We start from the raw sequence: 40,820 nt of genomic DNA on the forward strand, positions 1-40,820 counted from the left end.
CAATATTCTTTCACGGCTGCGAGTTTTGCCTGCACTGTATATTTACCCATGACGCCTCCAAAGGTTGCGTCCAACCTTCGGGGGTCATACCACGTTTCTTTTCGACTTTGGCGGCGTTGACGATCAACTCGCTCAAGCGCAATAACGCGTCGGCGCGGTTCTGTTCCTGAGTGCGGTATTGCTGGGCCTTGAGCACGATCACGCCATCTCTGGTGATGCGGCTGTCACTCAACGCCAGCAGCCGCTCCTTGTAGAACGGCGGCAGCGACGAGGCGTTGATGTCGAAACGCAAATGCACGGCGCTGGAGACCTTGTTGACGTTCTGACCGCCCGCGCCCTGGGCGCGAATGGCCGTCAACTCGATCTCGGCGACCGGCAGATGGACATTGTTGGAAATCACCAGCATCGGGGCATCTTCTTTTCTGCTCCAGGCACGGTTATTTACCAGTCTCGGCATTCATGACAACGCTACGCCTGTTCTTGGCTCGATAACACACCCACATGACCGCCAGCCAGACCGGTATCGCGTAAACCGATATCTGGATGCCGGGAATCATCAGCATGATGCCGAGGATAAATAGCACAAACGCCAGACACACGTAGTTACCGTAGGGATACCACAGCGCCTTGAACAGCGGCACTTGGCCGGTACGGTTCATGTGCTGGCGGAATTTCAGATGCGAATAGCTGATCATCGCCCAGTTGATGACCAGGGTGGCCACTACCAGCGACATCAACAGCTCCAGCGCCTGCTGCGGCACGAAGTAATTGAGCAGAACCGCCACCACGGTCACCGCGGCAGACGCAAAGATAGCCTTGACCGGCACCCCGCGCCTGTCGACCTGCGCCTGTCGACCTGCGCCAGCGCCCTGGGCGCATCGCCCTGCTCGGCCATGCCTACCAACATGCGGCTGTTGCAATAAGTGCCGCTGTTATAGACCGACAGCGCTGCAGTCAGTACCACGAAGTTCAGGATATGCGCCGCCGCATCGCTACCCAGCATCGAGAACACCTGCACGAACGGGCTGCCGCTATAGGAGTCACCCGAGGCATTGAGGCTGGCCAGCAGGCTGTCCCAGGGTGTCAGCGACAACAGCACCACCAGTGCGCCGATGTAGAAAATCAGAATGCGGTAGATGACCTGATTGATCGCCTTGGGGATCACGGTCTTCGGCTGTTCGGCCTCGGCAGCGGTGAAGCCGAGCATTTCCAGGCCGCCAAACGAGAACATGATGATTGCCAGCGCCATGACCAGCCCGCCGACACCATTGGGAAAGAATCCGCCGTGTTCCCAGAGGTTGCTGACCGACGCCTGCGGGCCGCCACTGCCACTGACCAGCATGTAACTGCCCAGCGCGATCATGCCGATAATCGCCACCACCTTGATGATCGCGAACCAGAACTCGGTCTCGCCGAACACCTTGACGTTGGTCAGGTTGATGGCATTGATGAGAATGAAGAACGCAGCCGCTGAAACCCAGCTCGGGATGTCCGGCAGCCAGTAATGAATGTACTTGCCGACAGCAGTCAGCTCCGACATACCGACCAGGATGTACAGCAGCCAGCAATTCCAGCCGGACAGGAACCCGGCGAAACCGCCCCAATAATTGTGGGCAAAATGGCTGAACGACCCGGCGACGGGTTCTTCGACGATCATCTCGCCAAGCTGGCGCATGATCATGAAGGCGATGAAGCCGCAGATGGCATAACCGAGAATCATCGACGGCCCGGCTGATTTCAGCACGCCCGCCGAGCCGAGAAACAAGCCAGTGCCGATAGCGCCGCCCAGAGCAATCAGCTGAATGTGCCGATTCTTCAGACCGCGCTTCAATTCACCCGAGGGTGCAGTTGTTTCACTCATTCGATAGCTACCTGATTGTTCTTGTTCTGTGACCGAAAAGGAACTGCCGCGCTTGTGACGCAACAGAATTGCAGCACCCCGGACGGGTGATCCGAAGTATTGAGCAGCAATGATTCACAGAAAAAAGCGCGGCATTGTACACCTGCATCCAGGTTGAGGTTTGAAACAGGGAAATGAATGCAGCGGGGCTGTATGACAAGGTTTTTCACATCGCCAAAAACGACAACGCCAGCCCTGGGGGCTGGCGATGCCATTCATTCACACCACAGGATCACTCAGGCTTGCGACGACCGAAGCCTGGACGCTGACCTGAACCTGCCGGTGGACCGCGACGCTTGCCTGACGGCGCATCGTCGTTGACCAGCTTGATGCCGACACGCTTTGGCCCAGGCTTGGCCGGGCGCTTATTCATCTCGCTCGGACGCTCGGCGACCGGTGTGCCACGGCTGTTGTCTGCCGGACGCGGTGCACGAGAACCGGGCTTGCCCGAGTCCTTGCGCGGCGAAGGACGCTGCGTGGAGTCGCCGCCACGCGGACGATCACGTTCGCTGCCGGTAATTTGCGGCTGACGCGGTGCGCGGTCGCCAGTCGCCGGAGCGCCAGCAGCCGGACGCAAGGTGCGAACGCGCTCGCCTTTGCCCAGAGGGCGCGACGATTGACGCTGCAGACGTTCCATCTTGTCTTTGGTCTTGGCATTCATCTGCGGCTGGGCCACAGGTTGCAGACCGACTTCGGCAGCCAGAATGTCGACTTCGTACTGGCTCATTTCGCGCCAGCGGCCCATCGGCAGGTCGGAGTTGAGGAACACCGGCCCGTAACGCACGCGCTTCAGACGGCTGACCACCAGCCCCTGGGATTCCCAGAGACGGCGCACTTCACGGTTACGACCTTCCATTACCACGCAGTGATACCAGTGGTTGAAACCTTCGCCGCCTGGTGCCTGCTGGATGTCGGTGAAACGTGCCGGACCGTCTTCAAGAATCACACCATTCTTGAGGCGCAGCAGCATGTCGTCATCGACTTCGCCACGCACACGAACCGCGTATTCGCGGTCCATTTCAAACGACGGGTGCATCAGACGGTTGGCGAGTTCACCGTCAGTGGTGAACATCAGCAGACCGGTGGTGTTGATGTCGAGACGGCCGATGTTGATCCAGCGACCCTCTTTCGGGCGCGGCAGACGATCGAACACGGCCGGACGACCTTCAGGGTCGTCACGGGTGCAGATTTCGCCATCGGGCTTGTTGTACATGATCACGCGGCGAACCGTTTCGGCTGCTTCTTCGCGCTTGATGACGCGACCATCGACACTGAAGGCGTCATGCAGGTCGACGCGTTGACCGAGGGTCGCGTCCTTGCCATTGACCTTGATGCGGCCTTGGGTAATCCAGGCTTCTACGTCACGGCGTGAACCCACGCCAATGCGCGCCAGAACCTTCTGCAGCTTTTCGCCTGCGGGTCCGATTTCCTGGCTGTCCTGCTTGTCTTTTTCACTCATCTGGGCACCTCCCGGTGTGTCGAATCAGGGCTGGCCGAGAACCGGCAAGACCTGTGCCCGGCACGCTGTGGATAGCGGCAGGGCGAAATACTTGAAAGCCCGGGCGACACTTGATCGCCGAGGGTCGGCCATCATACGCCCCTGCGTCGGTTTACGCATCCAGCGTCAGTGGCAAATGCCCGAATCACTTCTTCTTTTTACGACCGGCGGTCTTGAGCTTCGCCAGCCGCTTGGCAGACTCCTCGAGTACCGTGCGCTTGTCATCCTTGTCGAGTTTCTTCCAGGCCTTGATTTCCCGCTTGCTGCGGCCACAGCCCAGGCAGATATCATCATCGAACTTGCACAGGCTGATGCAGGGGTTCTTGGTCGAACTCATGGGCAGCGGGTCTCATGGCGAGGGATATAGTTTGTGACTCTGGTCAGGCGTATGAATTCGACCGAAGTGCGCTGCACGCTCCAGGACGAGGTATCAAGAGGACGCAGAACGCTCATGGCTACATACAGGTCTTGTGGGAGCGAGCTTGCTCGCGAAAGGGCCCTTACAGAATCCGAAAATAGCGAGCCTGCACCATCGCCTTCGCGAGCAAGCTCGCTCCCACGAGACTTGTGTATCACGCTGAACGCTTCAGCGTGGGAGCGATAGTCAATCAGACCTCATCGTCGCCTTTGTCGTCTTCAGGATCTGGATCTGGCTCTGGCTCTGGCTCCGCCCGCAGCAGGTCGTCGAAGTCGGTCTTGAGGCCTTGCTCCATCGAATCCAGTTCCACCAGCAGGCTGCGGAAGCTGGTTTCGTCGCGAGGTGCTTCGGGTTCCGCTTCCGGATCGAGGCTGGCGTCGGCCAGGGCCTGCAGGTGCGCGGGTACGGGGGCGTCTTCGAAATCCAGGACCGGCTCGGTTTCCATCTCGCGCAGGTCGGCCAGCGGCGGCAGCTCGTCCAGGCTTTTGAGGTTGAAGTGATCCAGAAAACCCTTGGTGGTGGCAAACATCGCCGGCTTACCGGGCACGTCACGATAGCCCACCACCCGAATCCACTCGCGTTCCAGCAGGGTCTTGACGATGTGGCTGTTCACCGCAACACCGCGCACGTCTTCAATTTCGCCCCGCGTGATCGGCTGGCGATAAGCGATCAAAGCCAGGGTTTCCAGCATGGCGCGGGAGTAACGCTGCGGCCGTTCTTCCCACAACCGTCCGACCCAAGGGGAGAACCGGTCACGAATCTGCAGGCGATACCCCGAAGCGACTTCCTTGAGTTCGAAAGCACGCCCCTCGCAGGACTTACGCAGCACCTCCAACGCTTTTTTGAAAATCGGCGGTTCGGGACGCTCGCCCTCTTCGAACAGCTCATACAGCCGCTCCAGTGTCTGCGGCTTTCCGGAGGCCAGCAGAAAGGCTTCAAGCAACGGGGCCAGTTCACGCGGTTCGTTGAGGTTCATGGGTGTGTTCTTGCTCTACTCGGCTCGCGCCCGGACATGGATCACCGCAAAGGGCTCGTTTTGGACCAGCTCGACAAGGGATTCCTTGACCAGCTCCAGCACCGCCATAAATGTCACGACCACACCCAAACGCCCTTCTTCTGCGGTAAACAGCTCGGCGAACGGTACAAAACCGCTGCCCTTGAGACGTTCCAGCACGTCGCTCATGCGCTCACGCGTCGACAGCGCCTCGCGGCTGACCTGATGGCTTTCGAACATGTCGCCGCGGCGCAGCACTTCGGCCATCGACATCAGCACTTCTTCAAGACTGACATCCGGCAGCAACTTGCGCGCACGGGCTTCGGGGGCGTCCAGTTTCGGTACGATGACATCGCGGCCGACCCGGCTCAGGCCGTCAATACCTTCAGCAGCGGCCTTGAAGCGCTCGTATTCCTGCAGGCGGCGAATCAGCTCGGCGCGCGGGTCGCCCTCTTCCTCTTCGACTTCCGCCGAGCACGGCAGCAGCATGCGCGACTTGATCTCAGCCAGCATGGCGGCCATGACCAGGTATTCGGCCGCCAGCTCCAGGCGCACGGTTTTCATCAACTCGACGTACCCCATGTACTGCTTGGTGATCTCGGCCACGGGAATATCGAGGATATCGATGTTCTGTTTGCGGATCAGGTACAGCAGCAGGTCGAGCGGCCCCTCGAACGCTTCAAGAAAGACCTCCAGCGCATCGGGCGGAATGTACAGGTCCAGCGGCATCTGCGTGACCGCACGCCCGTAGACCAGCGCGAACGGCAGCTCCTGCTGGGCGTCTGCCTGGCTGTCGACGGACTCGACGACGGTCATTAAGCGCGTTCACCGAACGGCGTTGGATCACCGCAGCCAACCCGAACCACTTCTGGCTCTCCGCCAGCCAGGTTGATGACTGTGGACGCCGAAATACCGCCGATCCCGCCATCAATGATCAGGTCCACCTGATGCTCGAGAATCTGGCGCATCTCGTAGGGATCGCTGAGCGGCACAGTGTCACCCGGCATGATCAGGCTGACGCTCATCAGCGGCTCGCCCAATTGCTCGAGCAAGGCCTGGGCAATGGGATGGCTCGGCACGCGCAGGCCAATAGTGCGGCGCTTGGGGTGCAGCACCAGGCGCGGCACCTCGCGGGTGGCGTTGAGAATAAAGGTGTAAGGCCCTGGGGTGTGAGCCTTGAGGGCACGGAAAGCGCCGGTGTCGACCTTGGCAAAAAGCCCCAGTTGCGACAGGTCGCAGCACATCAGGGTGAAGTTGTGCTTGTCGTCCAGCTGACGCAGGCGGCGGATACGCTCGATGGCGCTCTTGTCACCGATCTGGCAACCCAGCGCATAGGACGAATCTGTCGGGTACACCACCAGCCCGCCGGCTTTTATGATTTCCGCGGCCTGTTTGATCAGGCGCGGCTGCGGGTTTTCCGGATGGACCTGGAAAAATTGACTCACGGTAACTTCCTGTTCAGACGGCGGCAGTAGGCTGTTCATGTTTGAATCTGCACCACAAAGGCGGTAGATCTTCAGGCACGGGACGATAAGTGCCGATCTCGCCCCAGTTGCCAGGACCGTGGAAGTCGCTGCCGGCAGAAACCAGCAGACCGAACTCGCGTGCAAGGATGGCCAGGGTCCCCACCTGATCGGCAGGCTGCATGCCATTGACCACTTCTATGGCGTGCCCACCGGCCTGGACGAAATCGCCGACCAGTTTACGCCGTTTACTGCGAGTAAAGTCATAATGTGAAGGATGCGCGAGGCTGACCCATGCACCCGATGCCCGCAAGGTGGCGACGGTTTCTTCCAGCGTTGGCCAGTGCTGCTTCACATCGCCCAGTTTGCCAGCACCCAGCCATTTGCGAAACGCCTCGGCGCGGTCCTTGACGAAACCTGCGCGCACCATGAAGTCAGCAAAATGCGGGCGAGCAGGCGCATTACCGCTGTCACCCAGCTCCTGCTGGATCGCGCGAGCGCCTTCCAGCGCGCCAGGCATACCTTTGATCGCCAATTTGCGGCTGATTTCTTCAGCACGCAGCCAGCGTCCCTCATGCAAACGGCTGATAGCTTCAGTCAGCGCCGGGGCCTGGGTATCGAATCCATAGCCCAGAATATGGATGGTCGCACCGCCCCAGGTGCAGGACAGCTCCACCCCGTTGACCAGCTGCATGCCCAATGAATGCGCTGCCGCGCGGGCTTCTTCAAGCCCTTCGAGGGTGTCGTGGTCGGTCAGCGAAAGGACGCGCACGCCGTTTTCATGAGCACGGGCAACCAGTGCCGTGGGCGAGAGCGCCCCGTCGGAAGCGGTGCTGTGGCAGTGCAGGTCAACATTCATAGTGGTGCTTTCGTGTTCATTGATGTTTGTTATTATGCCGCCACATCCTGCTTCTGGCTGCCATTGTGAAACAATTCATCGACTTCATCCCGCTGCTCCTGTTTTTCATCGTTTACAAAACCGAGCCGCGTGCCGTGGATATCCTCGGCAATACCTATATGGTAGGCGGCATTTTCAGCGCAACGGCGATGCTGATCATCAGTTCGGTGGTGGTCTACGGCATTCTTTACCTCAAACAGCGCAAGCTGGAAAAAAGCCAGTGGCTCACACTGGTCGCCTGTCTGGTGTTTGGCAGTCTGACACTGGCCTTCCACAGCGAAACCTTCCTGAAATGGAAAGCCCCGGTGGTCAACTGGCTATTTGCCGTGGCTTTCGCCGGCAGTCATTTCATCGGTGACCGCCCGCTTATCCAGCGCATCATGGGCCACGCATTGACCCTGCCAGCGGCGATCTGGACCCGGCTCAACATCGCCTGGATCGTATTCTTCCTGTTCTGCGGCGCGGCCAACCTGTACGTGGCCTTCACCTATCAGGAATTCTGGGTCGACTTCAAAGTATTCGGCAGCCTGGGCATGACCCTGATCTTCCTGGTCGGCCAGGGGATCTACCTGTCACGCCATCTGCACGACACCGCACCCAATACGACCAAATCCGAGGACTGACATGCTCTACGCAATCATCGCCACCGACGTCGAAAACTCGCTGGAAAAACGCCTCAGCGTGCGCCCGGCACACCTTGAGCGCCTAAACGCGCTCAAGGATGAAGGCCGTCTGGTGCTGGCCGGCCCACACCCGGCAGTCGACAGCAACGACCCGGGTGCTGCCGGTTTCAGCGGCAGCCTGATCGTGGCCGAGTTTGAATCGCAAAGCGCCGCCAAGGCGTGGGCCGAAGCCGATCCATATGTTGCGGCAGGCGTTTATGCCAATGTCGTGGTCAAGCCATTCAAGCTCGTCCTGCCCTGATCACCTCCTCGGACACCCTTACGCGCTCTGCCTCAACCGAGGCAGAGCCGTATTGAACCCCGCCTCTTGCTCATCCTTCCTTACACCCTGCCGATACCCTGCTCAATGTGCGAATTTATACGGCTCGGTAAAAGGGAGTTCAGATGCGTTCAGGTACGTGGTGTCTGTTGGCAGTTTTGATGGCGACGGGGTTTCAGGTGAACGCCGAGACGGTCAATGAGAGCGGCGCAGTGCAGCCTTTGCACCTGCCCAGCCCCGCCAATCAGATTGCCGACCTTCAGTTGCGGCTCAAGGACAGCGAGCGTCAGCGCGACGAGCTGACACGGCAGTTGCAAAACGTCGATCCGGAACGCGACAACGCCTTGTTGACACGTTTGCGCCAGGAGAACCAAAAGCTCAAGTTGCAGCTCAAAGAAGCACTGTCCGCAGCGCCCCCGCGCCTGCTGACAGAGCAGCAACAATGATTCATCGCAGGCGGTGGCGTTGCGATGTTCGCCCTTCTGTGCGGTATATTGGTCAGCGGTTGGCGTAGGCAACGTCGGCAGTGGCTAAATTGAGTGAGTCATGAGCGAGCTGTTACTAATTGATGATGATCAGGAGCTGTGCGAACTGCTGAGCAGTTGGCTGAGCCAGGAAGGCTTTCAGGTGCGCGCCTGTCACGACGGGGCCAGTGCGCGTCAGGCTCTGGCCGATGCAGCTCCGGCGGCCGTGGTGCTGGACGTGATGCTGCCTGATGGCAGCGGCCTGGAACTGCTCAAGCAATTGCGCAATGACCACCCGGACCTGCCGGTGGTCATGCTCTCGGCACGTGGCGAACCGCTGGACCGCATTCTGGGCCTTGAACTGGGCGCTGATGACTACCTGGCAAAACCCTGCGACCCGCGTGAGCTCACCGCCCGCCTGCGCGCCGTGCTGCGTCGCAGTCACCCGGTGGCGTCGTCTACGCAACTGGAACTGGGTGACCTGACCTTCAGCCCGATGCGCGGCGTGGTCAGTGTCGACGAAAAGGAACTGACCCTCACCGTCTCCGAAAGCCGTCTGCTTGAAGCACTGATGCGCCAGCCCGGCGAACCACTGGACAAGCAGGAGCTGGCGCAACTGGCGCTGGGCCGCAAACTGACGCTCTACGACCGCAGCCTGGACATGCACGTCAGCAACCTGCGCAAGAAAATCGGCCCTCACGCTGACGGTCGTCCACGCATCGTCGCCCTGCGCAGCCGCGGCTATTATTATGCTTTGTAAGCAACTGCCCCCTTACACAAGCTTTACCAAGCGCTGACTGCGCTTGACCTTGATCTCCCTAAACTGGGCTCATCGGCATCGAGCCGCACTAGAGACAAGGAGATACACCATGCGCAAGACCCTGATCGCTTTGATGTTCGCCACTGCCCTGCCGACCATTGCCATGGCCGCACCACCAGCGCCACCTGCCGGTGGCCCGGATGCTGACGCACCTGCCATGCACATGGATCGCGATGACCGCGGCCCTGGCCCTGGCCCACGTATGGATCGCGGCCCTGGCCCGATGGGACCGATGGCCGAGCTGGACCTGACACGTGAACAGCGTCAGCAGATCGAACGCTTGATGCGCGAGCAACGGCACGAGCGCCGCGAAATCACTCAGAGCTACCTGGAAAAAATGCCTGCTGCCGACCAGAAAGCAATGCACGACGAAATCGAAGCCAAACGCTCCAAGACCGACAGCGAAGTTCGTGCACTGCTGAGGCCTGACCAGTAGAAGCTGTTTGACGAAATCAAGAAGAAAGAAGATGAGCGTCGCGCCGAATGGGCCGAGTTCAAGGCCTGGAAAGCAGCAAAAGCGGCAAAAGCGCTGTAATCATCAGGCCTCGCGGCCCGATAAGATGAACACAACCCGGCATGCACGCGCATGCCGGGCTTTTTTACTGAGACCGAGGAAATCCTGTGCGTTCATTGTTCTGGCGAATCCTGGCCAGCTTCTGGCTGGCCATTGCTCTGGTGGGAGGCCTGTCGGTGCTCGTCGGGCACATGCTCAATCAGGACGCATGGATTCTCAATCGTCATCCGGTGCTCAACTCACTGCCGGAACAATGGACACAGCGCTTCGAGGAAAAGGGCGCGGATAACGCTCAGGATTTCCTTCAGGACATCAAACGACGCAATCGTATCGACGTTCAGGTGCTCAGCGACAGCGGCGAGCCTATGGTGCGTGGCACTTTCCCGCCGCGCGCCGCCGCGCTGGAAGCCCGACAGCAGGCCGACGAGGATCAGGGCCGCAAACTGCCCTGGCGCCGCCTGGCCACTGAATACAGCAGCCCGAAAACCGGTGAAACGTACCTGTTCATCTACCGCGTTCCACACCCGGAGCTCGACGAGTGGCATCGCCAGAGCCTGATGTGGCCGCTGAGTGCGCTGGGCATTGCACTGGTGGTGCTGACCCTTTTCAGCCTGTTCGTGACACTCTCGATCACCCGACCGCTGAGCCGTCTGCGCGGCGCCGTGCATGATCTGGGGCAGACCAGCTATCAACAGCACAGCCTCGGCCAACTGGCCAATCGGCGTGACGAATTCGGCGTACTGGCCACTGACTTCAACCGTATGGGCGCACGCCTGCAAAGCCTTATCGGCAGCCAGCGGCAGCTATTGCGTGATGTGTCACATGAACTTCGTTCGCCACTGGCCCGGCTGCGTATCGCCCTGGCGCTGGCTGAACGTGCGGAGCCTGCCGAGCGGGAAAAGCTCTGGCCACGGCTGGGTCGTGAATGCGACCGGCTGGAGGCGCTGATCAGCGAGATTCTGGCCCTGGCGCGCCTCGACGCCGAGCTTCGCGGCCCTGAGCCCGTCGACCTCGAAGCCCTGCTGCAGCGCCTGAAGAACGACACCCAACTGGACGGTATCGACCAGAACATTCGCGTCGAGGTGCAGGACAACCAGCAGCTCAAAGGCTGGCCGGACATGATCGAACGTGCGCTGGACAACCTGCTGCGCAACGCGCTGCGCTTCAACTCCACCGGTCAGCGCATCGATCTGCAGGCAACTCAGGTCGGCGATTACGTCCGTCTGAGCGTCCGCGATCATGGCCCGGGGGTTGCCGACTAACATCTGGCACAACTGGGCGAGCCGTTTTACCGCGCCCCCGGCCAGACGACGCCGGGACACGGCCTGGGGCTGGCGATCGCCAAACGCGCAGCGGAACGGCATGGCGGCAGCCTGATACTGGGCAATCACCCGGACGGCGGCTTCATTGCCACGCTGGATCTGCCCAGAGAACCGCTCAGCTCATCATCTGTTTAGCCTTGCCACTCGCTGACAAACCCGCCAACGTCGACTTTCGGGGCTTCGCGCGGCGGGTTCTGCGGGGTGCCGAGGTATAGAAAGCCAATCACCTCTTCGTCGGCCTCAAGCCCGAACCCTTTGGCGACGTGTGGCGTATAGCACAGCTCACCCGTCCTCCAGACCGCGCCGACACCCAGTGCATATGCCGCCAGCAACACGCCGTGGGCGGCGCACCCGGCGGTGATCAGTTGTTCCGAACGCGGAACCTTGAAATGGTCTTGCAAGCGAGCGATCACCACGACCAAGGGTGCGCGCAACGGTCCCAGACGGGCCTTTTCCAGCGCCTGCGGGGTAATCTCACCGCTACTTTGCTGCAGCGCTTCCACCAGCAGCTCGCCCATGCGCTCACGGGCCGGGCCTTCGACGGTCAGGAAACGATAAGGCTTGAGCTGTCCATGATCCGGTGAGCGCAGCGCCGCACCGAACATGATTTCCCGCTGCGCAGCATCCGGGGCCGGGTCGACCAGTCGCGGAACCGATACGCGATTGAGCAAAACGTCGAGCGCCTGCATGGGCGGTCTCCTTGAAAAGTGATCGAGCATTCTAGAGCCTGTTTACCGTCAATAACGAGTGCGACGGACAATTCCTTACCCACTCTGTCGAACCCTGCCCCTGGCTGCACTGGTTTACATGCCTTCAAGCGCGGGTAGAATGGCGCCTTCCCTCATACCCGCCCGAGCCATTCATGTCGTTGCCGACCTTTCGCATCATCGGTTTCATTATCGGCATCTTCCTGATCACCCTGGCTGTCGCCATGATCGTGCCCATGGCCACGCTGGTCATCTACGACCGTTTCGAGGACCTGCGCGAGTTCCTGTGGGCCAGCGCCATTACCTTTATCGCCGGCCTGGCGCTGGTGGTGCCCGGACGCCCCGACAACGTCCAGTTGCGCCCGCGGGACATGTACATGCTGACCGTCTCCAGCTGGATCGTGGTGTGTATCTTCGCCGCCCTGCCCTTTCTGCTGACCCAGCACATCAGTTACACCGATTCGTTCTTTGAAAGCATGTCAGGCATCACCGCCACCGGCTCGACCGTACTCAGCCATCTGGACAGCATGTCACCGGGCATTCTGATCTGGCGCTCGATGCTGCACTGGCTTGGCGGTATCGGCTTCATCGGTATGGCCGTGGCGATTCTGCCGTTGCTGCGCATTGGTGGCATGCGCCTGTTCCAGACCGAATCGTCGGACCGCTCGGAAAAGGTCATGCCCCGCTCGCACATGGTGGCCAAGTTCATTGTGCTGGCCTATGTCGGCTTTACCGCGCTGGGCAGCCTGGCCTTCTGGGCGGCGGGCATGAGCCTGTTCGATGCGATCAACCATGCGATGTCGGCCATTTCCACGGGCGGGTTCTCTACCTCCGACCTGTCGCTGGCCAAGTGGCCGCAGCCTGCGGTGCATTGGGTCGCGATTGTGGTGATGATCCTCGGCAGCCTGCCCTTTACCCTGTATGTCGCGACCCTGCGCGGTAATCGCAAGGCGTTGATCAAGGATGAGCAGGTGCAGGGGCTGATCGGGCTGCTGTTGGTCACCTGGCTGGTAATGACCGTCTGGTACGCCAACACCACCGACCTGCCGTGGACCGAGGCGCTGCGTCACGTGGCCCTGAACGTGACGTCGGTGGTGACGACTACCGGTTTTGCACTCGGTGACTACAGCCTGTGGGGCAACTTCTCGCTGATGCTGTTCTTCTATCTGGGTTTCATCGGCGGCTGTTCGGGCTCGACGGCGGGCGGGGTGAAGATCTTCCGCTTTCAGGTCGCCTATATCCTGCTCAAGACCAACCTTAATCAACTGATTCACCCACGCGCGGTGATGAAGCAGAAATACAACGGCCATCGACTGGACGACGAAATCGTTCGCTCGATTCTGACCTTTTCGTTTTTCTTCACCATCACCATCTGCCTGATCGCATTGATGTTGTCGCTGCTCGGGCTGGACTGGATGACCGCACTGACCGGGGCTGCCAGCACCGTATCCGGTGTAGGGCCGGGGCTGGGCGAGGTGATTGGGCCTGCGGGCAACTTCTCTACCTTGCCCGATGCTGCCAAGTGGATTCTCTCCGGCGGCATGCTGCTCGGCCGCCTGGAGATCATTACCGTGCTGGTGCTGTGTGTGCCGGCGTTCTGGCGGCATTGAGGTCTGGCTGGGCGCGGGAGCAGAACGGCGACGCTTCGCTTATTCGCGAAGACGGCATTTGATTTATCGTTCCCAAGCTCCGCGTGGTAATGCAGTCGCACTCTGCGTCGTCAGTGCCATCGCGGTTTAAAAGCGCCCTGGGGCGGTTTGGCCAAGGCTCGGTTCAGCCAGGCGCATAGCAACTAGTGCCCGCCCCCCGCCGCTGGCCCCGCCTTGGCGCCAAACGGCGGTTTGGCCAGCCAGACCAGCAGTATCAGCCCCGCGAATACCCAGCCCAGCAGGTAGAAATAATCCACCGTGGACATCATGTAGGCCTGCGCGTTGAGGGTGCGTTCCAGCTGTGCGTAGGCCTGCGGGCTCGCGCCGCCCAGGCTGTCGAGGGCATGCCGGGTTGTCGGGTCGAAAGTGCTGATGTTTTCACTCAGATAGGCATGATGCTGGTTGGCGCGACGGATCCAGATCCAGGTGGTCAGCGACGCCGCAAAGCTGCCGCCCAGGGTGCGCAGGAAGGTCGCCAGCCCCGAGCCGTCGGCGATCTGATTGGGTGGCAGGTCGGACAACAGAATGCTCAGGGTCGGCATAAAGAACAGCGCCACACCGATGCCCATGAACAACTGCACCAGCGCCACGTGCTCGAAATCCACGTCAGTATTGAAGCCGGCACGCATGAAACAGCTCAGCCCCATCGCCAGAAACGCCAGCCCTGCCAGCAGACGCAAGTCGAACTTGTGCGCGTACTTGCCGACAAAGGGCGACATCAGCACCGGCAGGATGCCAATCGGCGCGACGGCCAGCCCCGCCCAGGTCGCGGTGTAGCCCATCTGGGTCTGCAACCACTGCGGCAGAATCAGGTTGATACCGAAGAAGCCTGAATAGCCGCCGATCATGACCAGCGTACCGATACGGAAATTGCGGTAGGCAAACAGCCGCAGGTTAACGATCGGGGGCTTGTCGGTCATTTCCCAGATCACGAAGACGACCAGCGCAACCAGCGAAATCAGCGAACCGAAGATGATGAAGTTCGACTCGAACCAGTCCAGATCATTGCCCTTGTCGAGCACTATCTGCAGCGCGCCGACACCGACAATCAAGGCCAGCAAGCCGATGTAATCCAGCGGTTGATGAGCAGTGCTGACCGGCCTTTTAGCCATCTGCGAACGCACCACCAGTACCGCAAACAGGCCGATGGGGATGTTGATAAAGAAAATCCACGGCCAACTGTAACTGTCAGTGATCCAGCCACCGAGGATCGGCCCGGCGATAGGCGCAACCACCGTCACCATCGCCAGCAATGCCAGCGCCATGCCCCTTTTCGCCGGAGGATAAACCGCGATCAGCAATGTCTGGCTCATCGGATACAGAGGACCGGCCACCATGCCCTGCAACGCCCGGAACCCCACCAGTTCCGGCATGGACTGGGAAATGCCACACAAAAACGACGCCATCACGAACAGAATGGTTGCCCACAGAAACAGCTTCACCTCACCAAAGCGGCGACTGAGCCAGCCGGTCAGCGGCAAGGCAATCGCGTTGCTGACTGCGAACGAGGTAATCACCCAGGTGCTCTGCTCGGAGCTGACCCCCAGGTTGCCGGCGATGGTCGGCAACGCCACGTTGGCAATCGTGGTATCGAGCACCTGCATGAAGGTCGCCAGCGACAGACCGATGGTGCACAGCAACAGGCTTGGCGGGGTAAAAGAAGCGGGGGCGTTGTTGCTCATCGCAAATCCCTGAAGACGAGTGCGACACCCCGGCCAAGTGGTCGGGGTTCACGGATTGGCGGTTCAGCGCTGAACGGCAGTCTTGCCACTGGAAGCACTGTTCTCGTGAATCAGACGGGCGATCAACGCATCAGCGTCGGCAAGCTGCGTGGCGTAAACCTGAGTGCTGAAAGCGGCCTGCTTGCGCGGCTGTTGCGCCAGCACCGGACCGCTCTGGTCATGCAGATTGACCTCGACGGTGGTCGACAGACCGATGCGCAACGGATGCTTCGCCAGCTCTTCAGGGTTGATATGTACACGGACCGGCACACGCTGGACGATCTTGATCCAGTTACCCGTCGCGTTCTGTGCCGGCAACAGCGCAAAGGCACTGCCGGTGCCTGCGCCCAGACTGTCGATGGTGCCGCTGTACTTCACATCGCTGCCATACAGGTCGGAGCTGATCTCCACCGGTTGACCGATGCGCATCTTGCCCAGTTGGGTTTCCTTGAAGTTGGCATCGATCCACAACTGATCCAGCGGGATCACAGCCATGGTCGCGGTGCCCGGCTGGATGCGCTGGCCCAGTTGCACGCTGCGCTTGGCCACATAACCGGTGACCGGCGCTACCAGCGTACTGCGTGCATTGGCCAGAAAGGCCTGACGCAACTGCGAGGCAGCAGCCTTGACGTCGGGATGTGAAGAAACAACCGTGTCATCGACCAGCGCCACGCTGGTGCTCAACTGCTGCTGAATGTTGTTCAACTCACTTTGCGCGCTGGTCAGGCTGTCTCTGGAATGCGACAGCTCTTCCTGGGAAATCGCCCCGCCCGCGGCCAGACTGCGCCGACGGTTGTAGTTCTCCTGAGCGGTCTGCACGGCGGTGCGCTGCGCAGCCAGTTGTGCCTTCATGCCATCGACATTGCTGTACAAACCACGCACCTGACGCACAACCTTACCCAGATTGGCCTCGGCGCTTTGCAGCGAAACTTCGGCATCGCTCGGGTCGAATTTGAGCAGCACCTGCCCTTCGTGCACCAGATCCCCGTCGTCGGCACCAATGCTGATAACGGTTCCGGTAACCAACGGGGTGATTTCGACGACATTGCCATTCACGTAGGCGTCGTCGGTCTCTTCGCTCCATTGGCCGTAAAACTCGTACCAGGCCCAGATGGCCAAACCAAGAATCACGACGATGACGGCGAGCCCGATCAGCAGGAACTTGCGCTTGCCGGGCTTCGGCGTTTGCTGCGAGGACGGGGCAGATGTGTTTTCAGTGGCGGCAGTGGCCATGGCAGTTACCTTTTTATCAGCGAAGCGGCGAGACAGGAACGAGCGGCAGGCGCACGCCTGCCGACAGGTCTGCCGCTCAGCTTTTAGCTTTGGGGTTGAAGCTCAGACGAGTCAGGGTGATGTGGTCATCGGCGGCCACCAGTACCTTGGTGAGAATCCTTGTCAGGGTCTCGACCTCATCACTGTCGAGCGCGGCAAAGGTGTCATTCATGGCGTCCGCACCAATCTGCGGCAGCAGGTCAGAGAGCGCCTGCCCCTGCTCCGTCAGCGCCAGGCGCACCTGGCGACGATCAGTCGCTGACCGCTGGCGCACAACCAGCCCTTTCTGCTCCAGACGATCGAGCATGCGGGTCATCGAACCGCTGTCCAGCGACAGGTGACGACACAATTCCACAGGGGTGTCGGTCGAGAACTGGGCAATGATGATCAGCACCTTGAACTGCGCGAACGTCACGTCATAAGGCAGCAGGTACTTGTCGAGCATGCGGTCTTTGAGCGCATTGGTACGACCGACCAGCAGCCCGATCAGGCTGGAATCGAAATTGTCGGGGCTGAAATGTTTCAAGAAATCATCCAGATAGCTGCCTAGGCAGTGATTGCAAAATATTACTGCCTAGGCAGCCGCTGTCAAAGCATTTATTAGCTTGCTTACTAAATACCCATAAAAAAACGACCGCTGGCAAGGCGGTCGTTTTTGAAGGTGCGCGCGGGGAATCAGGCGGCGACGGGCACACCACTGTGAAAGCGAAACTCTTCGTCAGGGCTTTCGATCAGCTCACGCTCGGCCAGACGGATTTCCTCGATCTTGGCATCGACATCAGCCTTGTCGCCGTAGCTGTAAGCCAGCTTGAGATAATCCTGAAAATGCCGCGCTTCGGATTTCAGCAGGCCGCCGTAGAATTTGGCCAGCTCTTCGTCCAGGTGAGGCACCAGCGCAGCGAAGCGCTCACAGGAACGGGCCTCGACAATGGCACCGACGATCAGCGCGTCGGTCAGTCGGTAAGGATTGTGATTGCGCACAAGTTTGCGCAGCGCTCCGGCATAACGCGCCGAGCTGATGTTGGCCATAGGGATCTGGCGCTTTCTGATTATGCTGATCACTTGCTCGAAATGGCGCAGCTCTTCCCGAGCCAGACGCGACATCTTGCTCAACAGGTCGAACTTGTCGTTGTACTGAAACATGAACTGAAACGCAGCCCCGGCCGCCTTCTTCTCATTGTTCGCATGGTCGATCAGCAAGATATCCAGGTTGCGCAACGCGGCCTGAACCCAGCTGTCGGGGGTGCGGCAAAGCAGGAAGGCTTCGATTTCGGGGATCGGGTACATAAGCTCACAGAATGACAGAGAGACAAAGCCAGGCATTATACGAGGAGCGACGATGCCTCGCGATACAAATGCATGCAATGAAGGACGGCTGCCTGATCAGGCCCCGAACGCATCGCGCAGAAAGCCCGGTGCGATGTAACGCTGATAATGCGCCTCGGACAGCAGGAAAAACTCGCGATCGATCGCATCGCGCAATTCCGGCAGCGTCCAGTCACGAAACTCCGGCAGCAGCACAAAGCCGTAGGCCTCAACCTGACTGATGACCCGTGCGCCGCGCGCGATCAACTGGTAGGCCCAGCAATACTCGGACTGATGCGGCACGAAACGGATCTTGCGCTGGGTGAGCTGCGCGCGCAGCTTGTCGGCATCGAAGACTTCAAGCTTGGCAGTCATCACCTGGACCAGCAATTGTTCCAGACGCAGCCATACCGCTCTTTTTTCATCCTCGTTATAGCCGTTCCAGTGGATGACCTCGTGGTGGAACCGCTTGCAGCCACGGCACACCAGGTCCCCATAAACAGTGGAGCAAAGGCCGACGCAGGGGGTTTTGATAATGTAATCGGGCATGTCAGGCAGGACTGGGGAAGGCGAAACAGGGGCTCATGTTAGCCCTTTGTCTAAGCAAGTTCACCCCCGAAGATGTAGGGGCTAACTTACCTTTAGCGAAGTTTTGGCGTAGAATCAGCGAGCCTTTTAAGGCGCCAATGTCCGTTGGAAGCTGTTTTCAAAGCGTCACGAGCACAGTCAGGTTAACCCCGCATTGCGGCGTCGACAGGCCATTCCCTCATCAAGAATGGCCGTGTCGACCGTCACTCCCCCCGTTCTGCAGGCGTAAAACTTTGAAAACAGCTTCTGTTAGGAATCGCCGACACCCTGCCAACAAGGCTCAATAAGCCTTGCGTGGGTACGGACGATTTCTGGATGAGCGTCCCGGACACCCATTTGGGACCACTGATGAGGGTTAATACTGTGCTTGAAGCCTACCGTAAACACATCGAAGAGCGTGCCGCCCAGGGCATCGTGCCCCAGCCGCTTAACGCCGAACAAACTGCAGGCCTGGTCGAGCTGCTGAAGAATCCCCCGGCTGGCGAAGAAGCTTTCCTTGTCGATCTGATCACCAACCGCGTTCCGCCAGGCGTTGACGAAGCCGCTTACGTAAAGGCCGGTTTCCTGTCTGCCCTGGCCAAGGGCGAAGCCACTTCTCCCCTGATCGACAAAAAACGTGCAACCGAACTGTTGGGCACCATGCAGGGCGGCTACAACATCGTCACCCTGGTTGAACTGCTCGACGACGCCACCCTCGCGCCGGTCGCCGCCGAACAGCTCAAGCACACCCTGCTGATGTTCGATGCCTTCCACGACGTGGCCGAAAAAGCCAAAAACGGCAACGCTCACGCCAAGGCTGTCCTGCAGTCCTGGGCTGACGGCGAGTGGTTCAAGAAGCGTCCGACGCTGGCCGACAAGATCAGCCTGCGCGTCTTCAAGGTCACCGGCGAAACCAACACCGATGACCTGTCCCCGGCACCTGATGCCTGGTCCCGTCCGGATATCCCGTTGCACGCCCTTGCCATGTTGAAAATGGCCCGTGACGGTATCGTTCCAGACGTTCAGGGCTCTATCGGCCCGATGAAACAGATCGAAGAAATGCGCGGTCAGGGTTTCCCTATTGCCTACGTCGGCGACGTGGTCGGTACCGGTTCCTCGCGTAAATCGGCAACCAACTCGGTACTGTGGTTCTTCGGCGACGACGTTCCTTACGTGCCGAACAAGCGTGCCGGTGGTTTCTGCTTCGGCAGCAAGATTGCCCCGATCTTTTACAACACCATGGAAGATGCTGGCGCCCTGCCAATCGAATTCGATGTCTCGAACATCAACATGGGTGACGTGATCGACGTCTACCCGTACGCCGGCAAGGTGTGCAAGCACGACAGCGACGAAGTCATTACCACCTTCGAAATGAAGACCCCGGTGCTGCTCGACGAAGTTCGCGCAGGCGGTCGTATTCCGCTGATCATAGGTCGCGGCCTGACCAGCAAGGCGCGCGCCGAACTGGGCCTGCCTGAGTTCGACCTGTTCAAGACCCCTGACCAGCCAGCCGAAAGCACCAAGGGTTACACCCTGGCGCAGAAGATGGTCGGCAAGGCGTGCGGCGTTGCAGGCGTTCGTCCTGGCACCTACTGCGAGCCGAAGATGACCACCGTCGGTTCCCAGGACACCACTGGCCCGATGACCCGCGACGAGTTGAAAGACCTGGCATGCCTGGGCTTCTCGACCGACCTGGTCATGCAGTCGTTCTGCCACACTGCAGCCTATCCAAAGCCTATCGACGTCAAGACGCACCACACGCTGCCTGACTTCATCATGACCCGCGGCGGCGTTTCCCTGCGTCCAGGCGACGGCATCATCCACAGCTGGCTGAACCGCATGCTGCTGCCGGACACCGTCGGCACCGGTGGCGACTCGCACACCCGCTTCCCGATCGGTATCTCCTTCCCGGCCGGTTCCGGTCTGGTGGCGTTTGCCGCTGCTACCGGCGTCATGCCGCTGGACATGCCTGAGTCGATCCTGGTTCGCTTCAAGGGCAAGATGCAACCCGGCATCACCCTGCGCGACCTGGTTCACGCCATTCCTTACTACGCCATTCAGGCTGGCCTGCTGACCGTAGAGAAGAAAGGCAAGAAGAACGCATTCTCCGGCCGCATCCTGGAAATCGAAGGCCTCGACAACCTGAGCATCGAGCAGGCTTTCGAGCTGTCCGACGCCTCTGCCGAGCGTTCGGCTGCCGGTTGCACCATCAAGCTGGCCAAAGAGCCGATCATTGAATACCTGAATTCGAACATCACCCTGCTGCGCTGGATGATCGAACAGGGTTACGGTGATCCGCGCACCCTGGAGCGTCGTGCTCAGGCGATGGAAGCCTGGGTTGCCAACCCGGAGCTGCTGGAAGCCGACAAGGACGCCGAGTACGCCGAAATCATCGAAATCGATCTGGCCGACGTCAAAGAGCCTGTGCTCTGCGCGCCGAACGACCCGGACGATGCCCGCCTGCTGTCTTCGGTACAGGGCGAGAAGATCGACGAAGTGTTCATCGGCTCCTGCATGACCAACATCGGCCACTTCCGCGCTGCGGGCAAGTTGCTGGATCAGGTCAAGGGCCAGCTGCCGACGCGTCTGTGGCTGTCGCCGCCGACCAAGATGGACGCTCACCAACTGACCGAAGAAGGCTACTACGGCATCTACGGTAAGGCTGGCGCGCGTATGGAAATGCCGGGCTGCTCGCTGTGCATGGGTAACCAGGCACGCGTGGAACCGAACTCGACCGTAGTGTCGACGTCGACCCGTAACTTCCCGAACCGTCTGGGTGACGGCGCGAACGTCTACCTGGCCTCCGCCGAGCTGGCGTCCGTTGCTTCGATTCTGGGTCGCCTGCCGACCGTCGAAGAGTACATGGGCTACGCCAACCAGATCGACACCATGGCAGCGGACGTGTACCGCTACCTGAGCTTCGATCAGATCGCCGAGTTCCTTGAAGCCGCTGCGAACGCCAACATCCCGGCCGTTCAAGTGTAAGCACGAAAGCAGGCGTTAAAAGAACCCCATCCTCGTGATGGGTTTTTTTTGTTTGAATCACCCTCGTACATATATTTTTCACATTCGGATGGCTATAGTAGCGACCCTTGTTGGGGAGTAGCCTGCTCTTGACTCCGGTCACTGAGCGTTCGCATCAACATTCTCGGCTGCATGCCGTGGTGCGGACACCTTCTGGTTGGCGAGACCAACGATGCATCCATGCCTAAAGTCGGGCGTGTGGTTGCGTCGTTGACTCATAGCCCGACTGGATATAACCGTGAACCCGATTTCCCTCCTCTTTCTCGCGCTTGCCATGTCCACGGACGCCTTTGCTGCGGCCCTTGGTAAAGGAGCAAGCCTGCATAAACCGCGCTTTATCGAAGCGTTGCGTACCGGTTTGATATTCGGCGCTATCGAGACCATCACCCCGGTGATCGGTTGGGGCATCGGTCAGGTCGCCGCCCGCTTCGCTGAAAGCTGGGACCACTGGATTGCCTTCACCTTGTTGCTGGTACTGGGCCTGCACATGATCTACAACGGCATCAAACACGATGACGATGAAGAACAGGAAAAACCCGGCCAGCACTCGTTCTGGATTCTCGCCGTCACCGCATTCGCCACCAGCATCGATGCACTGGCGGTCGGCGTAGGTCTGGCATTTGTCGACGTCAATATCGTGATTGCCGCCCTGGCGATTGGCTTGGCAACCACGGTAATGGTCACCATCGGGGTGATGTTGGGCCGAGTGCTCGGCACCATGGTCGGCAAGCGCGCTGAAATCGTCGGCGGCATCGTATTGATCATCGTCGGCGCGACGATTCTGTACGAGCACCTGTCAGCGGCTTGATCGACAGCCTGAAGCCTGTAACCACGCACAAAAAAAACGCATCTTTCGATGCGGTTTTTTTGCTTACGGCCTTGCTACGACAGCGGTCAGACCGTCAGGGCCTGCCCACTCATGGCCAGGTCCAGCAGCTCACGGTTGGCAACGGCGTACATGGCGTAATCCGTGCCGCTTGCCGCACGAAGCTCGACCAGCATGGCACGCCAGCGCTCGACCATCAGCGAGTGCTGCTCCAGCCACAGGGCCAGACGCGCATCGATTTCCGAAGGACCGTCAGCCATTTGCAGGACCGACACGGTGATCGCCCGCTGTTGCCAGTCGACATCGTCACGGAACGCTTCACGCGCCAGGGCCTGCCAGTTGTTTTCCACCGGCAGGCTGCTGATCTGTTGCAAGTACCAGGTGATGTCCAGCGCGCTGCCCACGGCAAAGTACGCCTTGGCCACGTCGGCAGCGTTCTGCCCGGTCACGTCGGAGGCTTCGATGATCGGCAGCAGCGTGTACAGGTGCGTCGTACCCGCCACCATACGCGCCAGCAGTTCCGGCACACCGGCTTCGACATAAGCCTGATAACGCGTCTGCCATATCTCGCGGGTAGGCCCGTCTTCCAGCAACTCGTCAAGCTTGAGGCCCAGTGCGGCGAGGTGCGGACCGAAGTGCGCCACGTCACGACCGGCATCCAGCTCGTTGCGACGACTGCGCAGGAACCAGCGCGTTGCACGACGCCCAAGACGCATCAGTTCATCCATCAGCGCCAGCTGGATCTCGGCGGAAACCTTGTAGTCCAGCGCTTCGATCTGACGGAACCAGTGCGGCAGGTGGAAGATGTCGCGCACAATCACGTAAGCACCGGCCACAGCCGCAGCACTCATGCCGGTCGACTCCTTGAGCCGCTGCACGAAGGTGATGCCCATGTGGTTGACCAGATCGTTGGCGATCTGGGTGCTGACGATCTCGCGTTTCAGACGATGACTGCGCATGGCCGTTGAAAATCTGGCCCCCAGCGATGGCGGGAATGCAGTTTCCATATCGCGCGCCAGATAATCGTCATCCGGCACACGGGATTCCAGCAACGCTTCCTTGAGGTCGATCTTGCTGTAGGAGATCAATACCGACAGTTCGGCACGGCTCAAGCCCTGTTTGGCCGCCACCCGCTCGGCGATCTGCTCTTCAGCAGGCAGGAACTCAATGGCGCGGTCGAGCTTGCCACGGGCCTCCAGGTCATTCATCAGACGCTTGTATTCAGCAATCCGCTCGTAAGCACGGCGTGCTGCCAGTGACAGTGCCTGAGTCTGCTTGTAGTTGTTACCCAGCACCAGGTGGCCCACTTCGTCGGTCATGCTTTCGAGCAGCTGGTTGCGCTGCTTCTCGGTCATGTCACCGGCCTGCACCACCTCGTTGAGCAGGATCTTGATGTTCACTTCGTGGTCGGAGCAGTCCACACCACCGGCGTTGTCGATGAAGTCGGTGTTGGTCGCGCCGCCATTGAGGCCGAACTCGACACGGCCCAGCTGGGTCATGCCCAGGTTGCCGCCCTCGCCCACCACCTTGCAGCGCAGCTCATTGCCATCGACGCGCAGCGCATCGTTGGCCTTGTCGCCCACGTCGGCGTGCGACTCCTCGCTGGACTTCACGTAGGTGCCGATGCCGCCGTTCCACAACAGATCGACCGGAGCCTTGAGCAACGCGTGGAGCAATTCGGTCGGGGTCAGCTTGTCAGCCTTGATGTCGAAGCGCGCCTTCATCTGCTCGGTAATGGCGATGCTCTTGAGGCTGCGCGGGAAGATCCCGCCGCCAGCGGACATGATGCTGGTGTCGTAGTCGGTCCAGGACGAGCGCGGCAGATTGAACAGGCGCTGGCGCTCGACAAAGCTGCTGGCCGGGTCCGGATTCGGATCGATGAAAATGTGCAGGTGGTTGAATGCGGCAACCAGTTGCAGCTTGTCGGACATCAGCAAGCCGTTGCCGAACACGTCACCGGCCATGTCGCCGATGCCGATCACACTGATGCTGTCCTGCTGGACATTGATGTCGCGCTCACGGAAGTGACGCTGCACGCCTACCCACGCGCCCTTGGCGGTGATGCCCATCTTCTTGTGGTCATAACCGGCCGAACCACCGGACGCGAAAGCGTCACCCAGCCAGAAGCCGTAGTCGATGGCGATGCCGTTGGCGATGTCGGAAAAGGTAGCGGTGCCCTTGTCGGCTGCGACTACCAGATACGGGTCATCATCGTCATGACGCACCACATTGACCGGCGGTACCAGCACGCCTTCCTTGAGGTTGTCGGTGATGTCCAGCAGCCCCGAGATGAAGATGCGGTAGCAGGCAATCGCTTCAGCCTGCACCTCATCACGGTTGCCAGTGGTCGGCAGACGGCGCGGCACAAAACCGCCCTTCGCGCCGACCGGCACGATGACCGAGTTCTTCACCTGCTGGGCTTTTACCAGGCCCAGCACTTCGGTACGGAAGTCTTCTTCGCGATCAGACCAGCGCAGGCCGCCACGCGCCACGTTGCCGAAGCGCAGGTGCACGCCTTCGACGCGCGGCGAGTAGACGAAGATTTCAAACTTGGGCACCGGCTTTGGCAATTCGGGGATCAGGCGCGGGTTGAACTTGAAGCTGAAATAGCCCTTGCTCTGCCCGTTGGCATCAGCCTGATAGAAGTTGGTCCGCAGGGTCGCCTTGATCAGGTCCAGATAACGACGCAGGATGCGGTCTTCGTTGAGCACCTGAACGTCGTCCAGGGCAGTCAGAATCGCCTGTTCCAGACGCAGCTGCTTGTCATCCAGATCGTCGGAACCCAGCTTGCGCGCCAGGTAGAAACGGGTCTTGAACAGACGCGTCAGCTCGCGGGCAATGTCGGTGTGGTTGTTCAGCGTGCTGGCGATGTAGCCCAGATCGAAGCCCAGACGAATCTGCTTCAGATAGCGCGCATAGGCACGCAGCAGCGCCACGTCGCGCCAAGGCAGACCGGCAGTCAGCACCAGACGGTTGAACGCATCGTTTTCGGCGTCGCCGCGCACGATATGCACGAACGCATCCTGCAAGGTGTCATTGAGCTGTTGAATATCGAGGTTCAGACCTTCGCCATAGGTAAAGGCGAAGTCATGAATCCAGAATTCGCGACCATTGGCGTGGTGCAGGCGATACGGGAACTCGCCCAGTACACGCAGACCGAGGTTTTCATGAATCGGCAACACATCGGACAGTGCCAGCGGTGTGTCGGCGTGATACAGCTTGCAATGCAATTGCTGGCGGCCACCAGCCAGTGGCTGATAGAAGCTCATCACCAGCGGATTGGTTTCGCTCAGGCTCAGCACGTGCTGCATGTCGACCACCGCCGAATGCGCAGCAAAGCGCTCGCGGTAGCCGGCCGGGAAACCTTTCGGGAAATCGGCCAGCACGTTGGTGCCGTGGGCCTCGCCAAAGCTCTCGACCACAAGACTGGCGTAGTCGTCTTTCCACGAGCGACAGGCCTGAATGACTTCGTTTTCCAGCTGGGCAACGTCGATGTCCAGATTGACCTTCGGATCGACCCGCAGGATCAACTGCACACGCGCCAGCACGGATTCAGAGAAGAACGTCCAGAACTCGCAATCGCTGGCTTTCAGGCGATCCATCAATACCTGCTGGATCTTCTGGCGCACTTCGGTTGAATACACGTCGCGCGGCACATAAGCCAGGCAGTAGCAGAAACGGCCGTATGGGTCCTTGCGCAGGAACACGCGAATCTTGTTGCGCTCCTGAATCTGCACGATGGACATGACCGTAGTGAACAACTCGTCCACCGGCGTCTGGAACAAGTCGTCACGGGGCAGCACTTCGACGACCTGCGCCAACTCCTTGCCCAGGTGCGCCTTGGCGTCGAAACCGGAACGGCGCTCGACTTCTGCGACCTTGCGACGGATGTACGGGATCTGCCGTACGCTCTCGCCATACACCGACGAGGTGTACAGGCCCATGAAGCGACATTCCTTGATGACCTTGCCCGAGGCATCGATCTGCCGGATCGACACGTAATCCGGATAGGCAGGACGGTGTACGCGGCTTGGATGCGCCGCCTTGGCAAACGACAGCAGCACCGGCTCTTGCAGGTATTTCACTGCGTAGTCTTCGATGTGCAGCTCTTCGCGGGTCAGACCGGGGCGTAACAGTCGGGTCAGCCCCAGGAAAGACGACTCGTCATACACCAACTGGCCGCCTTCGGCGTCGTTGCGTACTTCAAACTCTTCATAACCCAGAAAGGTGAAGTGGTTATCCACCAGCCATTGCAGGAAGACCTTGATCTCGGCCTTCTCTTCGACGTCGGTATTGGATTCGTTGGCATCGATACTGGCCAGCAGCTCATGCAGACGCGCTTTCATCGGCCCGAAGTCTTCGACGGCAGCACGTACCTCGCCCAGCACCTGCCCCAGCTCGCGAGCCAGCACATTCAACTCGCTGACGTTGGCGCAGCGGTCGATCTCCAGGTACATCAGCGATTCCTGCAGCACGTCCTCGCCGGTGGTGCCCTTGGGCAGCAGCTCCAACAGTTCGCCAGCAGCGCCGCGACGCACGCTCAGTACGGTGGTCTGCAGGGTGTGGATGCTGTAACCGCGACGGTTCAGCTCGGTACGCACGGAGTCGACCAGAAACGGCAGGTCGTGATGCAGCACTTCAACGGCAGTATGAGTCGACTGCCAGCCGTGGCGCTCGTAATCAGGGTTGTAGACCCGGACCTGCGGGTGAGCGTGCTCGAAACGCTCCAGCAGGCGCCATGCGGACAAGGTGCAGCCTGCCAGGTCGGACAGACGCCGCTGGGTGAGTTCGTCGAGGGAAATGATGCCGAAGAATTGCTCGGCAAACAGCGCCACTTGTGGCAGTGCCTGTTCGCTGATGTGCTGAGCCAGTGCCGCTTGCAGTTGATGCTGGAAGTCGGCCTTGCTGGCTGCGGTGAAGAACGCCATCTGTGGTACTCCGCTTTGGCTTTTATTGGGGAGGCTTGAAGAAGGTGTTGCGACCGGTGTGCCCTTACATTCACTTGCGTGGGCATAACCTGATCGAGTGTAAAGCTAAAGTACTAACGCGCGCTGTGTCAGGGTAGTCACATTTGAATGCGGGAATAAAAAACTGCGCGCATCCGACACCGTACACCACTCGTCTGCCATGCAGCTTAACGAGAGCTGACGGCGTGCTGCTTACGAGGCTGCGACATATTCGGTCATCAGGTCGCGTTAAAATCCGCACGATGGTGCCAAACATCCCCGACAAAATTTACTCGGGACTGGCAAAATCCCCCTGACGCCTCAGTTGCCAAGACCCGGAGCCCCATCATGCAAATCAAGACCGCCAGCCTCATCGCCAACCCGTGCGACGACGAATACGACGACATGGCGCTGCTTTGCTGCCACGCAGAGAACGGCGTGCTGTTTTCCCTGACCCGCTTCCCGGACGAGAACGAAGTGGAAATCACTGTCAGCGATGAAAAGTCACTGAATGTGTCCAGCCTGAAAGTCAGCTTCAGTGCCGAGCGCCTGTTGGTGGAAATCACCCCGGAGGACGCGAAGCAGCTCGATGGCCACCACCAGTATGAAATTCTGCACGGCACCGACGCAGCCGAGCTGCAGGATGTTCACCACACGCTACAGATCATTCTTGAAAACGTGGGCGAGTACACCAGCACGATCAGTTAACGGGCAAAACCGCTAGAGTGAGTACTTCGCCGTACAGGAGCCCGTCATGAACCGCATTTTCGACGCCCACTGCCATATCATCGACCCGCACTTCCCGCTGATCGCCAATAACGGCTACCTGCCGGACCCGTTCGGCGTCGGAGACTAGCTTGCGACGGTCCAGCCGCTGGGCGTTCAGGGCGGCGCGGTGGTGTCCGGGTCCTTTCAGGGCTTTGATCAGGGTTATTTACTTCAGGCGCTGCGCTTGCTGGGGCCGGGCTTCGTCGGTGTCACTCAACTGCCCGCCAGTGTCACCGATACTGAACTGGACACCCTCAATGCCGCAGGCGTGCGCGCCCTGCGTTTCAATCTCAAGCGCGGCGGCTCGGAGCAGCTCGACCAGCTGGAAGCGCTGGCCGTGCGAGTGCATGAACGCGCAGGCTGGCATTCGGAGCTGTACATCGACTCCCGAGAACTGGCGGAAATAGAAACCCGTCTGCTGAAATTGCCAGCGATCAGCATCGATCACCTGGGATTGAGCGCCGAAGGATTGCCCGTGGTGCTGCGTCTTGCCGAGCGCGGTGTGCGGGTCAAGGCCTGTGGTTTTGGACGCGTTGACTTCCCGGTGCGCGAAGCACTCAGGGATATCCATGCCGCCAATCCGAATGCGTTGATGTTCGGCACTGACCTGCCCTCCACGCGAGCGCCCCGCCCTTTCCAGCCTGACGATATCGAATTGCTGATCGACGCACTGGGTGAAGGCGGCGCCCGTCAGGCGTTGTGGGATAACGCAGCTGAATTCTATCGGCTCTAACCCTGCCGCATTCGACGGCCTGACCCTGTCGTCCTACACGCCCATACACAGAACATGTAGGGCAATTCCCAGTTAAATGACGTATGCGTCTCTAAATGCAATAAAAAACGCGGTAGTCGTTAGTCGATACCTGCCTGGATGGATTAAAGTATCGCCCCCAGCTCAGCAGTCACCAGACACAGCTGATCACCCTGCCAGGAACCGTCACCGATGGAACATCGTGAAGCGCTGATTGCGCTGCGAACCTTTCTTTCAACGCAGATCCTTGGCCAGGAAAAGCTGATCGAACGCCTGCTCATCGCCCTGCTTGCCGACGGTCACATGCTGGTCGAAGGCGCACCCGGCCTGGCCAAGACCAAGGCCATCAAGGAACTGGCAGAAGGCATCGAAGCACAGTTCCACCGCATTCAGTTCACCCCCGACCTGCTGCCTGCCGACATCACCGGTACGGAAATCTATCGCCCGGAAACCGGCAGTTTCGTATTCCAGCAAGGGCCGATCTTCCACAATCTGGTACTGGCCGACGAAATCAACCGTGCGCCGGCCAAGGTTCAGTCAGCGCTGCTCGAAGCCATGGCCGAACGCCAGGTGAGCGTGGGCCGCAGCACCTACGACCTGTCACCGCTGTTTCTGGTCATGGCCACCCAGAACCCCATTGAGCAGGAAGGCACCTACCCGTTGCCAGAAGCTCAGCTCGATCGCTTTCTGATGCACGTCAAGATCGGTTTCCCGGATGCCGCCGTCGAACGCAAGATCCTGCAACAGGCGCGTGGCGAAGCCCTGAATGGCGAAACCAAGCCGGAACGCCGTGTCAGCCAGCAGGCGATCTTTGCCGCACGCAAGGAAATTCTCGGCCTGTACATGGCCGATGCGGTCGAGGAGTACCTGGTGCAACTGGTCATGGCCACCCGGACCCCGGCCAAATTCGACCCGGAACTGGCCGAGTGGATTGCCTACGGTGCCAGCCCGCGTGGTTCCATTTCGCTGGAGCGCTGCGCCCGCGCACATGCCTGGCTGGCCGGACGTGACTTCGTCAGCCCCGAAGACATTCAGGCAGTGCTGTTCGATGTATTGCGCCACCGGATCATCCTGTCGTTCGAAGCCGAAGCTGCCGGTATCGATCAGGATCGCGTGATTCAGCGCATCCTCGACGTCGTGGCCGTCGCCTGAGCCCATGCAACCCTACCTGATCCCCCAGCCGGGCATCCGCGTCAGCCTCAGCGAGCTGATCGAAATGCGTCATCGGGTGCGGGAAGTGCAGCTGTTCTCTACGCCCAGCCAACTCAGCCCGTTGATCGGCCTGCACCATTCCAAACTGCGCGGGCGCGGCGTGGATTTCGATCAGGTGCGGGTCTATCAGGCTGGCGACGACGTGCGCAGCATCGACTGGCGAGTGACCGCACGCACTCAGGAGCCGCACACCAAGCTGTTCCACGAAGAACGCGAGCGGCCGATTTTCATTCTGGTGGAGCAAAGCCGTCGACTGTTCTTCGGCTCCGCCCTGATGTTCAAGTCGGTACTCGCGGCCCAGGCTGCCGCGCTGATCGGCTGGGCCGCGCTGGAACACAACGACCGGGTCGGCGGGCTGGTGTTCGGCGATAACGAGCACTACGAGATCAAGCCCCGACGCAGCAAACAAAGCCTGTTGCAGTTGCTCAACCGACTGGTGCGGGTCAATCAGTCACTGCACACCGAGATCCCGGCAGACCGCGATGCCTTCGGCACTGCGCTGCGTCGCGCTAGGGAAGTGCTGCGCCCTGGCAGCCTGGTCATCGTGTTGTGCGACGAACGCGCCCTTTCCGATGCTGCCGAACAACAGTTGAGCCTGCTGTCACGCCACAGCGACCTGCTGTTGCTGCCATTGTCCGACCCACTGGACCGTGCGCTGCCCGCTGCGGGCCTGCTGCGCTTTGCCGAACGCGGCGCGCAGCTGGAACTCGATACCCTCAACCCCGAACTGCGCCGCGCCTACCGGCAACAGGGCGAAGACCGCTCTGCGCGCTGGGAATTGCTGGCGCAGAAACTGCGGGTATTGCTAATGCCCTTGAGCACCCAGGCGGAACTCGTTGAACAATTGCGCGAATACCTCAACGCAAAGCGTCCGGTGAAGCGCAAATGAATCCGCTCGATCAGCTCGAGCCGCTGATTGCTCCCGAAGCCGTCGGCTTTTGGCCGCTTGCCCCGGGGTGGTGGCTGCTGCTGTTGCTGATCCCGGCAGTGGGCTGGGGCCTGTGGCGTTTGCGTGTACTGCTGCCGGTCAAGGCGCGCAAGGTTCGCAGCGAACAACCGCTGGACCCGGTTCGCCTCGCCGCCCTGGCGGAACTCGCCAGCTTGCCCAAGCCCTACGATGGCGCCCCGGCAGGTGCCTGGCTGCAGCAGATCAACGGCCTGCTCAAACGCCTGTGCCGCAACCATTATCCGCACAGCCAGAGCCACACGCTGAACGGCCGAAAATGGCTGGCGTTCCTCGACAACCGCTGCCCGGCGGCAGGCCTGACGCGCTGGATGATTCTGGTCGAAGGTGCCTACAAACCCGAGTGCAAGCTGGACGACAAGGCCATCACCGGGCTGACCCAGGCGGTTGATACCTGGATCCGCAAACATGTTTGAGTTCGTCTGGCCCTGGGTTTTCGCCCTGCTGCCGCTGCCGTGGCTGATGCGCGCCCTGCTGCCCATGGCCGACAGCGGCGAGCCGGCGCTAAAGGTCAGTTTTCTCAGTGAACTCGAAGGGCTGAGTGGACGCCGCGCCAAGGCCAATCTGCCGATCTGGAGACAGCGTGCGCCCTTTCTGCTCATCTGGCTGTTGCTGTTGATAGCCACCGCGCGACCGCAATGGCTGGGCGAGCCACTGCCAGTGGCTGCCAGCGGGCGCGACCTGCTGGTGGCTGTCGACGTGTCCGGTTCCATGGACTACCCCGACATGCAGTGGAAAAGCGATGAAGTCAGCCGACTGGTGCTGGTGCAACAGTTGCTCGGTGACTTTCTCGAGGGCCGCAAGGGCGACCGGGTCGGTTTGATCCTGTTTGGCACTCAGGCTTTTGTCCAGGCACCGCTCACCTATGACCGGCGCACTGTAAGGGTCTGGCTTGACGAGGCAAAAATCGGTATTGCAGGCAAGAACACTGCGCTTGGCGATGCTATCGGTCTGGGCCTGAAACGCCTGCGCTTGCGCCCGGCCACCAGCCGCGTGCTGGTGCTGGTCACCGACGGTGCCAATAACGCCGGTCAGATCGATCCGATCACTGCCGCGCGGCTGGCTGCCGAAGAAGGCGTAAAAATCTACCCCATCGGTATTGGCTCGGACCCCGACAAGGACGCGCTGCAAAGCGTCCTCGGCCTCAATCCGAGCCTTGATCTGGACGAGCCGACGCTCAAGGAAATCGCCAGCCTCAGTGGCGGCCAGTATTTCCGTGCTCGCGACGGCGACCAACTGGAAAAGATTCGCGCCACCCTGGACAGCCTGGAACCGGTTGCCCAGCAGCCCACCCAGGCACGTCCGGCGCAGACGCTTTATCAATGGCCGCTGGCGACAGCCCTGCTGTTGAGCGTACTGCTGGTACTGCGTGAACTGTGGCCAAACAATGCGCTGCAACGCCTGCTGACTGTCGTGCGTTCCGTCAACTGGCGTGAGCGCGTCAAAAGCCTCTGGAGGTCGCGATGATCGCCTCTCTGTGGCCGCACTGGTTTCGCCCCGAATGGCTGCTGATCCTGCCGTTGCTGGCGCTGTTGATCTGGCGGCTCTGGCATCGGCAGAAACGCGCCGGGCGCTGGCAAATGCTTCTGCCGACCCACTTTCATGCCGTACTGCTCAACGGTGGGCGCGGCAGCAACAGTAAACTGCCGTGGGTCGCACTCGGGCTGGCATGGCTGCTGGCGCTTTTCGCGTTGCTGGGCCCCAGCTGGCAGCGTGTCGAACAGATCAGCCAGAAACCGGTCGATCCGCTGGTGGTGATACTTGAACTCACCCCGCAGATGCTCGCCACCGACAATGCGCCCACCCGCCTGGAACAGGCGAAACGCAAACTGCTGGACCTGTTGCAAAAGCGCAGCGATGCGCAGACCGCCATCGTCGTCTATGCGGGCAGCGCGCACACGCTGGTGCCGCTGTCCGATGACCTGGTCACCAGCCATAACCTGCTGGAAGCCATCAGGCCGTCGATCATGCCCATGACCGGCCAGCGTGCCGATCTGGCGGTCCAGAAAGCCCTGCACCTGCTGAAACAGGGCGCACTGGGCCAAGGGCGAATTCTGCTGATCACCTCGTCACTGAGCGAACAGGAACGTCAGGGCATCCGTACGGCGTTGCGCGGGCAATCGCCGCCGTTGCTGATCCTTGGCATCGGTACGGCTGACGGCGCGCCGGTCATGCAGGAAAACGGCAGCCTGCTCAAGGACGACCAGGGCGCCATTCTGGTGTCGCGCCTGGACAGCAACAGCCTCAACGAATTCGCCGATCAGGTCGGCGGCAGCTATCGTCAGGCACGAGGCGATGAAGAAGATTTGCACAGCCTTGGCCTGCTGGCCAGCCCCCAGCACATGAGCAGCGACGGGCAGGTCGTGCAACTCGATACCTGGGCCGATCAGGGCCACTGGTTCCTGCTCCCGCTATTGTTGATCGCAGCCCTGGCTGGTCGGCGCGGCTGGCTGTTCTGTCTGCCGCTACTGTTCATGTTTCCGCAAAACAGCCAAGCGTTCGAGTTTCAGGACCTGTGGCTGCGTCCCGATCAACAGGGCCAGCGGCTACTGGAGCAGCATCGGCCAGCCGAGGCCGCACAACGCTTCGAAGACCCGCGCTGGAAAGGCGTGGCCTTTTACCAGGCCGAAGACTACGTCAGCGCCGCCCAGCAGTTTGCCGAAGGCAACAGCGCCGCCGACCATTACAATCGCGGCAATGCCCTGGCGCGCAGCGGCGAGCTGGCGGCAGCACTGGATGCCTACGAACAGGCCCTGGACCGCCAGCCCGAGTTTCCCGCGGCACAAACCAACCGGGCGCTGGTACAAAGCCTGCTGGACAAGGCCGATGTCCAGAAGCCTGCCGAGGATGAACAGAACAAGGCCGATCAGGGCGAAGAAGGCCAGCAAGCGTCACAGGACCCCAACAGCAGTGCATCGCCAGCCGATCAGAACCCGTCCCGCTCGGATCAGCCCGGTGCCAGCGAGAGCCTGCCGCCAGACGTCAGCGGTCAGGCCACCTCAGGCGAATCGGCGGACGACGAGCAAACTACCCGCCCACCGCTCCAGGCCGCAGACACCCCTATTACCGGCGAGCGGCGTCAGGAACTGGAACAGTGGCTGAGGCAGATTCCGGATGATCCGGGCGAGCTGCTGCGGCGCAAATTTCGCTACGAACAGCAACATCAGGAAAAGACCCGATGAGTCGCGTGTACACCTTATTGATCGGCCTGCTGCTGAGCCTGATCAGCTTGTCATTGCAGGCTGCGCAACTGACCGCCAGCGTCGACCGCACGCGCCTGAACGCCGGGGAAACTGTCGAGTTGACGCTGGAAACCGATGATGTGACGCAGTTCGGCAAGCCGGACATGAGCGCCTTGGAAAGCAGTTTCGAGGTGCGCGACACGCGCCAGCTCAACAGCCTGAAAACCCTGGACGGCAGCAGTCAGGCCACCACTCGCTGGATCGTCACCCTGCTGCCTCGCGAGACCGGCAGCGTGTTGATCCCGTCGTTGCAACTGGGTGAGCTGAAAAGCCAGCCACTGACGCTACAGGTTCTGCAAAGCGAGCCCCAGGACCCAGGCAGCCATCTGGCGTCGATCTTCATCGAAGCGAGCCTCGATCAGGACAGCGTCTATGTTCAGGCCCAGACCGTGCTGACCCTGCGCATCTACCACTCGGTGTCGCTGTTCGACGACAGCAGCCTGAGCCCTTTGCAAGTACCGGACGCACGGGTCGAAAAACTGGGTGATTCGCACACCTACGAAAAGCTGATCAATGGTGTGCGTCATGGCGTGATCGAAACACGCTACGCGATCTATCCGCAGCAAAGCGGCGTGCTGAAGATACCGGCACAAGTGTTCAGCGCTACGCTGGTGCAGACACCTGCCGAAGGCTCGCAAGGCCAGGATGCCAACCCGTTCGGCCCGCAACCAGGTCGATCGGTGCGGGTCAAATCCGCCGAAGTGCCGTTGACCGTCAAACCCAAGCCCGCCGACTACCCGGCTGATGTCGCCTGGTTGCCGGCGCGCAGTATCAGCCTTGAAGAGAGCTGGAGCCCCGAGCCCGGCACCACTCAGGTCGGCGATTCACTGACCCGCACCCTCATACTCAAGGCCGAAGGCCTGGCCGGTGCGCAACTGCCACCCTTGCCGCCCACCGAAGTGCCCGGCCTGCGGCGTTATCCGGATCAGCCACAGCTGCGCAACCTGCCCAGCGAACGCGGCCTGATCGGTACCCGCGAAGAACGCGAGGCACTGGTGCCAACCCGCGCCGGGGCAATTGACCTGCCTGCGGTTGAAGTGACCTGGTGGAATACCCGTGAAGATCACCTGGAACACACCAGCCTGGCCGCACGTACCCTGCAGATCAGCAGCAACCCCGGCCTGGCAGTGGACACGCCGGTGAACAACGACATGAGCGGCGTGACGGTGATCGGCCCGCCAGTCTGGCCGTGGCAACTGAGCACGCTATTGCTGGCCTGCACCACCTTTTACGGTTTCGCCCTGTGGTGGCGGGCCCGCGGGCAGCCGGCAATCGCCCGGGCCGTGCAGACCGGGCCCAGCCCGCGTACCGTCCTGGATGACCTCAAACGCGCCTGCCTGGCCAACGACCCTCAAGGCACCCGTCAGGCACTCGACGCGTGGGCACGCCAGCAGCCGGAAACCCTGGCCGAAATGGCCGCGCGTTTCGTGCCGCTGTCCGATGCACTGGACGGTCTGAACGGCGCGCTTTATAGCGAAACCGGCAAGCTGTGGCTGGGTGAAGACCTCTGGCGCGCCGTGCGCAAGCTGCCTGCCGCCGAACATATCAAGGACCCGGCAGGCGATGCCGGGTTGCCACCGCTGTATCCCAAGTGAGGATGCAGCTCAGGCAACACCTCTACACGACAAGGTAAACCAATGCGTCTGTTTCACACCTCTGACTGGCATCTGGGTCAGAACCTGCACGGTCAGGAGCGGGATTTCGAACACGCCTGCTTTCTGACCTGGCTGCTGGCCCGTCTGGCCGAACGAAAACCTGATGTACTGTTGATCGCGGGCGACATCTTCGACACCGTCAACCCGCCGGTCAAAGCGCAGGAACGCCTGTACGACTTCATCGTCAACGCTCATGAACGGCAGCCGCTGCTGACCATCGCGATGATCGCAGGCAACCACGACTCCGGCTCGCGTATCGAACTCCCTGCACCCCTGATGCGCCGTTTGCGCACACACGCACTGGGCAGGGTGATGTGGCTGGACGACGGTGTGCTGGACGCCGAACGCCTGCTGCTACCGTTGCCGGACGCCGAAGGCAACGTCAAAGCCTGGTGCCTGGCGCTGCCCTTCCTGCGTCCTGCCGAGGTCACCGGCCCGACGCTGGGTGACGACTACCTGCGCGGTATCGGTCGGGTTCATGAGTTGCTGATCGAAGCAGCCAACCTCAAGCGCCAGCCAGGTCAGGCACTGATCGCCATCAGCCACGCGCACATGGCGGGCGGTTCGGTCTCGGAAGACTCCGAGCGCAGCCTGATCATCGGCAACGCCGAAGCCCTGCCCGCCACTCTGTTCGGACCGAGCATCACCTATGTCGCGCTTGGCCATTTGCACAAGCCGCAACGAGTCAATGGTGAAGAGCGCATTCGCTACAGCGGTTCGCCGATTCCACTTTCATTTTCGGAAATCAGCTATCAGCACCAGATTCTCGAGATCAATTGCGACGGTGAGACGCTGACCAGTGTCGAGCCGTTGCTCATCCCTCGCGCCGTCAACCTGCAACGCCTGGGGCCTGCGCCCTTGGCCGATTTGCTGGTACAGCTCAAGGCGCTGCCGGACATCGACCTGCTTGCCGACCCGGACCGCCAGCCGTGGCTGGAAGTGCGCGTGCGTCTTGATGAACCGCAACCGGACCTGCGCAACCAGATCGAAACCGCGCTGCAAGGCAAAGCCGTGCGGTTGGTGCGCATCGGTGCTGAATACGCCGGTAAAGGCAGTGCCGACGGCAACGAGGGTGAAGCCGCCCTGATCGAGCTGGACCAGCTAACGCCTCAGGAATTGTTCAGCCGTGCCTGGCAGGACAACTTCGGCAGCGAGGTCGACGAACAGACCCTGACCGATTTCGCCACGCTGCTGCGTGAAGTCCAGCAGGAGAGCGAACAGCCATGAAAATCCTTGCCATTCGCCTGAAAAACCTTGCCTCGCTGGCCGGGCCGTTTGAAATCGATTTCACTGCCGAGCCGCTGGCCAGCGCCGGTCTGTTCGCCATTACCGGCCCGACCGGCGCAGGTAAAAGCACCCTGCTCGACGCCTTGTGCCTGGCGCTGTTCGGAGCGATTCCGCGGCTGAGTAATATCGGCCAGTCCAAGGTCCCGGACATCGACGGCGACATCACCACCAGCGACCCGCGCACCCTGCTGCGGCGTGGCACGGGCAGCGGTTACGCAGAAGTAGACTTTATCGGCATCGATCAGCGCCGTTATCGCGCCCGCTGGGAAACCAACCGCGCACGCGACAACGCGACCAAAAAGCTGCAGGCCAGCCGCCAGACCCTGACCGACCTGGACAGCGAACAGGTGCTCAGCAACCAGAGCAAGCGTGAATTCGAGCAACTGATCGAGCAGCGTCTGGGGCTGAATTTCGAGCAATTTACCCGCGCCGTGATGCTCGCTCAGAGCGAGTTCAGTGCCTTCCTCAAGGCCGACGACAAGGAACGCAGCGAACTGCTGGAGAAGCTGACCAATACCGCTATCTACAGCCAGCTCGGGAGGCGCGCCTACAGCAAGAGCAAAGAGGCCGAGGAAGCGCTTAAAACTCTCACTGCTCAAGCCAGCAACATCGTCCCGCTGGCTCCGGAGCTGCTGGCTGAACTGGAACAACGCCTCAACGACGCACAGCAGCAGCTCAAGGCGCACCAGGCACAGCAAAGGCAACTGGAAATCAAACAGCAGTGGCTGATCGAGCTACACCGCCTGCGCGATGAACAGCTTGCCGCGCAGGAGGCGATCACCCGTGCTCAACAGGCCTGGGACGACCAGAGCGGTGCACGTCAGACCCTCGGCCAACTGGAACGCCTGGGCCCGCAGCGCCACCGTTTCACGCGTCGGGTCACGCTGAACGCCCAGCTCAACCCGCTGGCGGAACAAATTCGTCAGCATCAGCAACAGCAGGCTTCGCTGCAAGATCAGCAGCAACAACTGGAGACCCGCCGCACCCAGGCGCACGCCAGTCTGCTGGCGGCCCAGCAAACCCACAGCAACGCCAAACCGCTGTTGCAGCAGGCTTTTGACACACAGAACACGCTGAACCACCTGGCCCAGGAACTGGCCAAGGTGTCTGACCTGCATCAGCAAACCGGACAGCTTTGTACTGAGGGTCAGGCCAGCCTGCACATTCTGCTCGACCAGCAGCAACAGGTTTCGCAGCGCCTTGAACGTATTGCCGAGCAACTGGAGCACAGCAGCGAACTGGCCCCGCTGGCTCAGGCCTGGAGCGCCTGGCGCGACCGCCTGAAATCCCTCACGCTGATCGCCAACCGCCTCAAGCACGGGCAGAGTGAACTGCCTGCACTGCAGCAACGTGCCAGCACGGCCGATCAACAGTTGACCGAGCAATGCAGCGCGCTGGAATTGCTGTACCGCGAAGCCGATTGCGAAGTGGATGCGGTGACCGAACAGGTACAGATTCTCGGCAGCCTGCTGCAGGACAATCGCAAGCAGCAACGCGCATTCGAAGACCTGGCCCGTCTGTGGGCCAGCCAGCAGGACGTAGACCGACAACTGGCCGATCTGGCGCAGCAACAGCAAAGCGCTCAGCAGCAACGCGAACAGCTCAACAGCGAAGGCATTCGCGTTCGTGATGAACTGACCGTCGCCGAACAGACCCTGACCGTTACCCGGCAACTGCTGGAACGTCAACGCCTGGCCCGCAGCGCCAGCGTTGAAGAATTGCGCGTCCAGTTGCAGGACGACCAGCCCTGCCCGGTCTGTGGCAGCATCGAACACCCTTGGCATCAGCCGGAAGCTTTGCTGGAAAGCCTCACGCAACATGATGACAACGAGCAGGCCAGCGCGCAGAAGGCGGTGGACCAACTGACCGAACAGCGCAACCAATTGCGCGAGCAGGTTGGCGGCGTGATCGCCCGCCAGAAAGAGCTGCTGCGTCAGCACGAACAGCTCACCCTGCGTCATCAAGCCCTGGCACCGGATCTGGAATCTCATCCCCTCGCGGCTCAATTGCTCGACCACGACGCAGGCAAGCGTGACAGCTGGTTGAGCCAGCAATTGAATAACCTGAGCGAAGTCATCACCCGTGACGAGCAACGCCAGGAAGCGTTGCTGACCCTGCAGAAAGACGCCGCCCGCTTGCAGCAGCAACTTCAGGCAGCCACAGAAGCCAGTCAGACCGCGGCGAGCCATGTTGCCGAGCAGCTCAAGCAGCTGGACGTCGACAGGCAGCGGCTGGACGAAGAACTGAGCGCATTCACGCCGCTGGTCTCGCCACACGTGCTTGAGGGGCTGCGCAGCGATGCATCGGCAACGGTGATGCAGCTTGAGCAGCAGGTGACTCAGCGTCTGGATCAACTTGAGCAGCAACACGAAGAGCAGCAGGAGCAGAGCGAGCGCCAGCAGAAGATCGAAAAGCATCAGATCGAGCAGCAGACTCGCCTGCACCGCCAGACCGAACTGGCGCAGGAAGTCGCCCGGCTCGGCGAGCAACAACAGGCCAGCCAACAGGCACTGACCGGCTTGCTGGGCGAGCATGCGACTGCCGAGCACTGGCAACAGGCGCTGGAAAACGCCATCGAGCAGGCCAGGCAAACCGAAAGCTCGCCCGCCGAGGCTCTGCAGCAGATTCAAAGCCAGTTGATCCAGCTGGCTGCCGAACTCAAGTCCGCCCAGCAACAACATCAATCCTTACAGCAGGAACTGGCTGAACTTGATGTGCAGATCAGCGAGTGGCGCGGCCAGCATCCCGAGCTGGACGATACCGCGCTCGACACGCTGCTGACCTACGATGACGCGCATGTCGAGCAACTGCGTCTGCAACTGAACGCTACCGACAAAGCGCTGGAGCAGGCAAAAGTATTGCTGCAGGAGCGCGATCAGCGCCTGCAACAGCATCAGGCGCAATACAGCGACCTTAGCGACAGCACGCAACTGGCGGCAGCGCTGCAACAGGCCCATGAACAGTCCGCGCTCGGCGAGCAGCAATGCGCCGACCTGCGTGCCGAACTCAGCGAAGATCAGCGCCGTCGCAACGCCAACAGCGAATTGCAGGCGCGCATCAACGATGCCAATGACGAATACCTGCGCTGGGCACGCCTGGCATCGCTGATTGGCTCGGCCGAAGGCGAGAAATTCCGCAAGATCGCCCAAGCCTACAACCTTGACCTGCTGGTCCACCATGCCAATGCGCAGCTCCGGCAACTGGTGCGCCGCTACCGCCTGAAACGCGGCGGCAGCATGCTCGGCCTGCTGGTCATGGACACCGAAATGGGCGACGAACTACGCTCGGTTCACTCGCTGTCGGGTGGCGAAACCTTCCTGGTCTCGCTGGCGTTGGCGCTGGGACTGGCGTCGATGGCCTCCAGCACGCTGCGTATCGAATCGCTGTTCATCGACGAGGGCTTCGGCAGCCTCGACCCGGAATCGCTGCAACTGGCGATGGACGCACTGGACGGCTTGCAGGCACAGGGTCGCAAGGTCGGCGTGATCTCCCACGTACAGGAAATGCATGAACGGATTCCGGTGCAGATCAAAGTGCGTCGCCAGGGGAATGGGTTGAGCACAATCGAGGTGGGTAACTGAAAGACCTGTGACGCGGAGCGTCACGAACGGCATTCCCACGCTGGAATGGTATGCCCCCCCCGAAGGTTGGACAATTATCCACTTACGCTGCCTTGGCGGCCTGCATCCTG

General features: G+C 60.6%; 28 protein-coding genes and 6 pseudogenes. 19 read left to right on the forward strand and 15 right to left on the reverse strand.

Annotated elements, in window-relative coordinates; genetic code table 11:
* Positions 1–82: 82 nt before the first annotated feature.
* The 8 genes and pseudogenes from arfB to AO277_RS17565 form a co-directional block, all read right to left on the reverse strand.
* Positions 83–406 (reverse strand): annotated as a pseudogene (gene arfB / locus AO277_RS17525) (alternative ribosome rescue aminoacyl-tRNA hydrolase ArfB); the annotation flags it as partial.
* A gap of 31 nt (positions 407–437) precedes the next feature.
* Positions 438–1,861, reverse strand: a pseudogene (locus tag AO277_RS17530) (amino acid permease).
* A gap of 271 nt (positions 1,862–2,132) precedes the next feature.
* Positions 2,133–3,359: a 23S rRNA pseudouridine(2605) synthase RluB gene (gene rluB / locus AO277_RS17540; protein ID WP_099259083.1), complete on the reverse strand. Its 1,227-nt coding sequence runs from the start codon at positions 3,357–3,359 to the stop codon at positions 2,133–2,135.
* A 184-nt stretch (positions 3,360–3,543) separates the two neighbouring features.
* Positions 3,544–3,735: a DUF1289 domain-containing protein gene (locus tag AO277_RS17545; RefSeq protein WP_002554453.1), complete on the reverse strand. Its 192-nt coding sequence runs from the start codon at positions 3,733–3,735 to the stop codon at positions 3,544–3,546.
* Between the two features lie 271 nt (positions 3,736–4,006).
* On the reverse strand, positions 4,007–4,792 hold the full coding sequence (gene scpB, locus AO277_RS17550; RefSeq protein WP_044318422.1) for an SMC-Scp complex subunit ScpB: 786 nt from the start codon (positions 4,790–4,792) through the stop codon (positions 4,007–4,009).
* Between the two features lie 15 nt (positions 4,793–4,807).
* Positions 4,808–5,626 carry a segregation and condensation protein A gene (locus AO277_RS17555; protein WP_044318423.1) on the reverse strand — a complete coding sequence of 273 codons (819 nt, stop codon included), beginning with the start codon at positions 5,624–5,626 and terminating at the stop codon, positions 4,808–4,810.
* Positions 5,626–6,255 (reverse strand): L-threonylcarbamoyladenylate synthase, encoded by a 630-nt coding sequence (locus tag AO277_RS17560; protein WP_002554456.1) that lies wholly within the window; start codon positions 6,253–6,255, stop codon positions 5,626–5,628. The genes AO277_RS17555 and AO277_RS17560 overlap by 1 nt, the downstream gene beginning before the upstream one ends.
* Before the next feature lie 13 nt (positions 6,256–6,268).
* On the reverse strand, positions 6,269–7,132 hold the full coding sequence (locus tag AO277_RS17565; RefSeq protein ID WP_002554457.1) for a PHP domain-containing protein: 864 nt from the start codon (positions 7,130–7,132) through the stop codon (positions 6,269–6,271).
* Between the two features lie 65 nt (positions 7,133–7,197).
* On the opposite strand from AO277_RS17565, the gene AO277_RS17570 reads away from it, so the two are divergent.
* From AO277_RS17570 to AO277_RS17600, 6 genes and pseudogenes are all read left to right on the forward strand, one after another.
* On the forward strand, positions 7,198–7,794 hold the full coding sequence (locus AO277_RS17570) for a septation protein A (protein ID WP_002554458.1): 597 nt from the start codon (positions 7,198–7,200) through the stop codon (positions 7,792–7,794).
* A gap of 1 nt (position 7,795) precedes the next feature.
* Positions 7,796–8,095 carry a YciI family protein gene (locus AO277_RS17575; protein WP_002554459.1) on the forward strand — a complete coding sequence of 100 codons (300 nt, stop codon included), beginning with the start codon at positions 7,796–7,798 and terminating at the stop codon, positions 8,093–8,095.
* Positions 8,096–8,238: 143 nt separating this feature from the next.
* Positions 8,239–8,652, forward strand: a pseudogene (locus AO277_RS17580) (SH3 domain-containing protein).
* A 7-nt stretch (positions 8,653–8,659) separates the two neighbouring features.
* Positions 8,660–9,337 carry a response regulator transcription factor gene (locus tag AO277_RS17585; protein WP_002554461.1) on the forward strand — a complete coding sequence of 226 codons (678 nt, stop codon included), beginning with the start codon at positions 8,660–8,662 and terminating at the stop codon, positions 9,335–9,337.
* A 109-nt stretch (positions 9,338–9,446) separates the two neighbouring features.
* Positions 9,447–9,932, forward strand: a pseudogene (locus tag AO277_RS17590) (LTXXQ domain-containing protein).
* A gap of 86 nt (positions 9,933–10,018) precedes the next feature.
* Positions 10,019–11,368 (forward strand): annotated as a pseudogene (locus AO277_RS17600) (sensor histidine kinase).
* On the opposite strand, the gene AO277_RS17605 reads toward AO277_RS17600, so the two are convergent.
* Positions 11,365–11,922 carry a nitroreductase family protein gene (locus tag AO277_RS17605; protein ID WP_044318424.1) on the reverse strand — a complete coding sequence of 186 codons (558 nt, stop codon included), beginning with the start codon at positions 11,920–11,922 and terminating at the stop codon, positions 11,365–11,367. The pseudogene AO277_RS17600 and the gene AO277_RS17605 sit on opposite strands and share 4 nt — an antisense overlap.
* 173 nt (positions 11,923–12,095) lie before the next feature.
* On the opposite strand from AO277_RS17605, the gene AO277_RS17610 reads away from it, so the two are divergent.
* A complete protein-coding gene (locus AO277_RS17610; RefSeq protein ID WP_004665905.1) occupies positions 12,096–13,550 on the forward strand; it encodes a TrkH family potassium uptake protein in 1,455 nt (484 codons plus the stop codon).
* A 182-nt stretch (positions 13,551–13,732) separates the two neighbouring features.
* On the opposite strand, the gene AO277_RS17615 is transcribed toward AO277_RS17610, so the two are convergent.
* The 5 genes from AO277_RS17615 to AO277_RS17635 all read right to left on the reverse strand — a co-directional run bounded on the left by AO277_RS17615 (position 13,733) and on the right by AO277_RS17635 (position 18,436).
* Entirely contained in the window at positions 13,733–15,271 is a 1,539-nt protein-coding gene (locus AO277_RS17615) for a DHA2 family efflux MFS transporter permease subunit (RefSeq protein WP_044318425.1), read from the reverse strand.
* Positions 15,272–15,334: 63 nt separating this feature from the next.
* Positions 15,335–16,543: an HlyD family secretion protein gene (locus AO277_RS17620; RefSeq protein WP_002554467.1), complete on the reverse strand. Its 1,209-nt coding sequence runs from the start codon at positions 16,541–16,543 to the stop codon at positions 15,335–15,337.
* A 76-nt stretch (positions 16,544–16,619) separates the two neighbouring features.
* Positions 16,620–17,108: a MarR family winged helix-turn-helix transcriptional regulator gene (locus tag AO277_RS17625; protein ID WP_004659671.1), complete on the reverse strand. Its 489-nt coding sequence runs from the start codon at positions 17,106–17,108 to the stop codon at positions 16,620–16,622.
* A gap of 149 nt (positions 17,109–17,257) precedes the next feature.
* Positions 17,258–17,869 (reverse strand): MiaE family protein, encoded by a 612-nt coding sequence (locus tag AO277_RS17630; RefSeq protein ID WP_003368536.1) that lies wholly within the window; start codon positions 17,867–17,869, stop codon positions 17,258–17,260.
* A 96-nt stretch (positions 17,870–17,965) separates the two neighbouring features.
* Entirely contained in the window at positions 17,966–18,436 is a 471-nt protein-coding gene (locus AO277_RS17635; RefSeq protein ID WP_002554470.1) for a DUF1289 domain-containing protein, read from the reverse strand.
* Positions 18,437–18,838: 402 nt separating this feature from the next.
* Here AO277_RS17635 and acnB point away from each other — a divergent pair, with 402 nt between their 5' ends.
* A complete protein-coding gene (gene acnB, locus AO277_RS17640) occupies positions 18,839–21,439 on the forward strand; it encodes a bifunctional aconitate hydratase 2/2-methylisocitrate dehydratase (protein ID WP_044318426.1) in 2,601 nt (866 codons plus the stop codon).
* A gap of 277 nt (positions 21,440–21,716) precedes the next feature.
* Positions 21,717–22,286: a manganese efflux pump MntP gene (gene mntP / locus AO277_RS17645; RefSeq protein WP_002554472.1), complete on the forward strand. Its 570-nt coding sequence runs from the start codon at positions 21,717–21,719 to the stop codon at positions 22,284–22,286.
* Between the two features lie 86 nt (positions 22,287–22,372).
* Here the strand turns inward: mntP and AO277_RS17650 are convergent, their stop codons facing one another.
* Entirely contained in the window at positions 22,373–27,232 is a 4,860-nt protein-coding gene (locus AO277_RS17650; RefSeq protein WP_044318427.1) for an NAD-glutamate dehydrogenase, read from the reverse strand.
* A gap of 366 nt (positions 27,233–27,598) precedes the next feature.
* Between AO277_RS17650 and AO277_RS17655 the strand changes: the two genes are divergently transcribed.
* The 10 genes and pseudogenes from AO277_RS17655 (at position 27,599) to AO277_RS17700 (ending at position 40,710) form a co-directional block, all read left to right on the forward strand.
* On the forward strand, positions 27,599–27,958 hold the full coding sequence (locus AO277_RS17655) for a hypothetical protein (protein ID WP_002554474.1): 360 nt from the start codon (positions 27,599–27,601) through the stop codon (positions 27,956–27,958).
* Between the two features lie 46 nt (positions 27,959–28,004).
* Positions 28,005–28,751: pseudogene (locus AO277_RS17660) on the forward strand (amidohydrolase family protein).
* 210 nt (positions 28,752–28,961) lie between these two features.
* The gene (locus AO277_RS17665) at positions 28,962–29,921 is read left to right on the forward strand and encodes an AAA family ATPase (protein WP_044318428.1); all 960 of its coding nucleotides are present in this window, start codon (positions 28,962–28,964) and stop codon (positions 29,919–29,921) included.
* Between the two features lie 4 nt (positions 29,922–29,925).
* A complete protein-coding gene (locus tag AO277_RS17670) occupies positions 29,926–30,870 on the forward strand; it encodes a DUF58 domain-containing protein (RefSeq protein ID WP_044318429.1) in 945 nt (314 codons plus the stop codon).
* Positions 30,867–31,361: a DUF4381 domain-containing protein gene (locus AO277_RS17675; RefSeq protein ID WP_002554478.1), complete on the forward strand. Its 495-nt coding sequence runs from the start codon at positions 30,867–30,869 to the stop codon at positions 31,359–31,361. The genes AO277_RS17670 and AO277_RS17675 overlap by 4 nt, the downstream gene beginning before the upstream one ends.
* Positions 31,354–32,412: a vWA domain-containing protein gene (locus tag AO277_RS17680; protein ID WP_044318430.1), complete on the forward strand. Its 1,059-nt coding sequence runs from the start codon at positions 31,354–31,356 to the stop codon at positions 32,410–32,412. Before AO277_RS17675 ends, AO277_RS17680 begins: the two co-directional genes overlap by 8 nt.
* Positions 32,409–34,127: a VWA domain-containing protein gene (locus tag AO277_RS17685; protein ID WP_002554480.1), complete on the forward strand. Its 1,719-nt coding sequence runs from the start codon at positions 32,409–32,411 to the stop codon at positions 34,125–34,127. Before AO277_RS17680 ends, AO277_RS17685 begins: the two co-directional genes overlap by 4 nt.
* Positions 34,124–35,782 carry a BatD family protein gene (locus AO277_RS17690; RefSeq protein WP_044318431.1) on the forward strand — a complete coding sequence of 553 codons (1,659 nt, stop codon included), beginning with the start codon at positions 34,124–34,126 and terminating at the stop codon, positions 35,780–35,782. Before AO277_RS17685 ends, AO277_RS17690 begins: the two co-directional genes overlap by 4 nt.
* 42 nt (positions 35,783–35,824) lie before the next feature.
* Complete coding sequence (locus tag AO277_RS17695; RefSeq protein ID WP_044318432.1) at positions 35,825–37,069, forward strand: exonuclease SbcCD subunit D C-terminal domain-containing protein; 1,245 nt, start codon at positions 35,825–35,827, stop codon at positions 37,067–37,069.
* Positions 37,066–40,710 (forward strand): AAA family ATPase, encoded by a 3,645-nt coding sequence (locus AO277_RS17700; RefSeq protein ID WP_044318433.1) that lies wholly within the window; start codon positions 37,066–37,068, stop codon positions 40,708–40,710. Before AO277_RS17695 ends, AO277_RS17700 begins: the two co-directional genes overlap by 4 nt.
* Positions 40,711–40,820: the final 110 nt, after the last annotated feature.

It is taken from the genome of Pseudomonas amygdali (assembly GCF_002699855.1).
GTDB lineage: Bacteria > Pseudomonadota > Gammaproteobacteria > Pseudomonadales > Pseudomonadaceae > Aquipseudomonas > Aquipseudomonas amygdali.

Coding starts and splice junctions, on each gene's coding strand:
- AO277_RS17610 (WP_004665905.1), top strand. CDS start 12,096: ATGTCGTTGCCGACCTTTCGCATCATCGGTTTCATTATCGGCATCTTC.
- AO277_RS17695 (WP_044318432.1), top strand. CDS start 35,825: ATGCGTCTGTTTCACACCTCTGACTGGCATCTGGGTCAGAACCTGCAC.
- AO277_RS17615 (WP_044318425.1), bottom strand. CDS start 15,271: ATGAGCAACAACGCCCCCGCTTCTTTTACCCCGCCAAGCCTGTTGCTG.
- AO277_RS17565 (WP_002554457.1), bottom strand. CDS start 7,132: ATGAATGTTGACCTGCACTGCCACAGCACCGCTTCCGACGGGGCGCTC.
- AO277_RS17620 (WP_002554467.1), bottom strand. CDS start 16,543: ATGGCCACTGCCGCCACTGAAAACACATCTGCCCCGTCCTCGCAGCAA.
- AO277_RS17685 (WP_002554480.1), top strand. CDS start 32,409: ATGATCGCCTCTCTGTGGCCGCACTGGTTTCGCCCCGAATGGCTGCTG.
- scpB (WP_044318422.1), bottom strand. CDS start 4,792: ATGAACCTCAACGAACCGCGTGAACTGGCCCCGTTGCTTGAAGCCTTT.
- AO277_RS17605 (WP_044318424.1), bottom strand. CDS start 11,922: ATGCAGGCGCTCGACGTTTTGCTCAATCGCGTATCGGTTCCGCGACTG.
- rluB (WP_099259083.1), bottom strand. CDS start 3,359: ATGAGTGAAAAAGACAAGCAGGACAGCCAGGAAATCGGACCCGCAGGC.
- AO277_RS17575 (WP_002554459.1), top strand. CDS start 7,796: ATGCTCTACGCAATCATCGCCACCGACGTCGAAAACTCGCTGGAAAAA.
- AO277_RS17670 (WP_044318429.1), top strand. CDS start 29,926: ATGCAACCCTACCTGATCCCCCAGCCGGGCATCCGCGTCAGCCTCAGC.
- AO277_RS17665 (WP_044318428.1), top strand. CDS start 28,962: ATGGAACATCGTGAAGCGCTGATTGCGCTGCGAACCTTTCTTTCAACG.
- AO277_RS17555 (WP_044318423.1), bottom strand. CDS start 5,626: ATGACCGTCGTCGAGTCCGTCGACAGCCAGGCAGACGCCCAGCAGGAG.
- AO277_RS17690 (WP_044318431.1), top strand. CDS start 34,124: ATGAGTCGCGTGTACACCTTATTGATCGGCCTGCTGCTGAGCCTGATC.
- AO277_RS17545 (WP_002554453.1), bottom strand. CDS start 3,735: ATGAGTTCGACCAAGAACCCCTGCATCAGCCTGTGCAAGTTCGATGAT.
- AO277_RS17630 (WP_003368536.1), bottom strand. CDS start 17,869: ATGTACCCGATCCCCGAAATCGAAGCCTTCCTGCTTTGCCGCACCCCC.
- AO277_RS17680 (WP_044318430.1), top strand. CDS start 31,354: ATGTTTGAGTTCGTCTGGCCCTGGGTTTTCGCCCTGCTGCCGCTGCCG.
- AO277_RS17585 (WP_002554461.1), top strand. CDS start 8,660: ATGAGCGAGCTGTTACTAATTGATGATGATCAGGAGCTGTGCGAACTG.
- AO277_RS17635 (WP_002554470.1), bottom strand. CDS start 18,436: ATGCCCGATTACATTATCAAAACCCCCTGCGTCGGCCTTTGCTCCACT.
- AO277_RS17675 (WP_002554478.1), top strand. CDS start 30,867: ATGAATCCGCTCGATCAGCTCGAGCCGCTGATTGCTCCCGAAGCCGTC.
- AO277_RS17655 (WP_002554474.1), top strand. CDS start 27,599: ATGCAAATCAAGACCGCCAGCCTCATCGCCAACCCGTGCGACGACGAA.
- AO277_RS17700 (WP_044318433.1), top strand. CDS start 37,066: ATGAAAATCCTTGCCATTCGCCTGAAAAACCTTGCCTCGCTGGCCGGG.
- AO277_RS17650 (WP_044318427.1), bottom strand. CDS start 27,232: ATGGCGTTCTTCACCGCAGCCAGCAAGGCCGACTTCCAGCATCAACTG.